The following is a 56,757-nucleotide window of genomic DNA, read 5'->3' on the forward strand; positions in this document are numbered from 1 at the left end:
GTGAATAGTCCTGCGTTGCTGCCTGCCTGAAGGTGTCCGGATGGCCGTGGAATCGGTGTCCGGATGCTTGTGGAATTAGTGTCCGGATGTCGGTGGAATGGGTGTCCGGATGATCATGGAATCCGCACCAAGACGTGCAAGCGTGTCGGAGAACTGGGGATCGTCGCCAAAACGGGCTTTAAGAGCTTTGTAAGAAGCTCCAACCTCAGAGGCTTTGAAGATCTGGCCGTCTTTCTCCATTGAGTACGCATTGTTGCCGTTGGTGATCAAGGTGAAGCCGTCAGCATGGAGGAACTCAAGGAACTCACCGGCTGTCATGGCCATTTCAGTCACAGCGTTTACAGCCTCTTTAAATTTTTTCTTCTCGGATTTAATGCCGCGATTTTCAAGCCTATATTCGTTCGATGGTTTTGGACTTGTAGGCATTCCGGGATTTAAAGACTTTCTGTTTTCAACGACTTTTAACCCGTATTCTTCTTCAATTTCCTGACAAGCTTTTTCAAAGAAAGCAAAATCATTATGCTGAGTGTAAAGGTTTCCTTTGTTGTCTCTTTTATTCCATACAAGATGAACGTGAATTTCATCGGTGTCAGTATGAACTGCCCAACGGTGTTTTCGATTATCTAAATCAAGAACGTTACGCCAAACGGTTAAAGCCAAATCACGGGCCATTTCAGGCGAAACTTCATCATCAGTGTGAAAGCTGATGATTTCATGTACTGCTTCTATTTCCTGAGTTCGGCCAGTTTTAGATTGATACTTGTTGTTAACCTGTCTGAATTTCTTCGCCCCGAATTCCGCATATTCTTCCATGCTGGTGTTGTCAAATTTTTCTTCACTACCGCCAACCAACTCAGATTTTTCTAAAATATAATTCATTGTGCGAGTGGTCGCCGCATTGTCAGGGAGTTTGCTTTTTACGTCCCTGATCATTTTGAACCTCTTTTTTTGATTACTGCTTTTTTTGTTTTAGTTGCAACGAAGTCATAGAGCTTTTCAAAGCGGTCAGATACTTGTTCAAGTGTTTTACTGTCTTGCTCTGTGAACCTGCCGCCAGCGTTCACCTTCCTCGCCATCTGGTTAACATTGTTCCCAATGCTTTCGAGCATTTTTTCGATTTTTGAAAAAGAAGCGAGAAGATCGTCGTTGGTGATTTCGACAGTTTGAGCAAAGCCATCGTTAACGATTTTTTTGATTACTGCTGTTTTAGTCATTGAAAGACTAAAAGCGAGTTCGTTGAATTTTTGCATGTCTTCTTTTGAAATTCTTATTGATATTTTGTCTTGTGCCATGTTTCTCCTGATCGATGTGTTTTTAATTTTGTGAACAAAGGACGGGGCCTGTTGTTCGTTGGTGGATCATTAGCTTTCCGAAACGTCATCACCTTCAAGATCACCATGAATAATTACATTTAATCCATAGGTGAAGGCACCCATACATTGTAATTTGATTTCGTCTTTTATCAGGTCGTGTGTAAAAACCTCGCCAAGAAGATAAGTGATAAACTTGATTTTTTCATGGTCGTCACTACCTAATAATATTTCTTCTACTATCCCTTCTTTCAAATTGAATACGCATCCCTCATTAAGTCCTTTAATTAGTTTGTATAGTTGATCTAGATCTTCACCTGCTGAGCTATTTGGCTTCTTAGATTTGTGTGCATCAAAGTCGAATACGTTAGTGTCTTTTTTGTCTTTCATAATTTTCCTCATGTTTAAGTTTATTTTTCTGTAATGTCCGAAGGCATTACAGGGACTTGCTTTTGCCTTACCATTTTCAAACGAAGTGCGAAAATCAAGAAGGAAACGGAATAAAAAAGCACGAAGTGTTTTTTATGGCCGACAATTTAACGAAGTTAAATGTCGGACGTTTCCATTGCTTGCCTGTTCTTTGTAGGCTTCATATAAAAGTTGTATCATATATTTTAATGTTTTCAATAGTGTCCGACATATCTGTATGACAAAAAAGTGTCCGACAAATTTTAAAAGTGTCCGACATAATACGTTTGATTTTTAGACTGCATAAAAAAAGGCCATCAAATTAATGACAGCCTCAATTTAATACGTTTGATGGTTAGATTTTTTCGGGCGGCTTATAGTTTAGGATTTCTTCAAGCTCTCTAAAAGATTGCTCGCTGAAGCTTTTTGCAATGAATACATTTTGAATAATGCCATCATTAACAAAACGCTTCACGCCATTTTTAAAGATAATGGCAAAATCTACTAGCTCGAAATCAATATTGATGCTTTTTATGATTTCATGTAGCAAAAGGTTTATTTTTGCACGGGTTTCATATGTGCCATTGTTTTTAAGTTCTTCAATGGCGTTCTCAATATTGGCGTTATAGACGTTTAATTGTGAGATTTGGACTTGTAGTTCGATACGTTCAATTTCTAGGGCTTTATTGGCTGTTTCTGCGTTCTTTGCGGCTTCGATCATAAAAGCGGGAAGATCGCCCGTTTCAACAAATGACTTTTGAAAATTTTCAAGAAGCTTTTGATTTTTCTCGATCTTGGTTTCAATCGCTCGGATTTGCTTGATTAGCTGTTCAAGTGGATTGTTTTCGTTGAGAACGTCCGCAAGGTTGATTTCTTGAATAGCGTTCAACATGACAGCTTCAAAATCGTCATAACGCAAACGCTTCAAGATACATTCACGTGTAAATTTCCCTTTTTTACAAACAATGTAATTGACCGACTTCGGAACTTTTGCCCGTTTATCAATACCGGGATTGAGTAGATGAACAGGGCCACCACAATCGACACATTTCAAAAGGCCGGTGAATAGGTTTGTGAATAGCTTCCCCTTGCGACCTTTACGGGTCGAATTTGCGGCGGTGATGCGTTGACATTGCTCAAAGGTTTCACGGCTTACAATCGCCGGGAAATAGCCTTCAATGGGTTCACCTGCTGGGATCAGGTCGCGTTTCCCGGTGCCTTGTTTTTGTGGTTGATAAAATCCGAAGGTTGCCGGGTTTCTCAACATTTTTGAAATGATCGAAGGTTCCCAGTATTCCGCACCTTTGAAGGTCGGAATATTTCGCTCATTCAAGATGTTTTTGATTTTCAGCGAACCATTACCATTTTGGAAAAGTTCGAAAATTAGGCGGACGGTTTCAGCTTTTTCGGGATTTAGGACGTATCGACGGCGTTTAATCTGTTTACCCTTGGTTTCGTCCATTAGGTAAAAGATTTCAGTATCAAGCCACGCGGGGGCTTGTGCGGTCATTGCTACGCCATGACTGGCGGCAAGTTTTCTTTTTTCTTCCCAGTTCGACAGACCTTTGTCGCTTTTGTTTTTACTTTCACCATGCGAACGGGCTGCATCAATGGACAAATTGATAATGGTGAAAACATCATTTACATCTTCAATTATTTTTTGTTCATTGGTGCTAATGATCGCCAGTTTCAACCCTTTTGAAATGATCGCATTGACCTTCAAGATGGCATCAATGGGGCCGCGACGGGTCAGCCGGTCGATGTTTTCCAGTGCGAACACATCACCGGGCGAAAACTTCCCGGCGTCTAGGTCAGTGAAAAACCGAGCAAGCTGCCTTTGCTCCGCATCGTCGGAGAACGACGAACGCCCAATGTCTTCAATTGAATGACTTTCATCGAGCGAAAGCCCATATCTTAGGGCAAAATCAGCGATCAGCTTTCGCTGACGTTCAAGCGAAAAGCCCTTCAATTGCTCGCTTGTGGACATACGAAGGTAGGAGATTAAACGTGCCATTTGCTGCCGCCTGTAAGATCCGATCTTGCAGGTATTATACGTCCGACTTGATCAGCACGGCATTGCCCGGCCCCTGGGCGCTGAAGTTCAGGGAGTCGCCGCCACGGGCGTAGTACATATAGATGTGGCCGCCATCCAGAAACAAAGCCTTACGCTTTTCTGTGTAGCCGAGGGACGCATGGCTGCCTTTTTCGGCCAGGTAATAGGCTTCGGTTTCAATACTTCGCGCCGACAGCCACACATCGCCGACCCGATGGCGGATGACTTTGCCCAGCAAATCTTTCGCGAGCGTTTGTGCGTCGCGGTCGAAAAAGCCATCAGGCAGGGCGTTGGCGGGGAGCTTCGGGGGAATACTGGACATGACGATGAACGGTTGCACAGGCCAAATGTGACCGAATGATATCAACTCCAGGCTTAATCACCGCTGAACCTTGAGTTTTTACAGTTCATTTCGACCATCCGCCCCTCACCGCTGTCCGTAGGACGGCGCGACAGCTATAATCTGCCGCTTTCCTCTTTGCCAAGACCCCACCAGACCATGACTGAGTCCGTTCTTGACTACATGACCCGCCTGGGTCGCGCTGCCCGTCAGGCCTCGCGGTTGATCGCCCGTGCGAGCACCGCGCAGAAGAACCGTGCCCTGCTGGCGGCCGCCGATGCTCTGGATGCCTCGCGCTCCGAGTTGACCGCTGCCAACGAGCTGGACCTGGCCAACGGCCGGGCCAATGGTCTGGAGCCGGCATTGTTGGATCGCCTGGCGCTGACGCCGGCCCGTATCGACGACATGATCGAAGGCCTGCGCCAGGTGGCCAAGCTGCCGGACCCCATCGGTGAAATCCGCGACATGCGCTACCTGCCCTCAGGTATCCAGGTCGGCAAGATGCGCGTGCCCCTGGGCGTGATCGGCATCATCTATGAGTCGCGCCCCAACGTGACCATCGACGCGGCGAGCCTGTGCCTGAAGTCCGGCAATGCCACCATCCTGCGCGGCGGCTCCGAGGCCATCCACTCCAACCGCGCCATCGCCGCCTGCATCCAGCAAGGCCTGGCCGTGGCCGAGTTGCCGGCCGAAGTGGTGCAAGTGGTGGAGACCACCGACCGCGCCGCCGTAGGGGCGCTGATCACCATGCCGGAATTTGTCGACGTGATCGTGCCACGCGGCGGCAAGAGCCTGATCGAACGTGTCAGTCGCGATGCCAAGGTGCCAGTTATCAAGCACCTGGATGGCGTCTGCCATGTGTTTATCGATGTGGCGGCCGACCTCGACAAGGCGATCCGCATTGCCGACAACGCCAAGACCCACCGCTACGCGCCGTGCAACACCATGGAAACCCTGTTGGTCCACGCCGGCATTGCCGAGCGCGTGTTGCCGCCGCTGGCGGCGATCTACCGCGACAAGGGCGTGGAACTGCGCGGTTGCGAGCGTACCCGGGCCTTGCTGGGCAGCGATGTGATCGAAGCCACTGAGCAGGATTGGTACACCGAGTACACGGCGCCGATCCTGTCGGTTCGTATCGTCGATGACCTGGACCAAGCCATCGAGCACATCAATACCTACGGCTCCAAGCACACCGACGCCATTGTTTCCGAGCATTTCAGCGATGCCCGGCGTTTCCTCACCGAAGTAGACTCCGCGTCGGTGATGATCAACGCCTCGACGCGCTTTGCCGACGGCTTCGAGTACGGCCTGGGGGCGGAGATCGGGATTTCCACGGACAAGCTGCATGCCCGTGGCCCGGTGGGCCTCGAAGGCTTGACCAGCGAGAAGTACGTGGTCTTTGGCGACGGTCATGTGCGCACTTGATGGCTAAACGCATCGGGCTGCTCGGTGGCACCTTCGACCCCGTGCACATCGGCCATTTGCGCAGTGCCCTGGAAGTGGCGGACACCCTCGGCCTGCAAGAATTGCGGCTGATCCCCAATGCCCGGCCGCCGCACCGGGACACGCCGCAGGTCAGCGCGCAGGCGCGCCTGGCGATGGTGCAGTGCGCGGTGGCCGGGATTGCCCCGTTGGTGGTGGACGACCGCGAGCTCAAGCGCGATAAACCGTCCTACACTATCGACACCCTGGAACAGACGCGGGCCGAGTTGGCCGCCGATGACCAGTTGTTTCTGCTTTTGGGTTGGGACGCATTTTGCGCACTGCCCACTTGGCATCGCTGGGAAGAGTTGCTCCAGCATTGCCACATCCTGGTTTTGCAACGCCCGGATGCCGACAGCGAACCGCCGGATGCCTTGCGCAACCTGCTGGCAGCGCGGTCGGTAAGTGACCCACAGGCCCTGACCGGGCCGAGCGGGAATATTGCATTTGTCTGGCAGACCCCGCTTGCGGTGTCGGCCACCCAGATCCGTCAACTGCTGGCCAGCGGTAAGTCGGTACGTTTCCTGGTGCCTGACGCGGTCCTGGCCTACATCGATGCGCACGGGCTTTACCGTGCGTCGAACTGAAAAGGCGCGCTTGAAGGCACGAATAGTCGTGTATTGAAGCGCCCGAACTAATGAGCAAAACGAGTTTTATATGACGAACAAAGACGTAAGCAAAGTTAAGCGCAAAGGCACGTTCAAGAGCGCACCGTTGCCGGTGGAAGCCCTGCTGGTCCCGGCTCCCGAGGGCGAAGCGCTGGTAGCGCTGGCCGTAGCGGCCCTGGAAGACGTGAAGGCCCAGGACATCCAGGTCCTGGACGTGCGTGACAAGCAAAGCATCACCGACTTCATGATCATCGCCACCGGTACTTCCAACCGCCAGATCGGCGCGATGCTGGACAAGGTTCGCGAAGCCGTCAAAGCCCAGGGCGTCAAGCCACTGGGTGAAGAAGGCAAGGGCGACAGCGACTGGGTGCTGGCTGACCTGGACACCGTGATCGTGCACATGATGACCAGCAACGCCCGCCAGTTCTACGACCTGGAGCGCCTGTGGAAAGGTGCCGAGCAGAGCCGTGCCGCCGATGGCAAGCATCACAGCCCTGAAGTCGGTCACGCGCACTTCGACAAGCTCAACAAAGACCAGGAATAAGGAACGGCTGTGCGCCTGCGTCTGATCGCTGTCGGTTCACGCATGCCCAAGTGGGTGGAAGAAGGCTGGCATGAATATGCCAAGCGTCTGCCATCGGAACTGGCGCTGGAACTGGTGGAAATACCGCTCAACACCCGGGGCAAGAACGCCGATGTGGCGCGCTTTATCCGTCAGGAAGGCGAGGCGATGCTGGCCAAGGTCGGTGCCAACGAGCGCATCGTCACCCTGGAGGTGCACGGCAAACCCTGGAGCACCGAGCAGTTGGCGGTGGAACTGGATCGCTGGCGCCTGGATTCGCGCACGGTCAACTTCATGGTCGGCGGCCCCGAGGGGCTGGCGCCGGAAGTCTGCGCGCGGGCCGATCAGCGCTGGTCGCTGTCGCCCCTGACGTTGCCCCATCCGCTGGTGCGGATTCTGATGGGTGAACAGCTGTATCGCGCCTGGACAGTCCTGTCCGGGCACCCTTACCACAAATAGTCTGCGCCCTGCCTGATGACCCAGCCGATCCGCATCAAGGACCACGAGAAAGACGCACGTCTTGTACGCGCGCGCGTGATCTTTGGCGCGATCGCGGTGGTGGTGCTGATGTGTGTGTTGATCGCCCGCCTGTATTTTTTGCAGGTGATCCAGTACGAGTATCACTCCACGCTGTCGGAAAACAACCGGGTGCATGTGCAGCCGATCCCGCCGACCCGTGGCCTGATTTTCGACCGTAATGGCGTGGTGATTGCCGATAACCGGCCCAGCTTCAGCTTGAGCATGACCCGCGAACGTTCCGGCGATTGGCAGCAGATCCTCGATGTGATTGTCGAGGTGCTGCAACTGACGCCGGAAGACCGGGCGATCTTCGAGAAGCGCATGAAGCAGGGGCGGCGCCCGTTTGAACCGGTGCCGATCCTGTTTGAGCTGACCGAAGAGCAGATCGCCAGGATCGCGGTGAACCAGTTCCGCCTGCCGGGCGTGGAGGTGGTGGCGCAACTGGTGCGGCATTACCCGCAAGGGGCGCACTTTGCCCACTCGGTCGGCTACATGGGGCGGATCAACGAAAAAGAGCTGAAAACCCTCGATCCGGTCAACTACAGCGGCACTCACCATATCGGCAAGACCGGTATCGAGCGCTTCTACGAGCCGGAGCTGCATGGCCAGGTGGGTTACGAGGAAGTCGAGACCAACGCCCGTGGCCGCGTGCTGCGGGTGCTCAAGCGCACCGACCCGATTCCCGGCAAGGACATTGTCCTGAGCCTGGATATCAAGTTGCAGGAGGCTGCGGAAATGGCCCTCGGCGGGCGTCGTGGCGCGGTGGTGGCGCTGGATCCGAACACTGGCGAGGTCCTGGCCATGGTCAGCCAGCCGAGTTTCGACCCCAACCTGTTTGTCACCGGAATCAGCTTCAAGGCCTATGCCGAGTTGCGCGACTCCATCGACCGGCCGCTGTTCAACCGGGTGCTGCGCGGTTTGTATCCACCGGGTTCGACCATCAAGCCGGCGGTGGCAATTGCCGGCCTGGATGCCGGTGTCGTGACTGCTTCCAGCCGGGTCTACGATCCGGGTTACTACATGTTGCCCAACTACGATCACAAGTACCGTAACTGGAACCGCACCGGCGACGGTTATGTGGACCTGGATACGGCGATCATGCGTTCCAACGACACCTACTTCTATGACTTGGCCCACAAGCTGGGGATTGATCGTTTATCGACCTACATGGGCAAGTTCGGCCTCGGTCAGAAAGTGTCCCTGGATATGTTTGAAGAATCCCCAGGCCTGATGCCGTCCCGCGAGTGGAAGCGCGCCACCCGGCGCCAGGCCTGGTTCCCCGGTGAAACCCTGATCCTGGGGATCGGCCAGGGCTATATGCAGGCCACGCCCTTGCAACTGGCCCAGGCCACGGCACTGGTGGCCAGCAAGGGCAAGTGGATTCGCCCGCACCTGGCCAAGACCATCGAGGGCGAAACGCCGGTGGATGAAAACCCGATCCCGGACATCGTCTTGCGCGACCCGTCTGACTGGGCCAAGGTCAACCACGGCATGCAGCAAGTGATGCACGGCGCGCGGGGCACGGCGCGCAAGGCGGCTGTTGGCGCGCAGTACCGGATTGCTGGCAAGAGCGGGACCGCCCAGGTGGTCGCGATCAAGCAGGGCGAGAAGTACGACCGCTCCAAAGTCCAGGAACGCCATCGCGACCACGCCTTGTTCGTCGGTTTTGCCCCGGCCGACAACCCGAAAATCACCGTGGCGGTGATGGTCGAGAACGGCGAGTCCGGTTCCGGCGTGGCCGCCCCGGTGGTGCGCCAGATCATGGACGCCTGGCTGCTGGACCAGGACGGCAAGCTCAAGCCTGAGTTTGCCAACCCTTCAAGCGCGGAGGCTACGGCCCGTGAAGAGTAATTTCGACCGCATCCTCTCCAGTGAGGATGTGATGCGTCGCCGCGCCACTTTGTTGCAGCGCATGCACATTGATGGCCCGTTGCTGATCCTGCTGCTGACCCTGGCGGCCGGTAGCCTGTTCGTGCTGTATTCGGCCAGTGGCAAGAACTGGGACCTGCTGATCAAGCAGGCGTCGTCGTTCGGCCTGGGCCTGTTGTCGATGGTGGTCATCGCCCAGCTGGAGCCGCGCTTCATGGCGCGCTGGGTGCCACTGGGGTATGTCGCCGGGGTGCTGCTGCTGGTGGTGGTGGACGTCATGGGGCATAACGCCATGGGGGCCACCCGCTGGATCAATATCCCGGGGGTGATTCGCTTCCAGCCGTCGGAATTCATGAAGATCCTGATGCCGGCCACCATCGCCTGGTACCTGGCCAAGCGCACCTTGCCGCCGCAGCTCAAGCACGTGGGGATCAGCCTGGTCCTGATCGGCATTCCGTTCATTCTGATCGTGCGCCAGCCAGACCTGGGCACCGGCCTGCTGATCCTCGCCGGCGGTGCGTTCGTGCTGTTCATGGGCGGCCTGCGCTGGCGCTGGATCATCAGCGTGCTGGTGGCGGCGGTGCCGGTGGCTGTCGCCATGTGGTTCTTCTTTATGCACGATTATCAGAAGCAGCGGGTCCTGACCTTCCTCGATCCCGAGAGCGATCCGCTGGGCACCGGTTGGAATATTATCCAGTCCAAGGCGGCCATCGGTTCCGGCGGCGTGTTTGGCAAGGGCTGGTTGCTGGGCACCCAGTCGCACCTGGACTTCCTGCCGGAAAGCCACACCGACTTTATTATCGCGGTGATGGGCGAGGAGTTCGGCCTGGTGGGCATCTGCGCACTGCTGCTGATCTACTTGCTGTTGATCGGGCGTGGCCTGGTGATTACCGCGCAAGCGCAGACGTTGTTCGGCAAATTGCTCGCCGGTGCGCTGACAATGACTTTTTTTGTTTACGTTTTCGTCAACATCGGTATGGTCAGTGGCCTGCTGCCGGTGGTTGGGGTGCCGTTGCCGTTCATTAGCTACGGCGGAACTTCGCTGGTGACATTACTGTCAGCGTTTGGGGTCTTGATGTCGATCCATACCCATCGCAAGTGGATCGCACAGGTTTGAATAAGGTGAAGATGTCAATGCAAGCAATGCGCGGCCGGGCTGCTCGATATGCGGCCTGCCTGGGCCTGTTGGGCGCCTTCGGCGCTGCACAGCCAGCCCTGGCCGGCGATTACGATGGCTCGCCCCAAGTCGCCGAGTTTGTCGGTGAGATGACGCGTGACTATGGTTTCGCCGGCGAACAACTGATGGGCGTGTTCCGCGAGGCCCAGCGCAAGCAGTCGATCCTCGACGCCATTTCGCGCCCCGCCGAGCGCGTCAAGCAGTGGAAGGACTATCGCCCGATGTTCCTCACCGACGCCCGGGTGGCGCGGGGGGTGGACTTCTGGCGCCAGCACGAGGCGGTGCTGGCCCGCGCCGAGCAGGAATATGGCGTACCGGCCCAGGTGATCGTGTCGATCATCGGCGTTGAAACCTTTTACGGGCGCAATACCGGCAGTTACCGGGTGATCGACGCTTTGTCGACCCTGGGTTTCGATTACCCGCCCCGCGCCGAATTCTTCCGCAAGGAGCTGCGTGAGTTCCTGCTGCTGGCCCGTGAAGAGCAGGTCGACCCCTTGACCCTCAAAGGCTCCTACGCCGGGGCCATGGGCCTGCCACAGTTCATGCCCAGCAGCTTTCGCGCCTATGCCGTGGATTTCGACGGTGATGGCCATATCAATATCTGGAGCAACCCTGACGATGCCATCGGCAGCGTTGCCAGCTACTTCAAGCGCCATGGCTGGGTGGCTGGCGAGCCGGTGGTGATCCGTGCCGATGTCACGGGCGAGCGCGCCGATGAGGGCCTGACCCAGGGCATCGAGCCGGTGAAAACTGTCGGGGAGTTGCGGGCGCTGGGCTGGTCAAGTCATGATGCGCTGCGCGATGATATGCCGGTTACCGCCTTCCGCCTGGAAGGCGCAGATGGCCCGGAATACTGGATGGGCCTGAAGAATTTTTACGCAATTACGCGTTATAACCGCAGTGTGATGTACGCCATGGCCGTGCATCAGCTGTCAGACATGCTGGTTCAAGCACGGGGCGTCAAGTAATGCGGGTATCGCCGATCAATAAACCGCTCAAGCTGGTGGCGCTGGCCGCATTGTCCTTGCTGGTTGTCAGTTGTTCCACCAGCCGTGCGCCGGCGCAGAAGGCTGCTGGCCCGGTAGTCCGCGCGCAGCCGGGGCTGGATATCAACCGGGCCCACAAGGACGGCGCGCCATGGTGGGACGTCGATGTCTCGCGTATCCCGGATGCCACGCCGACCCTGCATACCGGCAACTATAAGGCCAACCCTTACACGGTATTGGGCAAGACCTACTTCCCGCTGCAGGAATCGAAGAATTATGTGCAGTCGGGCACCGCGTCCTGGTACGGCACCAAGTTCCACGGCCAGAACACCGCCAACGGCGAAGTGTATGACCTGTACGGTATGAGCGCGGCGCACAAGACCCTGCCGCTGCCGGCCTACGTGCGGGTGACCAACCTGGACAACAATCGCACGGTGATCCTGCGGGTCAACGACCGCGGGCCATTCTATTCCGACCGAATCATCGACTTGTCCTACGCCGCCGCGAAAAAACTCGGCTATGCCGAAACCGGCACGGCGCGGGTCAAGGTCGAAGGCATCGACCCGGCCCAGTACTGGGCCCAGCGCGGCAAGCCGGCGCCATTGATGCTCAACGAACCCCAAAGCGCGCAACCGCAGATCACCGCTTCGGCGGGCAAGGTCGAGCAGTGGACGCCGCCGCCCCAGCAACACGCCGCGCCAGTCGTGGCTGTGCCACAGGCGGCGCCGGGCAGTGCGGCGGGCGGGCAATACCTGCAAGTCGGCGCTTTCGCCAACCCGGATGCGGCAGAACTGTTAAGGTCCAAGCTCAGCGGGATGGTCAGCGCGCCCGTGTTTATCAGCTCCATCGTGCGTAACCAGCAGACCCTGCACCGGGTTCGCCTGGGCCCCATCGGCTCGGCGGGCGAGATTGCCCAGGTGCAGAACAGCGTGCGCTTGGCCAACCTGGGCCAGCCCAGCGTGGTCAGCGCCGAATAAGCAGTAGCGGATCGAGGGTGCTGGCGCGCTTGCGTGCCGGGGCCCTGGTTGCAGGCTCGTCGAATAATAAAAACCCGAAGGCAAGGGTTGAGCTGGCAACTGAATACGCGACAGCCTGGCAACGGGCTGTCTGAATAGTTTTGCCCGCGAGGGCAAGTTTCCATAAGCAATTTCGAGAGACGGATGAACATCACCACCTTAGCCAAACGCCTGTGCCTGCTTGTCCCGCTGATCATCGCGCCCGCTGCCTGGGCCGTCGAAATGATGCCAGCGCCACCGCAACTGGCCGCCAAGTCCTACGTGCTCATGGATGCCGCCAGCGGCAACGTGCTGGTCGAAAACAACGGTGACCAGCGCCTGCCGCCGGCCAGCCTGACCAAGCTGATGACCGCCTACATCGCGACCCTGGAAATCCGTCGCGGCCAGATCGGTGAAAACGATCCGGTGACCGTCAGCGAAAACGCCTGGCGCACCGGCGGTTCGCGGATGTTCATCAAGGTCGGCTCCCAGGTCACGGTGAGCGACCTGTTGCACGGCATCATCATCCAGTCCGGTAACGACGCCAGCGTCGCCCTGGCCGAGCACATTGCCGGCAGCGAAGATGCATTCGCCGACATGATGAACAAAACCGTGACTGACCTGGGCATGACCAACAGCCACTTCATGAACCCGACCGGCCTGCCCAACCCAGACCACTACTCGTCGGCCCATGACATGGCGATCCTGGCGCGCGCGATCATTCGCGTCGACCCGGTGCACTACGCCATCTACTCCCAGAAGGAGTTCTTCTGGAACAACATCAAGCAGCCTAACCGCAACCTGTTGCTGTGGCGCGACAAGACCGTCGACGGCCTGAAAACCGGCCATACCGACGAAGCCGGCTACTGCATGGTGTCTTCGGCTGTGCGTGATGGCCAGCGCCTGATCGCCGTGGTGTTCGGCACCAACAGCGAACAGGCCCGCGCGGCTGAAACCCAGAAGCTGCTGACCTACGGTTTCCGCTTCTTTGAAACCCAGACCTTCTACCAGAAGGGCGCCGAGCTGGCCCAGGCTCCTGTGTGGAAAGGCACCGAGCGTCAAGTCAAGGCCGGTCTGGCTGACGACCTGACCTTGACGATGCCTAAAGGCCAGCTCAAGAAACTGGCTGCCAGCATGACCATGAACCCGCAACTGACCGCGCCTATCGCCAAGGGCGATGTGATCGGTAAAGTCGAAGTGAAGCTGGACGACAAAGTCGTACACAGCGCCGATCTGATCGCGCTCGACGCTGTTGAGGAAGGTGGTATCTTCCGCCGCGTGTGGGATAGCATCCGTCTATTCTTCTACGGCTTGTTCAACTGATTGTGTGCACCCGCAAGGCCCCGCGTTGATCCGACGCGGGGCCTTGCCCGTCGCCACGGCTTACCGCTTACGAGGCCGTTTCGCCATGACCGATAAAGAAGTAAAGGCGCCAAAGATCGAATTCCCGGTGACGGATTATCCCGTCAAGGTGATCAGCGATACCGGTGTGGGCAACAAAGACAAGATCCTCGAGATCATGCGTAAACACGCAACGATCAACGACAACCGTGTGGATGAGCGCTTGAGCACCAACGGTAAGTACACCACGATCCAGTTGCACATCGTTGCAACCGGTCAAGACCAGCTCTACGACATCAACAGCGAACTGCGAGCCACCGGTTTCGTACACATGGTGTTGTGATGTCCCAGGTCCTGGGCTTTCGCGAGCTCGGCCAGATGGCTTACGAGCCCGTCTGGCATGCCATGCAGCGCTTCACCAATGAACGCGGCAGCTCGGCGCCCGACGAAATCTGGCTGGTGGAGCACCCACCGGTATTTACCCAGGGCCAGGCCGGCAAGGCTGAGCATCTACTACTTCCGGGTGATATTGCGGTGGTGCAGGTCGACCGAGGTGGCCAAGTGACTTACCATGGCCCCGGGCAACTGGTGGCGTACTTGCTGCTGGATGTGCGCAAGCTGGGTTACGGCGTGCGCGAGCTGGTCAGTCGCATGGAGAACTGCCTGATCGAGCTTTTGGCCAGCTATGGTGTGACTGCCGTGGCCAAGCCCGATGCTCCTGGTGTGTATGTCGACGGCGCGAAAATCGCCTCCCTGGGCCTGCGCATCCGCCATGGCTGTTCCTTTCACGGCCTGGCCTTGAACGTGGACATGGACCTGGCGCCGTTTCGCCGGATCAATCCCTGTGGTTACGCCGGTTTGGCCATGACCCAGTTGAGCGATCACGCAACACCCCTAGAATTTGCCGAGGTAAGTGCCCGGCTGCGCGCGCAGCTCGTCAAACACCTCGACTATGCTGAGCAGACGACCCTGACGGGCGGAATCGACTGATATGACTACTGATGTTGTGCAAACCATGATCCCGACGCTGGACATTACCGAGCGTCCGGCCCCGGCTCCGCGTGCCAAGGTGGAAGCCGGCGTCAAGCTGCGCGGCGCCGAGAAGGTTGCACGCATCCCGGTGAAGATCATTCCGACCACCGAACTGCCGAAAAAGCCCGACTGGATCCGTGTGCGCATCCCGGTCTCGCCGGAAGTCGACCGCATCAAGGCGCTGTTGCGCAAACACAAGCTGCACAGCGTGTGCGAAGAAGCCTCCTGCCCGAACCTGGGGGAGTGCTTCTCCGGCGGCACCGCCACCTTCATGATCATGGGGGACATCTGCACCCGTCGCTGCCCGTTCTGCGACGTGGGCCACGGCCGGCCCAAACCGTTGGACGTCAACGAGCCAGAAAGCCTGGCCATCGCCATCGCCGACCTGAAACTCAAGTACGTGGTGATCACCTCGGTAGACCGCGATGACCTGCGCGACGGCGGTGCCCAGCACTTTGCCGACTGCATCCGTGAAATCCGCAAACTGTCGCCAAACGTGATGCTCGAGACCCTGGTCCCGGACTACCGTGGCCGCATGGACGTCGCCCTGGACATCACCGCCGCCGAGCCGCCCGATGTGTTCAACCACAACCTGGAAACCGTGCCACGCCTGTACAAGGCCGCGCGTCCGGGGTCGGACTACCAGTGGTCGCTGACCCTGCTGCAAAAGTTCAAGCAGATGATGCCGCATATCCCGACCAAGTCCGGCCTGATGCTGGGCCTGGGCGAAACCGACGAAGAAGTCATCGAAGTCATGAAGCGCATGCGCGAGCACGACATCGACATGCTGACCCTTGGCCAGTACCTGCAACCGTCGCGCAGCCACTTGCCGGTGCAGCGTTTCGTGCACCCGGACACCTTTGCCTGGTTTGCCGAAGAAGGCTACAAGATGGGCTTTAAAAACGTCGCGTCGGGCCCGTTGGTGCGCTCGTCGTACCATGCCGACGAGCAGGCCAAGCTGGTCAAGGCCAGCCTGGTTTCCTAAGCCTTAGCGCCGATCCATTTGCCTGGATGGGCGTGTGTGGGAGCTGGCTTGTGTGGGAGCGGGCTTGCCCGCGATAGCATCGCCTCGGTGCAACTGATACACCGAGGCGTCTGTATCGCGGGCAAGCCCGCTCCCACAGTTCGTTGCGCTGTACAGAATAGGGAGAACCAAGGATGACCAACCCGCCCGCCACCGCCGTCCCCGCCCTGCGCGCCGAAGGCGTGATCGGCCTCATCGCTCCCGCCGGTCCCGCCGCGCTGGATGTTGAAAAGGCCGGGCAATGGATGCGCGCCCGTGGCTACGAGCTGCGGATTTTCTCGGGGGTGTATGAGCGCGATGGCTACCTGGCCGGCAGCGATAAAGTACGCCTGCGCGACCTGCACGCGGCCTTTGCCGATCCTGAGATCGACGCCATCTTCTGCCTGCGCGGTGGCTACGGCACCCCACGCCTGCTCGATAGCGTGGATTTCGAGCTGCTGGCGGCCAATCCCAAGCCCTTCGTCGGCTACAGCGATATCACCGCGCTGCACCTGGCGATCAGCCGCTATGCCGGCTTCGTGACCTTCCACGGCCCGATGCTCAATGCCGACCTGCTCGGTGACAAGCAACAACCCACCGAATCATCACTGTTCAGCCTACTCCGTGGGCAACTGGGCGCTGGCAGTGTGCTGGCGCACCCTGTGGCGTACCCGTTGACCACCATTGAGCCTGGCATCGCCTATGGACGCCTGCTGGGGGGCAACCTGTCGATGATCGCGGCTGTGATGGGCACGCCGTACGAGCTTGATGCCGAGGGCATCATTCTGTTTATCGAGGACGTCAACGAACCACTCTATCGCATTGACCGCCTGCTGACGCACTTACGCCTGGCGGGCAAGCTGGCGCAGGTGCGCGGTGTGCTGGTGGGGGATGTGGCGGGGGTGGAGAGTGAGGCGCTGGAGCGGCTGCTGAAACAGACCTTCGAGCCGTTGTGCATTCCGGTCCTGTCCGGCTGGCGCAGCGGCCATTGCGACCCGAACCTGACCTTGCCGATGGGCGCCCTGGTGCGCCTGGATGCGGGGGAGCAGTGCTTGGTGCTGGAGCAGGATGTGGTGTTCAAATCCTGAGGGGTTTTTGCCTGCTCTACCGCCATCGCGAGCTTGCTCGCGATGGCGGTAGACGCCTTACGCAGTTCTAGCGGTTCTGCAACGACTCCAGCAGCTTCACCGTCGGATACCCATCCGCCGGCCAGCCCAACGACTGCTGCGCCGCACGAATCGCCTTACGCGTGTTAGCGCCGATAATCCCATCCGGGTTGCCAGCCTCGTACCCCTTGGCACTCAACACCGTCTGCAATTCGATACGCTGGGTGCGGGTCAGCGGCAGTTCATCCGTTGGCCAATCCCCGCGAATCACCCCGCCACCGGCAAAACGCTCGGACAGCAGGCCGACCGCCAGGGCATAGGACGACGAGTTGTTGTACTTGAGGATTGCGCGGAAGTTGTCCAGCACCAGGAACGCCGGGCCACGATGGCCGGCCGGCAGCAGCAGGGCGGCCGACAGCGTTTCGACATTGGGCGGCACGCTGGCACCGGCCGGCACCCGCAGCCCGAGTTTCAACCACTCGCCCACCGGCTTGCGCCCCACGCCATCGGCCAGGGCGTAGTCGAAATTCTCCGGCAACTGCTGCACCTCAAAGCCCCATGGCTGGCCTTTCTGCCAGCCCGAGCTTTGCAGGTAGTGGGCGGTGGAGGCGAGGGCGTCGGCCGAGCTGTTCCAGATATCGCGGCGACCGTCGCCATCGAAGTCCACGGCGTGGGTGTTGTAGGTGGTCGGTATGAACTGGGTCTGGCCCATGGCCCCGGCCCAGGAGCCACGCATCTGTTCGGCCGGGATATCACCGTGCTGGATGATTTGCAGCGCGGCCAGCAACTGCGCCTGGGCGAACGCCGGGCGGCGGCCTTCGTAGGCCAGGGTCGCCAGGGAGCGGATCACCGAGTTATTGCCCTGGAACGCGCCGAAGTTGCTTTCCATGCCCCACACCGAGACCAGCACCTGGCGATCAACGCCGTAGCGCTGTTCGATGCTTTGCAGGATGTCGGCATGCTTGATCAGCAGGGCCTGGCCATTGCGCACGCGCACTGCGGACAGGGCACCGTTGAGGTATTCCCACACCGGGCGGGAAAACTCCGGTTGGCTGCGGTCGGCACGGATAACCGCCATGTCGGGGCTGACGTTGGCGAAGGCGGTGTCGAACACCGCAGGGGTAATCCCGGCTTTCAGGGCCTCGATGCGAAAACCCGCCTGCCATTGGGCGAAGGTCTGGGTTGGTTGGATATCGAGATTGGTCACGGCCAGGGGCGCAACTACGGCGGGTGCGGCAACCGGTGCGGTCTGGAGCGTGGGCAGGGGCTGAGCGTCGGCGGCGGTGGGTTTTTCGGCGCAGGCGACTAACAGGATCAGGCTGGAGGCAGCAATCAATTGGCGAAGGTGCCAACGACGGGAAAGACTAGAGGGCATGCACAGGTCCAGGAAATACGAATCAGGTGCAGACCTTATCATGCCAGAGGGGCGCTTGCCTTCAGGCAGCCAGAAAGTAAGAAGCCTCCCAGCTATTAGACTGGAAGGCTTCGCGGCGGTAGCTGCCTTTGCCTTTGCCGGCGCGTTCCTGGCGACTGCGGAACAACGGCTGGGCGATAAGGGATTTGGCCTTGTTGGGGCCATGCTTGGATGGCTTTTTGCTCATGATCGGGGCGCTCCGATGGGGTGGGTGGTGCGGTGCAAATCATCTGCCGAAGTTTGGCGGCTGTCCAGCCCGGCGTGATGTAGGAAATATCAAAAACCTGAAGACGACGATCAAAACTGTAGGAGCTGGCTTGCCTGCGATGGCATCACCACGCTATGACTGACACACCGAGGTGCCTGCATCGCAGGCAAGCCAGCTCCCACAATAGTTTTGTGGTGTTTGGGCGAGCGTGCTATTCGGCGGGCAGTGCCAGGCGCTGGCCGGACATAAGCAGCGACAAACGACTCAAGCTCATCCACGGCGACCCGGCGGCCTGGCCCTTGATCTGCGCGTCGATGCGCTGGGCTTCGAGCAACAATTGCGCCCAGCGTTGCGCCGAGTGTCGTTGCAGGGCCTTGCTCATCAGGGGCTTGCGCTTGTCCCATACCGGTGGGCGGGCTTGGCTGAAAGCCTTGTCCAGCGGCGTACCCTGGCTGTATTGCAGGGCAATATTGGCCAGCAGGCGCAACTCCCGGGCCAGGGCCCAGAGAATCACTGGCGGTTCCACGCCTTCGCCGCGCAGCCCTTCGAGCATACGCAGTGCATGGGCTGGTTCGCCATTGAGTATCGCGTCCACCAACCCGAATACGTCAAAACGCGCACTGTCGGCCACCGCACCTTGCACGGTTTCGACGGTAATCTGCCCGTCTTCGGCCATCAGCTTGAGCTTTTCGATCTCTTGGGCTGCGGCCAGCAAATTGCCTTCAACCCGGGCGGCGATCAGCTCGACCGCGTCCTGGCTGGCAGACAACCCGGCCTGGGACAGGCGCTGGCGGATCCATTGCGGCAACTGACTGCTGTCGACCGGCCAGATCTGGATGAACTGGGTCTGCGGCCCTTCCACCAGCGCCTTGCCCCATTTGGTTTTCTGCGCGCTGCCATCGAGCTTGGGCAGGCTGATCAGCAGCAGCGTGTCCTCGGCGGGGCGGGCGCAATATTCCATCAGGGCCGCCGCGCCTTTGTCGCCGGGCTTGCCCGAGGGCAGGCGCAGCTCCAGCAGGCGTTTTTCGGCAAACAGCGACATGCTGGCCCCGGCCTGGAGCAGGGTGCCCCAGTCGAAGCTGGCGTCGGCGCTGAACACCTGGCGTTCATCAAAGCCTTGCTGGCGCGCAGCCTGGCGGATGGTGTCGGCGGCTTCCTGGCACAGCAGCGGATCATCGCCACTGACGATGTACACAGGCGCGAGGTTGCCTTGCAGGTGCTTGGCGAGTTGGGCGGGGGCGAGTTTCATAGGCTGGATGGACGGGGCGCATGGCGCGCCCCGTCTGGTTTACTCGGCAGGGACTTCAACAGGCGACTGTTTCGGCACGCTGTTTTCATAGTCCTGCGCGGCTTTCAGTGCCTCGGCGTCTGCCTTGGCCTTGGCGTCGGCAGTCTGCTGCAGGGCATCGAGCTGGGCCGGGCTGATCATCTGCAGGCGCAGGACCATCCGCTGGACCAGGTCACGGCGCATTTCATTACGCACCTGAGTGACCTCGGTGTCGGAACCCACCAGGTTGTTGCCGTCATGGGTCACGACTTTCTGCACTTGCAGCTTGTCGCTGATCAGCGGCAACTGGTCGTGGCCCTGGATCTGGAACATGAGCACGTTGCTCAACTCGATGTCCGAAGAGCGACCAGCACTGGCGTAGCTGAGGTTGCGCTGGGTCTCTTTCTCATCGACCAACACCAGCTTGTAAGCCGCACCGTTATAGACTTTGACGCCGCTGTTTTCCAGGGTTTGACGCAGCTGGGTCACGGTTTCGCCATAGGCGTTGCGTGCGCTGACATCCAGTTCCTTGATCGCCAGTTCCGTGGTGCCGGTGCCGCGCAGCTGGAAGCCGCAAGCGCTCAGCAGTACGGCAAGGCCCATCACCAGCAGGTTGCGTTTGATCATTTTATTGCTCCCCTTGAAACCATGTGGGCCTTATCGAGGCCCTGGAGGTTTTGTTCGGCGCCGGGGCTCTTGCCCTGGCGCCCGATCCGATTAGCTTGCGACGATATTGACCAGCTTGCCGGGCACCACGATCACTTTGCGGATCGTCAGGCCTTCGGTGAAGCGCAGCACGTTCTCATTGCTGCGAGCGGCGGCTTCGACTTCTTCGCGACTGGCGCTGGCCGGCATATCGATCTGGCCGCGCAACTTGCCATTGACCTGAATCACCAGTTGCAGGGTGTCCTGTACCAGGGCGCTGTCATCTGCTGTGGGCCATGGGGCATCGATCACCGCGCCGCTGTGGCCCAACTGGCTCCACAGGTCGTGGCTGATGTGCGGGGTAATCGGCGCCAGCAGCAGGACGACGGTTTCCAGGCCTTCCTGTACCAAGGCGCGGTCCTGTTCGGTGGCCTGTGGCGCTTTTTCCAACACGTTCATCAGCGTCATCACCTGGGCGATGGCGGTGTTGAACTTGTGGTGCTGGCCCACGTCCTGGCCGGCTTGCTTGATCGCCAGGTGGGTGCTGCGGCGAATGAGCTTTTGCTCGTCGCTCAACGACGCCACGTCCAGTTTGCCCGGCAGGCCTTGGCTGACATGGGCGTGCGCCAGGCGCCAGACGCGCTTGAGGAAACGGTGCGAACCTTCGACGCCGGAGTCGGACCATTCGGCGCTCATGTCGGGCGGCGAGGCAAACATCATGAACAGGCGGCAGGTGTCGGCGCCGAACTGATCGATCATCGACTGAGGGTCGACGCCGTTGTTCTTCGACTTGGCCATCTTCTCGGTGCCGCCGATTTCCACCGGCAGGCCGTCGGATTTCAGCTTGGCGCTGATGACCTTGGCCTTGCTGTCACGCTCAAGCTCCACGTCCGCCGGGTTGAACCAGGTGTAGGCGCCATTGGCTTCGCGGCGATAGTACGTCTCGGCGATCACCATGCCCTGGGTCAGCAGGTTCTTGAACGGCTCGTCGGAGCTGACCAGGCCTTCGTCACGCATCAGCTTGTGGAAGAAGCGTGCGTACAGCAGGTGCAGGATCGCGTGCTCGATGCCACCGATGTACTGGTCCACCGGCAACCAGTGGTCGGCCGCGGATTTTTCCACCAGGCCGCCTTCATAGTGCGGCGAGGCGTAGCGGGCGTAGTACCACGAGGACTCGACGAAGGTGTCCATGGTGTCGGTTTCGCGCTTGGCAGGCTGGCCGCATTTCGGGCAACTGCACTCGTAGAACTCGGGCATGCGCGCCAATGGCGAACCGGCGCCGTCCGGCACCACGTCTTCGGGCAGTATCACCGGCAATTGGTCTTCCGGTACTGGCACGTCGCCACAGCTTTCGCAGTGGATGATCGGGATCGGGCAACCCCAGTAGCGCTGGCGGCTGATACCCCAGTCGCGCAGGCGGAACTGGGTGCGCGAGGCACCGAGGTTTTTCTTGATCAGGGCGACTTCCATGGCGTCGAAGGCGCCTGCGAAGTCCAGGCCGTCGAACTCGCCGGAGTTGATCAGGGTGCCGTGTTCGTTATAGGCGTCCTGCCACGGGGCCGGGTTGGTTTCACCGGAGCTGGTGCGCACCACGGACTTGATCGGCAGGTTGTATTTGGTGGCGAATTCAAAGTCGCGCTCGTCATGGGCGGGCACGGCCATTACTGCGCCATCGCCGTAGTGCATCAGCACATAGTTGGCGACCCAGACCGGCAGCTTTTCGCCGGTCAGCGGGTGCTCGACGAACAGCGAGGTCGGCAGGCCCTTTTTCTCCTGGGTGGCGACGTCGGCTTCGGCCACGCTGCCGCCTTTGCATTCGGCGATAAAGGCCTGCAGCTCAGGGTTGTTCTGGGCGGCCAGGGTGGCCAGCGGGTGTTCGGCGGCCACGGCGACGTAGGTCGCGCCCATCAGGGTGTCCGGGCGGGTGGTGAAGACTTTCAGGGCGCCAGCAACGCCTATGGAGTCGACGTTGTACGGGAACTGCACTTCCATGCCCTTGGACTTGCCGATCCAGTTGCGCTGCATGGTCTTGACCTGTTCAGGCCAGCCCGGCAGGTCGTCGAGGCTCGACAAGAGCTCATCGGCGTAGGCGGTGATCTTGAAGTAGTACATCGGGATTTCGCGCTTCTCGATCAGCGCGCCGGAACGCCAGCCGCGACCGTCGATCACCTGCTCGTTGGCCAGGACGGTCTGGTCGACCGGGTCCCAGTTCACGGTGCCGCTTTTTTTGTAGATCACGCCTTTCTCGAACAGGCGGGTGAACAGCCATTGTTCCCAGCGGTAGTAGTCCGGCTTGCAGGTGGTCACTTCGCGGGACCAGTCCACGGCCAGGCCCAGGCTGCGCAGCTGGGTCTTCATGTAGGCGATGTTTTCGTAGGTCCACTTGGCGGGCGCTACGTTGTTTTTCATCGCGGCGTTTTCCGCGGGCATGCCGAAGGCGTCCCAACCCATAGGTTGCAGGACATTCTTGCCGAGCATGCGCTGGTAGCGGGAAATCACGTCGCCGATGGTGTAGTTACGCACGTGCCCCATGTGTAGTTTGCCGCTGGGGTAAGGGAACATCGATAGGCAGTAGTAAGTCTCCTTGCCTGGCTGTTCACTGACTTCAAAGGACTTTTGCTCATCCCAGAAAGTTTGGGCGGCATTTTCTATTTCACGGGGCTGATAGTGTTCGTGCATGGCTACTTTTGAACTGAATAGGGGTGGCCTAATCCTCTTCGGTGCATTGTCCGGGTTGATCGACACCAAAAAGCGGCGCGTCCGTGCCCAAACCCTGCGGGAAGTGGAGTTACAGGAAGCGCCGTAGCATACATGACCCCGCTCTATCGAGGGAAACCCTGATTGCGCGGTGCAGGCCGTTGGTCGCGGCACCCGGTTGGTTCCGTCAGCGCAGCTACGCTGTTTATTGGGGAGTGAGACTTATCTTTAATGAGGTGAGGGGATGGTTGATTCGCAGCGAATGATAACGAAACCGGAAGTGTATGAAGGACTGATCGACCGCTTGGGTCGAGCGCTGGATGCGGCAAGAACCGCGGGCCGATTGCGTGACGAGCGGCCCGCAGAGTTGGAACTGCGCGGTTTGAGCCCCGCAGAGTTCGAGGTGATCAAGGCCTACCTGGACTTGAACGCCCGCCCAGTCCCGCAATGGGTGGCGCCTGTGCCAGCCAGGGAGCCTGTGCGATCGTCCAAGGTGGTATGGCTCAAGGACTTGTCGGCCGCTCGCGGCCCGGAAATCCGCGCCGTACGGTTCAAGTAACCACTTCAGTGCCTGTTCCACACGGGTAAAGATTGTCGCTAAACCCCGTTACACCTTAGGCTTCGGGCATCTTTGGAGATGCTCGATGCCTATTCGTTATTTCATCAAACAATTATTGCTGCCGCCCGGCATTCTCTTGCTGCTGCTGGCCCTTGCCTGGTGGTTTCGCCGCACCCGTCCACGCTTGGCCGGCGTGTGTTTTGCCCTGGGGTTTGGCGGGATGTGGCTGATCAGCTTGCCGGTGATGGTGGAGTGGGGCGCCCGCGCCTTGGAAACCGAGCCCCCACTGGCCGTGGAAGACTGGGCCAGCCTGGCGCAACGAGCCGATGCCATTGTGGTGCTGGGCTCGGGCCGCGAGCGGGGGGACCCGGCCTGGGGCGCTGATCAGCCGACCGGGATCGGCCTGGAGCGCCAGCGCTATGCGGCGCGATTGGCCAAGGCGTCGGGGCTGCCGGTGCTGACCAGCGGCGGCCTGCACTACGGCACGCCGCCCAGCGAGGCGCAGTTGATGGCGGTGTCGATGCAGGATGACTTTGGCGTGGCCGTGCGCTGGAAGGAAGAGCGCAGCCGCACCACCTGGGAAAATGCGCAGATGAGCGCCGAGATCCTGCTGCCCCAGGGCGTCAAGCGCGTGGTCATCGTGACCCAGGCCTGGCATATGCCGCGTTCGGTGTGGAGCTTCGAGAAGGCCGGCTTTACCGTGGTGCCGGCGCCGGTCGGCTTCCTGGGGGTGGACAATGCCCGGCCGCTGGGCGGTTGGATGCCGGAGTTCAAGTCGGTGTGGCAGAGCGGGCAGTTGATCAATGAGGCGGTGGGGCAGGTAGGTTACCGCCTGTTCTACCGTTAACGGCGCACATCAAAATGTGGGGCTTGTGTGGGAGCGTGCTTGCCCGCGATGGAGGTGGGTCGGTCACTAAAAATGCTGACTGATACACCGCCATCGCGGGCAAGCCCGCTCCCACATTGGGTGTCAGACGGTCTTGGCCATGCGTCCGGCCAGCAGCGCCCAGCCAAACAGCCCCAGGCACAGGATGATCAGCGGCCACGAACGCCATTGCAGATACGGCGTCAGGTTGTGCATGGGCACGACCTCGCCATAGAGAATGCCGCGCTCGAACTGCGGGATCTGCTCGGTGATCTGCCCGAACGGGTTGATCAGGCCGGTCACGCCATTGTTGGTGGCGCGGATCATCCAGCGGCCGGCTTCCAGGGCGCGCATCTGGGCCATTTGCAGGTGCTGCAAGGGGCCGATGGAGGTGCCGAACCAGGTGTCATTGCTGATGGTCAGCAGCAAGTCGCTGCGGGCGGCGAGGCCGGCGGCGAACTCCGGGTAGACCACTTCGTAGCAGATATACGGCGCGATCTGATAGCCCTTGGCTTGCAGCAGTGCCTGGTCTTCGGGACCGCGGGCAAAGTCCGACATCGGCAGGTCGAAGAACGCAATCAGGCCGCGCAATACATCCTGCAATGGTACGTACTCGCCAAAGGGCACCAGCTTTTGCTTCAAATAGGTGCCATCACCCTGGCCGACCACGGTGATGCCATTGAAATAGCGCTTTTCATGACGCACTTCCTGGCGGATCGGCACGCCGGTGATCATCGCCGCGTTCCGGTCGGCGGCGAACTTGCCCATCATCCCCAGGTAGCCCTCGACGGACTCCATGAGCACCGGCACGGCAGTTTCCGGCCAGATCAGCAGGTCTACGCGCTTGGAGGCAAAGCTCATGTCGCGGTACAGCGCCAGTTGCGCGTTGAGCTGCGCCGGGTCCCACTTCATGCTTTGCTCGACATTGCCCTGGATCGCCGCGACGCTTAGCGGCTCGCCAGCGGGGCTGGTCCAGGCGTGATGCTTGAGCGCCAGGCCAATCGCCCAGGGCGCAACCAGCAGCACCAGGCCTGCGCCGATAAACGCGTTGCGCCTGGTCGCCAGCAAGCGCGGCAGGTTGACGAGCAGCGCTGCGCTCAAGGCCAGGGCAAACGAAATCAGCCATACCCCACCCAACGGTGCGAGCCCGGCCAGCGGGCCGTCGAGCTGGCTATAACCGGAGTACAACCAGGGGAAACCTGTCAGGAACCAGCCGCGAAATGCTTCCTGGCCCACCCACAGCGCGGCAAACGCCAGGGCATCGGCCAGGGGCGCTTCGTTACGGCGCAGCCAGCGGGCCCAGAGCCAGGCGGGCAGGGCAAAGAACAAGGCAATCGCGGCGGTGAACGCCAGCATCAACAGCCCGGCCAGCAATACCGAAGCGCCGCCAAAGTGATGGATGCTGTAGTAGATCCAGCTGGTGCCCGCGCCAAACAGGCCAAAACCGAAACACCAGCCACGCCCGAAGGCCTGGCGGGGTGTCAGTTGGCACATCCCGGCATAGAACACCCCGACCGCCACCAGCGCCAGCGGCCAGATATCGAACGGCGCCAGCGCCAGGGTGGTGATAGCACCGGCCACCACGGCCAGCAGGTTACCGGGCCAGCCGGGTGCGGTGAGACGGCGCATATCAGTCCTTAGCGGGCAATAGGTGTCAGGCGGATCAAGTGGATACGACGGCTATCGGCATTCAGGATGCGGAAGCGGTAGGCGCCGATCTCGGTGGTTTCGTTGCGCTTGGGCAGATGGCCAAAGGCACTCATTACCAGGCCGCCGACAGTGTCGAACTCATCGTCGGAGAATTCGCTGTCGAAGAACTCGTTGAAGTTCTCGATCGGCGTCAGTGCCTTGACCAGGAAGTCCCCGCTGGGCAGCGGCTTGATGTAGCTGTCTTCTTCGACGTCGTGTTCGTCTTCGATATCGCCGACGATCTGTTCCAGCACGTCTTCGATGGTCACCAGGCCTGCGACGCCGCCGTATTCGTCAATCACGATGGCCATATGATTGTGGTTGGCGCGAAACTCGCGCAGCAGCACATTCAGGCGCTTGGATTCAGGCACGAAGGTCGCAGGCCGCAGCAGGTCCTTGATGTTGAAGCTGTCGCCGTTCTCCTTGAGGATCAGCGGCAGCAGGTCCTTGGCCAGCAGGACACCCATGACGTCGTCATGGCTTTCGCCGATCACCGGGTAGCGCGAGTGCGCCGAGTCGATCACGGCCGGGAGGAATTCCCGTGGGGTCTGGGTCGCCTTGATGCTGATCATCTGCGAGCGCGGGACCATGATGTCCCGGACTTGCAGGTCAGCCACCTGGATGGCGCCTTCGACGATGGCCAGCGCTTCGCTGTCCAGCAACTTGTTCTGATGGGCCTCGCGCAGCAGCTCCAGCAGCTCCTGGCGGTTTTTCGGCTCGTGGGCAAAAGCCTGGGTCAGTTTACCCAGCCATGACTTTTGCCCGTTGCTCGATCGGTCTTCGCTCATAGCGATTACTCTAAATCCTTGATTGTTTCAGTTGAGTGTCGATTAGTGTTCGTCGTCTGCATAGGGGTCAGGGTGCCCCAACTCTGCAAGCAACGTTCGTTCCAGAGCTTCCATTTCTTCGGCTTCTTCATCATCTATATGGTCGTAACCCAACAGATGCAAGCAGCCATGCATGACCAGGTGGGCCCAGTGGGCCTCCAGGGCCTTGCCTTGTTCCTTTGCCTCGCGCTCCACCACCGCGACGCAGATCACCAGGTCACCCAGCAGCGGGATATCCAGCAGTTCATCCGGCACATCGGCGGGGAACGACAGCACATTGGTCGCGTAGTCTTTCTGGCGCCAGGTGTGATTCAGTTCGCGGCCTTCAGGTTCATCCACCAGACGAATGGTCAGTTCTGAGTCAGCGCTGCGCTGGCGCAGGGCCAGTGTGCACCAGTGGCGGAACTGTTCTTCGCTGGGGGCTGGCGCTTGGGTGGCCAGTTGCAGATCAAGCTCAAGCATCGCGGCGGTTGTCCTTGGACAGCCCGTCGTCGCGGTGTTCAAAGCGCTCGTAGGCTTCGACAATGCGCTGTACCAGCGGGTGACGCACCACGTCCTTGGGCATGAAGTGGGTAAAGCTGATGCCCGGTACGTCCTTGAGCACCTCGATCACCTGGCCCAGGCCCGACTTGGTGCCCTTGGGCAGGTCGACCTGGGTGATATCGCCGGTGATCACGGCCGTGGAGCCAAAGCCGATGCGGGTCAGGAACATCTTCATCTGCTCGACGGTGGTGTTCTGGCTTTCGTCGAGGATGATGAAGCTGTTGTTCAGGGTGCGGCCGCGCATATAGGCCAGCGGGGCGATCTCGATCACCTGGCGCTCGATCAGCTTGGCCACGTATTCAAAACCGAGCATTTCATACAGTGCGTCGTACAGCGGGCGCAGGTACGGGTCGATCTTCTGGGCCAGGTCGCCGGGCAGAAAGCCCAGTTTTTCGCCCGCTTCCACCGCCGGGCGCACCAACAGGATGCGGCGCACCTGTTCGCGCTCCAGGGCGTCCACTGCACAGGCTACGGCCAGGTAGGTCTTGCCGGTGCCGGCCGGGCCGATACCGAAGTTGATGTCGTTACCGAGGATTTCCTTGACGTAGCGCTGCTGATTCAAGCCCCGTGGGCGAATCATGCCTTTTTTGGTACGCAGCGCCACGCTGGCTTCGGCCACCGGGTTGTTGGCCAGGTCTTCTACGGCGGATTCCTGCAGGTACAGGTGCACGGTTTCCGGCGACAGTTCGCTACCCTTGGTTTCGCGGTAGAGGCGACGCAGCAGGTTTTCTGCAGACGTGGTGTGCTGGGGTTCGCCAATCAGCTCGAACTGGTTGCCGCGGTTGCGGATCTCGATGCTCAGGCGTTGTTCGATCAGGCGCAGGTGCTCGTCGAACTGTCCGCACAGGTTGGCGAAACGACGAGCCTCAAACGGCTCGAGGAGGAAACGATGGGGTTCTGCTATGGGTGCGTTCAAGGTTGCTTTTAGCCGCCCTTTGGCTGTTTAGGTGAAATAGAGGATAACGCCAGCCGCCGGTGTGCGAAAGCACTTAAATGGCCTGGGTTCGCTCTCAGGAGCAACGAAGAACCCCTGTGGGAGCTGGCTTGCCTGCGATAGGGCCGGCCCATTCAAAAGAGATACCGCCTGTTACATCGCTATCGCAGGCAAGCCAGCTCCCACATTTGATCTGCATTTATCCCGAATCCGCCGCGTCAGTTGATCAACGAGCCGCGCAGCGAGTGCGGTTGCGCCGCGTCGATGTGCACGTCGGCGAACTGGCCGATCAGCGTCGGGTTATCGCAACGGAAGTTGACGATCCGATTGTTCTCGGTGCGTCCCTGCAACTCGCCCGGGTCTTTTTTCGAGTAATCGGTGACCAGGATGCGCTGGGTCGAACCGACCATTTGTCGGCTGATCTCGAACCCCTGCTGATTGAGGCGATGTTGCAGCGCGTTCAGGCGCTCCTTTTTCAGCGCCTCCGGGGTTTCGTCCAGCAGGTCGGCAGCCGGGGTGCCCGGGCGCTGGCTGTAGACGAAGGAGTAGGAGAAGTCGAAACCGACGTCTTCAATCAGCTTCATGGTCTGCTGGAAGTCTTTCTCGGTCTCGCCGGGGAAGCCGACGATAAAGTCCGAACTGATGCAGATGCCCGGCACGGCGGCGCGCAGTTTGCGCAGTTTGGACTTGTACTCCAGGGCCGTGTGGTTGCGTTTCATCGCCGAAAGGATGCGGTCCGAGCCCGATTGCACCGGCAAGTGCAGGTGCTTGACCAGCTCCGGCACTTCGGCGTGGGCCTGGATCAGGCTGTCGGAGAACTCCAGCGGGTGCGAGGTGGTGTAGCGAATGCGCTCGATGCCGTCTACCGCCGCGACCACGCGAATCAGCTCGGCCAGGTCCGCCAGGCGCCCATCGTGGGTCTGGCCCCGGTAGCCGTTGACGTTCTGCCCCAGCAGGGTCACTTCGCGCACGCCGTTTTCGGCCAGGTGGATGATTTCCGCCAGCACGTCGTCGAACGGGCGGCTGACTTCTTCGCCACGGGTATACGGCACCACGCAGAAGGTGCAGTACTTGCTGCAACCTTCCATCACCGACACATAGGCACTGGGGCCGTCGATGCGTGGTTCGGGCAAATGGTCGAACTTTTCGATTTCCGGGAACGAGACGTCCACCTGCGGCAGCTTGGTGATACGCGCAGCGTCGATCATTTCCGGCAGGCGGTGCAGGGTCTGCGGGCCGAAGACCACGTCGACATAGGGCGCGCGGTCGCGAATGGCGGCGCCTTCCTGGCTGGCCACGCAACCGCCGACGGCGATCACCATGTCCGGGTTGGCCAGTTTCAGTTCGCGCCAGCGGCCCAGCTGCGAGTAGACCCGGTCCTGGGCCCGTTCGCGGATCGAGCAGGTATTGAGCAGGATCACGTCGGCATCTTCGGCGCGAGCCGTGACTTCCAGGGCCTGATGTTCACCCAGCAGATCGACCATGCGCGAGCTGTCGTACTCGTTCATCTGGCAACCGTGGGTTTCGATGTAAAGCTTCTTGGCCATGGGAATCGTCAACTGGTGGTAAAGAACCGCGCATTATAGGGGGCATGCCCATTGGTTCCTAGCACTGTGCATCGGGTGCCATGCTATAGTTCGCGCCCTCATTTATATCCGCCGATGTGCTGCCCGCCCCCCATGACCAAACGTGAAGCTCCAATCTACAAGGTGATTTTCCTTAACCAAGGCCAGGTGTTCGAAATGTACGCCAAGCAGATCTATCAAAGTGATCTGTGGGGCTTTTTGGAAGTGGAAGAGTTCGTCTTTGGCGAGCGCACACAGCTGGTCGTCGATCCGGGCGAGGAAAAACTCAAGGCCCAGTTTGAAGGCGTGGTGCGCAGTTTTGTGCCGATGCATTCGATTGTGCGCATCGATGAAGTCGAACGCCTGGGCACGCCGAAGATCAGCGAGGCGCGGGGTGTGAGCAATGTCATGCCGTTTCCGATGCCGATGCCTGAGAAGTAGGCTTTTAGACCGCGTCGCGCCCATCGCAGGCAAGCCAGCTCCCACATTTGAATGTGTTCACAAATCAAAATGTGGGAGCTGGCTTGCCTGCGATGACGTCAGAAGGGTTTAGATAACCTCAAGGCAGCGGCGAAAAAGGCGAACGCCCATCCGCACTCTGCAATTCCTGCAGGTAATTGCGGAAAATCTGCCCCAGCACCTGGGTCGCCACTTCCAGCTCATCGCGCTGCATGTGTTCGGCCACTTCGTCAGCGGTGTCGAGCGCATCTTCGGCGCCATTGACCGCCGCCATCTTCAGCACGATATACGCCTGCACGTTATTGGCCGGTACGCCTTCGCCATGGAAGAACATGCTGCCCAGCTTGAACTGCGCCTCGGCATGCCCCTGCAACGAGGCCTTCTCAAAGAAGCTCAAGGCTTTATTGAGATCACGGGCAGGGTTTTTGTCGTCGTAGAAGAATTCGCCCAGCTCGTATTGCGCCTGCGCATCCCCGCCATCGGCCAGTGCCTGGCAGGCGCTCAGCGCCTCGGCCTGGCTGTCGGGCTGAGTATTGAGGGTGCAACGCCCCATCGCCGGGATCAACAATGAGTTACCGCCCGCTTGTGCATGCGCAAGCAGCGGCTGAAGGAGCAACAGGCAGCCCAGAACCAGGGTGCGGCCGGTGCGTTTCATGGGAATCGACTTACCTCTGACGGGGCGCGTGGAGCCACGTGGGGATCCAATAAGCGCGCATTATGAAATAAGCAGGCCTCTGCTTACAAAGTCTTTACTCGTTTTTCTGCTGCGTGGGCAAGTTATCTGCCGGATTGCAGGTGATTTCTCGAAAAAACGAGGAAATTTCTGTAAGCAAGGTAACAAATCTGACGCCGCCAGGGGCGACGTCAGGTTGTGGCTGGCTTACTTCAATGCGGCGAAGGCACGTTCGGCAGCATCCAGGGTCAGTTTCAGCTCGGTCTCGCCATGGGCGATGGAGGTGAAACCGGCCTCAAAGGCACTCGGCGCCAGGTACACGCCACCTTCGAGCATCAGGTGGAAGAAGCGCTTGAACAGGTTGGCATCGCTGCCCATCACATCGTCAAAGGTCACGATGTCGTCGGCACCGCTGAAATACAGGCCGAACATGCCACCGGCCTGGGTCGTGACGAACGGAATGCCTGCTGCATCGGCGCGTTGTTGCAGGCCATCGAGCATGCGCGTGGTGTAGTCGCTTAACTCGGCATGGAAGCCCGGGCGGTTGATCAGGCGCAGGGTGGTCAGGCCGGCGGCCATGGCCAGCGGGTTACCGGACAGGGTGCCGGCCTGGTAGACCGGGCCCAGCGGCGCGATGTGCTGCATGATTTCGCGCTTGCCGCCGAAGCAGCCCACCGGCATGCCGCCGCCGATGATCTTGCCGAAGGTGCTCAGGTCCGGCGTCACGCCGTAGTAAGCCTGGGCGCCACCGAGGGCGACGCGAAAGCCGGTCATCACTTCATCGAAAATCAACACCACGCCGTGCTGGTCGCACAGGGTGCGCAGGCCTTCCAGGAAACCGGGCGCTGGCGGCACGCAGTTCATATTGCCGGCCACCGGCTCGACGATGATGCACGCCACCTCCTGGCCGACTTCGCTGAGCATGGTTTCGACGGCAGCGATGTCATTGAACGGCAGGGTCAGGGTGTGCTTGGCAAACGCCGCCGGCACGCCGGCCGAACTCGGTACGCCCTGGGTCAGCAGGCCGGAACCGGCCTTGACCAGCAGGCTGTCGGAGTGGCCGTGGTAGCAGCCTTCAAACTTGATGATGCTGTCGCGGCCGGTGAAACCACGGGCCAGGCGAATCGCGCTCATGGTCGCTTCGGTGCCGGAGCTGACCATGCGCACCATCTCCATCGACGGCACGATCGAGCACACCAGGTCTGCCATCTCGGTTTCCATGGCGGTGGGCGCGCCGTAGGACAGGCCGTGCTCCAGTTGCTTGCGTACCGCGTCCAGCACGTCGGGATGGCTGTGGCCAAGGATCATCGGGCCCCAGGAACCCACGTAGTCCACATAGCGCTTGTCATCTTCATCGGTGACGTAGGCGCCTTCGGCGTGCTTGAAGAACAACGGCGTGCCACCGACGCTCTTGAATGCGCGCACGGGGGAGTTCACACCACCGGGGATATGTTTCTGGGCATTGGCAAACAGGGTTTCGGAACGAGACATGGGCAGGCTCTCTGAATTCAGGATTTAAGGAGTTCGTTGAAGGCGCGGGCGCGGCGCGTCACGTCCTGGGGGCTGTCGGCACCGAACAGGCCGTGGACCACCGCCAGCAGATCGGCACCGTGTTCCACCAGGGGCGCGGCGTTTTCCAGGGTGATGCCGCCGATCACGCAGATCGGCACCTGCAAGCGCGCGCGGGCCTGGGCGAGCATTTCAACGGTGGCCGCGGGCGCGCCGGGCTTGGTCGTGGAATTGAAGAAACGCCCAAAGGCAACATAGCTGGCGCCTTCGCGTGCGGCCTGTTCGGCCAGTTCGATCTGGCTGTGGCAGGTGGAACCGATGATGGCATTGCGCCCGAGCAGCGCCCGGGCCGGGGTCAGCGGGCCGTCGGTCTGGCCCAGATGTACGCCGACGCCCAGGCGCGCGGCCAGCTCGGCATCGTCGTTGATGATCAGTTGGGTCTTGTAGCGCGAGCACAATTCACGCAGCGCCTCGGCTTCGCGCAGGCGCCGGGCCTCGTCGCTGCTTTTATCGCGGTACTGCAGCAAGGTCACGCCGCCTTCCAGCGCGGCCTCGACGTAGGACAGGAACTTACCGGCCAATAGTTGGCTGTCGGTAATGGCGTACAGGCCACGTAGTTTCATCGAGCAGGCCCCTTGAGATTACCCACAGAAATCCAATGGCAGGCGACGCGGTACAAATTGGCCGTGGCCCAGTTGTTCGGCATCGCGCAGGGTGCGCCAGGTGTAATTGAGTGCCGACTCCACGGCGCTGGCCAGGCCTTCGCCCTGGGCCAGGCGACCGGCCAGGGCGCTGGCCAGGGTGCAACCGGAGCCATGATAGCTGCCAGGCAGGCGCTGGCAGGTGAAGGTGCGGCGCGTGCCGTCGCGGCTGTATAGGCGATTGTGCACTTCATGCTCGTCGCCGTGGCCGCCGGTGATCAACAGGTGCTTGATAAACGGCAGCAGTTTCTCGGCGCATTCGTCCGCCGTGCCGTCGGGCAGTTCGGCGAGGATGCGGGCTTCAGGCAGGTTGGGCGTGGCAATCAGCGACAGGGGCAACAGCCGCTCGCGCATTGCATAGCCGACTTCATCCTTGCCCAGGCTGCCGCCGCCACCGGCGCGCAGCACCGGGTCGCAGACCACCGGCAGGTGTGGGTGCTGCTGGAGCAGTTCGACCACGGTATCGACCATCACCGTGGAGCCGAGCATGCCCAGCTTGACCGCCGCAACTTGCGAGTCGCCGAGCACGGCATTGGCCTGGGCCAATACCCACTCGCGGTCGAGCACGCGGAAGTCGCTGACATTCACGGTGTTCTGCACGGTCAGCGCGGTCACGGCCGGGGCCGCATGACAGCCTTGGGCGAGCAGGGCTTCGATATCTGCCTGCAAGCCGGCGCCACCACTGGGATCATGGCCGGAGAGACAGAGGACAACGGGGCGAGAGCTGTAGATATTCATGGTGCGCGAGCTTACCACCAAACGCTTTTTGCGTGGCTGTTGGACGGTGCCTGTATTTCACACTGAAAGACGCGCAAAAATGGCTATAAGCCATCATTTATTTCCAGCCGTTGGCACGCTGAAAGCCCCGTCCTAGAGCCTTTCAAAAAATTATTTCAATGGTGTCTTTTGGCCTTTACCGGCTATGCTAGAGTGGATCCAAACAACTTAATGTATGCCGGTGTACGTCTTCTCAAAAGGAATGGGGGGCTTTTGACATCACCGGACAGGCCACGCTGGGGCTCTATGCGCTATTTGCTGATGTTTCTCTTGTGCGGGCTGCCGATGCTGGCCGGCGCCGTCGAGTTCAATGAAACCACCCGCAGCCTTCCCCTGGGCCGGGTCATGCAAGTACTGGAAGACCCAAGTGGCGGCATCACCATCGCCGAGGCCCGTTCAGCGGCACTGGCCAGTCGCTACACCCACCATGATAAAGACACCCTCAATGCCGGCTATTCGCGCTCGGCATTCTGGCTCAAGGTCGACCTGCATTACCTGCCCAGGGAGCCCCACGCCCCGCGCACCTGGCTGCTGGAGCTGGCCTACCCGCCCCTTGATCATCTTGAGTTGTACGTCCCCGATGAGGCCGGTGGCTACCGCCTGGCTGGGCGTACCGGGGACGCATTGCCCTTTGCCAGCCGCGAGGTCCGCCAGAACAACTACTTGTTCACTGTCGACTTCAAGGCGGGCGAGCAGAAAACCCTCTACCTGCGCCTGCAAAGCGAAGGCTCGATCCAGGCACCGCTGACCCTGTGGTCGAGCACCGCCTACCTGGAAGACCAGCCGCTGCGCCTGTATGTGCTGGGCCTGATCTACGGCGTGCTGCTGGGCATGCTGGTGTACAACCTGTTTATCTACCTCAGTGTGCGTGACACCAGTTACCTCTATTACATCCTCTATATCGCCTCGTTCGGCCTGTACCAGCTCTCGGTGAATGGTGCGGCGGTGGAATATTTCTGGCCCGACAACCCCTGGTGGGCGAATGCGGCGACGCCGTTCCTGATCGGCGCCTCGGCGTTGTTCGGCAGCCTGTTTGCCCGCAGCTTCCTGCACACCGCCCTCTACAGCCGTTGGCTTGACCGGCTGCTGCTGGTGCTGGTGGGCACGGGGGCGGCGGTGATGCTGTTGTCGCTGATGGCCAGCTATGCCCTGGCCTTGCGCCTGGCGACCGCGCTGGCGCTGGTTTTCACCGTGACCATCTTTGTCGCCGGGATCAAGGCTTGGTGCTGTGGCCAGCGGGTGGCACGGTATTTCATCATCGCCTGGTCGGCGTTCCTGATCGGCGGGGTGGTCAATACGCTGATGGTGCTGGGCTACCTGCCTAACGTGTTTCTCACCATGTATTCCAGCCAGATCGGCTCGGCCATCGAAGTCGCCCTGTTGTCCCTGGCCCTGGCCGACCGGATCAACGCGATGCGCGAACAGCAGGCGCAAATCCTGTTTGATGCCAGCCAGAAACTGGAAGTGCTCAACCAGCAACTGGCCCACAGCAACCAGTTGAAAGACGAGTTCCTCGCGACCCTGACCCATGAGCTGCGCACGCCGATGAATGGGGTGATTGGTTCATTGGAACTGATGCAAACCGTGCCCCTGGCCGGGGACCTGGCGCAGTACCAGCAAACCGCCGCCGGCTCGGCGCGGGACATGATGCGCATGGTCAACGGCATTCTCACCCTCACCGAGTTGCAAGCCGGCCGCTTGAGCGCGCAGCCGCAGGTGTTCAGCCTGCGCGGGGTGCTCGATACCTTGCGCCAGCAATTTCGCGGCAATGCCCAAGGCAAGGGGCTGGCGTTTTCCATCGACGTGGCGGGTGAACTGCCGGATCGCCTGGAGGGCGATGCAGGCAAACTGATGCAGTGCCTGGAATGCCTGCTGGATAACGCCTTCAAGTTCACCCACCAAGGCGCGGTGCGCGTGCGTGTGGTGGGCGTGCCCCGGGCCGATGGCCATTTGCACCTGACCTTTATCGTCACCGATTCCGGGATTGGGTTTGCACAGCTGGATGAGGCGACCCTGTATCAGCGTTTCTTCCAGGTGGATGGTTCGACCACCCGCGAATATGGCGGCCTGGGCATTGGCCTGGCGATCTGCCGGCAGCTGATCGAGTTGCTCGGCGGGCGCCTGACCCATCATTCCGAACCGCGCAAAGGCAGTCGCTTCCAGTTGGAGGTGGCGGTCATTGCGGTGCCACCGGAGCCGGCCCGCGCTGTTGATCTGCACCGCGCGCCACAGGACTGCACGGTCCTGCTGGTGGATGACAACAGCGTCACGCAGTTGGTGTTGCGCGGCATGTTGCTCAAGCTGGGTTACCGGGTAAAAGTCGCGGACAGCGGCCCGGCGGCCCTGGCGATGCTGCAGGAGGGGACGTTTGATGCGGTGCTGCTGGATGTGCCCGAGGATGGTTTTTCCCTGTGTTGCCAGGTCCGGGCCTTGCCAGGCTGCGGCGAGCTGCCGGTGATCGCCTTGAGCGACTCCCTGCAAGGCAGCGCACGACAGCATTGTCACGGCATCGGCCTGACCGAGCAGTTGCTCAAACCGGTGCGTTTCGAGCTGTTGCAGGGCGTATTGCAGCGGCGCCTGCTGTGCCCGCTAGAGGGTGAAAGCGCCGGCAGTTAGGCGCATATGCCACTTTTTTAAGGGCGGTGACGATGCTTAACTGAATTCAAGGCCTCAATGAACGTGGCCTTTTATCAGGAGGCCCGTCATGAATCTGCACCAGTTCGCCGAAACCCACGACGTTACCAACCAGCCGCCGTCATTGGACGGCGCCAACCTGTATCGCCTCGACCTGCCCCTGCAGGAGTGGTCGCGGCGCTTTGGCGCGGGTTGGGCCGAGGCGCGTATCGATGCCTACGGCGCCTTGGCGGGCGGGCCGTTGATGGCGGCGGGGTTCCTGGCCAACCAGAACAAACCGGTGTTCAACAGCCATGATCGCTATGGGCACCGCATTGACCTGGTGGAGTTTCATCCGGCCTATCATGAGTTGATGCGCACCGCCGTCGAGCATGGCCTGCCGTCGTTGCCCTGGGCCCATCCCCAGCCTGGCGCCCATGTCGCCCGCGCGGCCCTGGGCTACCTGCACAGCCAGGCCGAAGCCGGCACCGGTTGCCCGCTGACCATGACCTTCGCCTGTGTGCCGGCCCTGCGCCTGCAGCCGGACCTGGCTGACAGTTGGCTGCCGAAAATCCTCAACACCGAATATGACCCGCGCAATGTCGGGATTGCCCACAAGGCCGGTGCAACCATCGGCATGGCCATGACCGAGAAACAGGGCGGCACCGATGTGCGTGCCAACACCACCCGCGCCTATCCCGTGGGCGCCGGCGGCCCTGGCCAGGCCTATGAACTGGTGGGGCACAAGTGGTTCTGCTCGGCGCCGATGTGCGATGCCTTCCTGACCCTGGCCCAGACGGACAAGGGCCTGACCTGTTTCCTGCTGCCCCGGCACCGCCCGGATGACACACGCAACCCGTTCTATATCCAGCGCCTGAAAAACAAACTCGGCAACTGTTCCAACGCCTCCAGCGAAGTCGAATTCCGCGGTGCCCTGGCGTGGATGGTCGGCGAAGAAGGCCGTGGCGTACCGACCATCATCGAGATGGTGGCCATGACCCGTTTCGATTGCATGGTCGGTTCCAGTTCCCTGATGCGTCAGGCGCTGACCCAGGCCAGTCATCATTGCGCTCATCGCTCAGTCGGTGGCCGCGTGCTCAGTGAGCAACCGTTGATGCAAAACGTGCTGGCCGACCTGGCCCTGGAAAGCGAGGCGGCCCTGGCCCTGAGCCTGCGCATGGGCCGGGCGCTGGACCATCTGGACGATGAGCAGGAAGCCAAGTTCGCGCGGCTGGTGACAGCGGTGGGCAAGTATTGGATCTGCAAGCGCGCGCCGGCGATGATCAACGAAGCCGCTGAATGCATGGGCGGCGCCGGGTATGTCGAGGACAGCATCCTGCCGCGCCTGTACCGTGAGGCACCGGTCAATTCGACGTGGGAAGGTTCCGGTAACGTGCAATGCCTGGACGTGCTGCGGGCCTTGTCGAAAGAGCCGGGCGTGCTGGAGACATTGTTTGTCGAACTGGGGAACGGGCACGGCGATAAACGCCTGGCCCGGCATATCGAGCAGTTGAAATTGGCGTTTATGGACACCCAGGACATTCAGTACCGGGCGCGGCAATTGACCGAAGACATCGCCGTGGCGTTGCAGGCCAAGTTGCTGCTGGAGGCGGGCAATGCCAGTGTCAGCGATGGGTTTATGGCCAGCCGCCTGGGCGAATCGTCGGGGCGGGTATATGGCACCTTGCCACGAGGTGTGGATGTGCAGGCCATTGTCGCCCGCTCAACCCCGTCTCTCTGAATAAACACGGTAAACAATGTGGGAGCAGGCTTGCCTGCGATAGCGGTGGGTCAGCTACCTATATATTGGCTGACCCGCCGCCATCGCAGGCAAGCCAGCTCCCACATTTGAACGTATTCCAATTCAGAGGTTGGGTAGGGCAGCCTATAGATAATCAGGCATGTCAATTCAGAGTTTGCGTCTGGCAGCGATGCAGGCAAGATGACCTCCTGCATGTAAGAAAACAGGAAGCCTACCGTGACCGAAGCTTTTGTTGTCGTTCAAACCGCCGAAGAGGCCGTGGACCGGCTGGCGGCTCTGCATGAGCGTGCTACCGGCGCGCTCAACCAGGCCCTCAAGCAATACCTCAAGGATCGCGTCGAACCCGACGCTGCACAACGTGCACTGTTTCGCTACCCGGAACTGCGCCTGACCTACCACTGCCACGGCGAAGTCCCACAGACCACCCGCGCGTATGCCAAGGTGCAGTTGCCGGGCACCTACAGCGTCACCGTCACCCATCCGTCGGCGTTCCGTAAATACCTGCTGGAACAGTTGGTGCCGCTGATGCACGACTTCACCGTGACGGTGGAGGTGGGCGCCAGCCAGCAGAATATCCCTTACCCCTACGTGGTGGAGCAGGGCGATGAACTGGCCGGTTCCGGCGTGACCGCCGCGACCCTGGCGCGGGTGTTCCCCAGCACCGACCTGTCGGCCGCCACCGATGGCATCGCCGATGGCCTGTACGATTGGGAGAACACCGACCCACTGCCCCTGGCGCTGTTCGATGCGGCCCGTGTGGATTTCTCTCTGCGCCGCCTGGTGCACTACACCGGCAGCGACTGGCGCCATGTGCAGCCGTGGATTCTGCTGACCAACTACCACCGCTATGTCGACCAGTTCATCGTGCATGGCCTGGAACAGTTGCGCAGCGACCCACGTTTTATCCGCATGGTGTTGCCGGGCAACGTCATCATCGACAAAAACATGGACCATGGCGAAGCCTCTGCCATTGCCGCAGGCGTGGTCTGGCACCGTTACCAGATGCCGGCCTACCACTTGCAGGCCAGCGACGGCCACGGCGTGACCCTGGTCAACATCGGCGTCGGCCCCTCCAATGCCAAGAACATCACCGACCACCTGGCGGTATTGCGTCCCCATTGCTGGCTGATGATCGGCCACTGTGGTGGCCTGCGCCAATCCCAGACCATTGGCGACTATGTGCTGGCCCACGCTTATATGCGGCGCGACGGCATTCTCGACCGCGTAGTACCGCCGAACATCCCGATCCCGGCCCTGGCCGAAGTACAGATGGCGTTGCAGCAAGCGGCGGCCAATGTCACCGGCGAGAAGGGCGAAGAGCTGAAAAAGCGCTTGCGCACCGGCACCGTGTTGACTTACGACGACCGCAACTGGGAGCTGCGCTGGGCCCAGGAACGGCCGCTGATCAACCTGTCCCGCGCCGTGGCGGTGGACATGGAAAGCGGCACCATCGCCGCCCAAGGCTACCGCTTGCGCGTACCGTACGGCACCTTGCTGTGTGTGTCGGACAAGCCGCTGCACAGTGAAATCAAGTTGCCAGGTTCGGCCAACGCGTTCTATGAACGGGCCGTGAGCCAGCACTTGAAGATCGGCATCGAGGCGGTGGACCTGCTGCGCACCGAGCTCAACTCGCTGCACTCGCGCAAGCTGCGCAGCTTTGACGAGCCGCCGTTCCGCTAACATAGCGGGGTGGTTATTTAACGGTCGGGCCACTAGCATGGTCGGTCCTGACCGTTAGATATTCCGTTGCCATGTCCCGTCCTGCCCGTCCCGACTCGCGCCGCCCTGGCGTGAAACCTCCCCATGCCGCTGCGCGCCGTGTCGCCAAGGCGCCGCCGGCCGAACCGAAGTTGATCCTGTTCAATAAACCTTTCGATGTGCTGACCCAGTTCAGCGACGAAGGCGGGCGGGCGACCCTCAAGGATTTTATCGATATCCCGGGCATCTACCCGGCCGGGCGCCTGGATCGGGACAGTGAGGGCCTGCTGCTGCTGACCAACGATGGCCAGTTGCAGGCGCGGATTGCCGACCCCAAGCACAAACTGGCAAAGACCTACTGGGTACAGGTGGAAGGCGAGCCCACCGAGGAGCATCTGCAACGCCTGCGCGCAGGGGTGGAACTGAACGATGGCATGACCTTGCCGGCTGAAGCCCGTCGACTGGATGAGCCGGCGCTATGGCCACGCAACCCGCCGGTGCGTTTTCGTAAAAACGTGCCGACCTATTGGCTGGAGCTGGTGATTCGCGAGGGGCGCAACCGTCAGGTGCGGCGCATGACCGCCGCCGTGGGTTTGCCGACCTTGCGCCTGGTGCGAGTAAAAATCGGCGAGTGGTCGATTGACGGCCTGGGCCAAGGCCAGTACCGCGAAGTGCCGGCGCGCTTATAAAGCCCCGGACTCGATCAGGCCGATCACCACGCTCTTGATGATAAACGCGGCCACGCCCAGGCCCAGCACGAAGAACAGAATCAGCGAGCCAAAGCGCCCGGCCTTGGACTTCTTCGCCAGGTCCCAGACGATAAAGCCCATGAAAATGATCAGGATGGTGACCAGGCCGGTCATCATCCATTCTTCAAACAGCACGGGGTCAATCGAATTCATTGGGCAGGTTCCGACAAAGGCAGGCGCGAAGTATAAGGCAATGTGGCCGGTGCAGCGTTGACCTGCGTCGGTGCGTCGCACCCAGGTGTCACTGCCTGAGCGCGCTCAAAATGTGGGAGCTGGCTTGCCTGCGATAGCGGACTGTCAGCTGGCATATCAGCGACTGAAATTCCGCTATCGCAGGCAAGCCAGCTCCTACATGGGTTGGGTGGTGAGTCTTAGGTGCGCAGGTGAGTCAACGGCAACTCGGTGCTGTTGAGCACCTGGTTGAGCACAAAGCTTGAGCGCACGCTGGTCACGCCCTCAATCCGGGTCAGGTGGCCCAATAGCAGTTTTTGATAGTGATCCATATCCGGCACCACCACCTTCAACTGATAGTCGGCATCCATTCCGGTGACCAGGCTGCATTCGAGCACTTGCGGCAAGGTGCGGATCGCTGCTTCAAAGTTCTCGAAACGCTCGGGTGTGTGTCGGTCCATGCCGATCAAGACGTAGGCCGTGAGGCTCAGGCCGAGCATCTTGCGGTCGAGCAGGGCGACCTGGCGCGAGATATAGCCGTCGTCCTCCAATTGCTTGACCCGGCGCGAGCAGGGTGACGGCGACAGGCCGATCCGCTCGGCCAGCTCCTGGTTGGAGATCCTCGCGTCGCGCTGTAATTCCGCCAAAATACTCAGGTCGTATCGGTCAAGTTTGCTCATGGGGCTGGCCTTTGTCGTAACTATTGCTGCGAATTATCTATCCAGGGTTAAAAATTGCGCAAGCACTGTTTATTGACGCAATCTTCGCAATCATCTGCCGGCGCCTCACGCCTATGATTACCAACAGAATCACTGCCCGGACATAGAGTCCACTGCAGCCCGCCCAACCAGGCCGGCTGCGGCCCGCCAACCCCACCGGGTTGCGCCGGCCCCCGGGCTGCACACTGTCCACAAGACGGCGTGAGGTGAGCCAACGTCAAAAGCGTTGAGCCAGGACGAAGTTCTCAAGGGGCGACCGACGGGTCGCCCCTTTTCTTTTGCCAGCGAAAATTGTCCGGGCGGCTGATAACCTGTTGCAGAACTTTCCAGTCTTATGCATAGGCCCTAATCCGCAGTGAGGAATAGCATGAAGCCCATCTGGCGTTTGGCAGGTGCAGGTGTGTTGATGGTTACCTTGGGCACGCCGGTGATGGCCGACGAACGTGGCTATTCAGCGCAGGCGGGGAGCAGTCTGCCGATCCAGGCCCGGCCCGACTCCGTGGGCCAGACCCAGGAGCCGCGCCAGGGCAACTACCGTGATATTCCCCGGCGCAATGATGGCAACCCGCATTGGCCAGCCGATGGCCCTGGCTACAATGGCCGCCCCGATGACAACCGCTGGCCGGGTCGCCCCGATGGGCATGGCAATGGCTGGGGCCCCGGCCCGCAGTATCGCCCCGGCTACACGGTAGACCGCTTCCCTGAGCGTCATGACCGCGTGCCCTATCGTGGCCAGGATTACTTCTTCGCGGGCGGCTATTGGTACCGGCCCCAGGGTCCGCGTTATGTGGTGGTCACGCCGCCCTATGGGATCGGCGTGCATGACCTGCCGGACTATGCGCGGGAAGTGTGGGTGGGCAACACGCTGTTTTTCCTCGCCGCTGGCGCCTACTACAGCTACGAGGCCAGCACCCGGCAGTACGTGGTGGTACAACCGCCGGTGGCCAGCCTGCCGCCACCGCCGGCGCCCCAGGGCAATGGCTATGACGTGGTGGCCTATCCCGCCAACGGCCAATCGCCTGCCCAGGTGCAGCAGGATGGCTACGATTGCTATCGCTGGGCGGTGCAGCAGAGTGGCTTCGACCCCCAGACCGGCACCTACGCGCCGGCGCCGGCGGTGGTGCAAACCTACCGCCAGGCCCAGGGCAACTGCCTGGGCAGTCGCGGGTATCAGGTGACCTACTAGGCCTTGTGGCCCGTGACCACTTCCTGTGGGTCGGCGTGCACCAGCACTTCGGCCCGTGGGTAGGCCTGATGGATGGCATCGGCGGCCTGGTCGCTGATGCCGTGGGCCACCGACAGGCTCAACTCCCCCGGTAACTCCAGGTGCAACTGCACAAACCAGTGGTTGCCGGAAATCCGCGTGCGCAAATCATGGGCGCCCAGTACGCCGGGCACGCTACAGGCCAGCTCCAGCATGTGCTGGCTGACTTCGGCTGGCAGCTCCTCGTCCATCAGCACCGCAAAGCTTTCCCGGGCAATCTGGATCGCGCTCCACAAGATGTAGGCGGCGATCCCCAGGCCAAACCAGGCATCGACTTGATGCAAGCCGCAGGCCGCCAGCACCAGGGCCAATAGAATGCTGCCATTGAGCAACAGGTCCGAACGGTAATGCAGCGAGTCGGCGCGCACGGCGTTCGAGCCGGTTTCGCGGATCACCCGGTGTTGCAGGGTCAACAGTGCCACGGTCAGCGCCAGCGACAGCACAATCACCGCGATACTCAGCCAGGGCGCGCCCACCGGTTCCGGGTGTAGCAGGCGCTGGTACGCCTGGAAGGCGATCAACACCGCGCTGCCGGCGATAAACAGCGCCTGGGCCATACCCGCCAGGGATTCCGCCTTGCCATGCCCGTAACGGTGATCGTCATCCGCCGGGCGCAGCGCGTAATGCACCGCCAGCAGGTTGAGCAGCGACGTCACGCCGTCGAGCAGCGAGTCGGTCAGCCCGGCGAGCATGCTTACCGAACCACTGAACCACCAGGCGACGGCCTTGCCGATAATCAGGATACTGGCCACGCCGACCGAGGCGCGGGTCGCCAGGCGCAAGAGCCGGGCGTGTTCGGTGCAGGTGCTCATGGGGCAATCGAATCCTTACGCAGCAGGTTGCAGACCGAGCATGGCCAGTTGCTGCACGCTGCCCTTGAACTGGATCAGGCGCGGGTCGTCCAGCGGCAGGCTGCGGCCGGTTTCGTGCTCGATGATGGTTTGCAGCTTGGTGTTGTCCACCTTGCCGTCGGCGCCGATGGCTTGCTGCAGCTTCTCGGGGGCCACTTGTGCGCTTTTGCCGGGCTCGAAATAAATGGCGCCGGTGGCGAAATCGACACCGAAGGCGATCAGGCCGGGGATCACATAGAACAGCAGGCCGACCGCATCGAGCACGGCAATCGCCGGGTCGATCTTGCCGTCGATCTGGCCACGGCGATCAGGATAGAAAATCGAACCGCAGGCTGTCAGCTGGCTCAACAGGGTGACGGCCAGAACACCGCCGATGACACGGGAAGCATTACGCATGGGACTCTCCTGAACACTTGTAGGGTGTGACTATAAAGCAGATCTACCGCGCTCCACCTACCTAATGTGGGAGCTGGCTTGCCTGCGATAGCGCTGGGTCAGTTAACCGATATTTGACTGACCCAGCGCTATCGCAGGCAAGCCAGCTCCCACATCAGAGCGCATTCCCAACGGGACACGGCATCGCCTGAGAGGCCACCGATATCCAGTCGTTCGCCGTTATACTCGCCGCTCTGCCTTGGAGCCAGTATGAATTCGTTGCCAATCGATGATGTTTTACCCGCCTTGCGTGAAGCCTTGGCAACGCGCCATGAAGCTGTGCTCGAAGCACCGCCCGGCGCCGGTAAAACCACGCGGGTGCCATTGGCGCTGTTGCAGGAAACCTGGCTGGCCGGGCAAACCATCCTGATGCTTGAACCGCGCCGGCTCGCCGCCCGCGCCGCTGCCGAACGCCTGGCCAGTGAGCTGGGGGAAAAGGTCGGCGAAACCGTCGGCTACCGCATCCGCCTGGACAGCAAGGTCGGCCCCGACACCCGTATCGAAGTGGTCACCGAAGGCATCCTCACCCGCCGTTTGCAGGACGACCCGGCGCTGGAGGGCGTGGGCCTGCTGATCTTCGACGAATTCCATGTTTTGCCATATTCACCGAAATACCCTGAAATCTTGTCAAAGCTCAGGGCATTCTCCTGCCGAAAGTGAGCTCCTTCCAGGCAAGTCCCTGGCCCCTCTTTGAAGTTTCACCCTATGACAAACCTCGACGTGATCTTCAATCTCACCTACCGCAGTCGCCACGGTCTCGAAACCGGCTCATATCCTCCCGCTATGCTCGCCCTTAAGGCGACTGAACGTCATTTCCCCACAGCTACGCACGCCAGTCCCCAATACCCCTGCGGCACCCTCGAACGATGCAATTGATCGGAGAACTACCTGATCGTCGGCAGCCCCGAGAGTGCAGTGTTCTGCCGTGAAAACGGTTTTGTCCCAGGCAGAGGGAGATGTACCGTAGCCCGCTTCTCACTCCTAAGGATTCGAACATGACCATGATCGCGGGTTACAAGCTGAAAGTCGGTGCGTTCCTGCAAGCGGATATTCTCCTCACTAGCCCCGATATGTGGATGAACTCTTCTCCAATCCCTTCGTTCCACGCCAAAGATGGTGAGCCTGGATTAAATGGCCGTGTAGTGATGGGGCTATGCCAGAAGATTTTGCTGGTGAATGAGCGCTTTGCTGTAGCTTTTGCTGGCAATGTCAATGATATCCAGGTTGTTGGACGATTGATTGATCAACTTATCAAGGTGGATCCTCAACTCTCAGGTAAACGTTTCATCGAGGCGTTTCTCGCAGACAAGCTACTGAGAAAAGCTGAGGTCAGCATTATTGCACTCAGTATTGAGGGCGATGAAATTAGCATTTCAAATGTTGATGCCGAATTTGGGGGTGGGAATGACCATTTTGAATTGTGGGTTGGAGGAAGTGGTGGAAAGTATATTGTCGAGTACTTCGAGAAGTTTTCTCCTGATAATTTTGATGTTCCTGAAGGGGATGTAGTCGCTCTCGGAACCTGCATGGCTCTTCGGCAGTTCGCCCTTCATTTGATCAGTGAGTTTGAGGGGCGCTTTGAGTCTGAAACTATCAAAATGCTCTGCGGTGGTGGTTATGAGGTACTGGCTTATTACGGCGGTCAGTTCCAGAAGATTTCAGATGTAGTTTACGCCTTCGCAGATGCTGAGATTGACGCTGAAGGAATTCTTCAAATCGACTTCCCCAAATTTTTGATGAAATCTACGTATGATGAAGATGAACTGATGATCCGAAGCGTGGAAATTAAATATGACGAAGACGAGGATGAGCACCTAGCTTGCAATGACCAGACTTTCATTATCGCTCCGATTACGCGCTATCATGAATTGGCGGTGCGGAGCAATTGCAATGCAATAAAGTTTGTAGGGGAGTTTCTTTGCTTTTTGATTAAGGTAAAGCTTCAGGGTGAAAGTTTCATTATTCCTATTGTAAGAAAGTATAGAAGTAAAATTTTCTTTTTGGGTGAGGCTTTTGCCGCCACGGTAGGTCATTACGGTGTGCAAATCATCTACATGGATGACTTCAGGGAGCTTGTCACTGCTCAAGTTTTCGAGCACATGCGAGAACTCAAATTGCAGAGCGGCCTAACCTGATGTCTGTAGCCTAGATTCCGCCTGGAAGTACGGCTCAGATGCAGTGCATTGCAGAAACAATAAAGCCACCTTGCGGTGGCTTTCAAGTGGTAGCGGCTGAGCCCCTAGCGGTGCTCGACTACTGTAACGAGATCAAGGGTTCCAATACCCTTTTCAACTACATCTTTAGCCTTGGCCAACATAGAAGCCCTGAGCTCATCGCGAGACATCCGGCCACTGTAAATCTTTGCGAATGCTTTGTGCTTCAAAGCAGCGGAGGCGCTCACTTTAGCGTCACCGGTCTCTTCGGCGGCAACTTTAGCTACGGCAAGTTCAGTCATTTTCACTAGCCTCCATGTCAATAAATGCACGGTATAATAATATCATATCATGCAAATACGCGCAAATCGGTTGCAATAGCTGGACAAATTGTGCATTGCGGCTGTCGCCCATTAAGATATTTGCCTTGTTGTTATAGATGTTTAGGCATCCAATTGGGGTTTTGGTGTCGTCGCCTAGCGCTAGCGGAATGGAAAGTATCGACGTTGCATAACGGTGCGTGGTGTAGTACTTGCCAATCGTCGTTTTGTAGTGTTCGGTCACGTGAGGGTTTTGCCGCGCCTCGTCTTCCAGCCAGTCTTTGAAATGCGTGCGGGAGTCTTGAATATACTGTGACTCATTGGTGGAGACAGCTACCGGCCCGCCTGGCAGATTAGGTTGCGACTTTGCATGATCATTCGCGTCGACTTTGAAGGGGAAGCAGATCGGACGGATGTCGTTATCTGGAGCGGCAAGATCCTGGTTACCTACGGAGGTGGACAGTTCTAGGTCGGTGATGTGAAGTATGCCGTCGGCGTTATCCAGGCGAGCATCAATGTTTGAGCTGAACAAGAAGAACGGGCTTTCGTTGACTTGCTGCGAGAAGTTCCTACGAATGGCATCTTTGTCCAGCTCCACCATCATTACGTTGGCCCGATATGTCTCGGTAGGAGCGCTGTCCCAGTTTTGTGCTAACACGAGTATCTTAGTGAGCACCACGCGGATATCACTCGCCAAGCTCTGTTTGGTCATCGGCTGGGAGTCATCCTGCGCTTGGCTCTCAAATAAGAACCGAATGTCGATTACAGCATCGCTGTAGGCCGCCAGAAACTGCTTGGGCGGCATGGTCGTCAGGCGATCTTGCAGTTCCTTTTCTTTTTTTCGGGTGGAGGTGACAACCCCCACTTCACGCAAGAAAACGGCGATCACGGCGAAGATCGACAACATGATCGATGGCCATAGGTACTCTGTCTCGAAAAACTGCTCCAGTGTGTGAGTGGAGGTGTACTCGTCTTTAATGTTGCCGCTCATAACGGAAATCATGGCTGCGCTCCCAATGCTCAGCAGCGCGATGATCATGGATCCGTAACTGGTGCCAACGAGCAGGCAGGTGCCCAGGAACACTTTTTTGACCCAAGAGCCGATCGATCGAGCGATGGAAGCAACCCCAGCTTGCAGGGTTTGATAACTTGGCGTGCTGTTGTTCAAGATTCAGTTCCGTTATTGTTTTCCGTGTAGCCAGTCCGGCTACCGTTCTCTCACACCCTCACCGGGCGCGGCTGCTCGACCGTCCAGAGCCTTACCAGCAGGTGCTGACGCATAGCTCGTCTGCGACTCCCTTCCTGTCCGGCCTGGCAATTTCGACTTATCCGAGCTTAGGCTGGGTTTTTTCCCCGAGAAAGGGGTGATTGACGAAGCCGAACGCTGTAATACCATGGGGTGATATTTAATTGCCTCCACAAGGAAAAGTATATGGCCTTACGCTGCGTAGGACTGGTAGTCAGTGCGAGTGATGTAACCATAGTGGATACCACGATCCCGGACGACCCGGATGAACCGCTCGTCCTGATCAAGGACGACACCTGGAAACTAGCGGCAGGAGATCGCCCGAAGGCGTATGAAACGCTGTTCCATCGCTGCGTGTCATACATCCAGCAGAACGGCGTGAATCAGGTCGTCATCAAAGCTAGTGCATTGCCGCAGGGAAGCGCAGCGAGGGGTGGTCTCCTGGACGGAGCTGAGCTGAGGGGCGTGATCATGTGCGCCGCTGCGTCTGCATGTGAGACCCGTGTGATGGACAAGGCTTGGATAACCAAAACCTATAAGCGCAAAGTTGACGAGATCCTCAAGGACGATCCTTTCTGGGAGCAGCAGCTCAACGGGGCCAAGCTGCGTAAGGGAAGCCGCGAGGCCGCCATGTTGGTAGTCGCCCACAGGAACCGGCCATGAGCAGCGTCGTACCGGAACTCGAAATCATCAGGAAGCTGGGCAACGGTCACTTCGGCGAGGTCTTCCTGGGCAAGTGCGGCGTCCACGGAGATGTCGCGGTTAAAGTGCTGGCCCGAAAGCCCGAGCATGATGATGCTGAGTGGAAGGCGATTAGGGAGGGTTTTTTGGTTGAGGCCAAGCACCTTTCGAGCGCCTCTCATCGAAACGTAGTTCAGGTGTACGGAATTGAGGAGTTGCAAGACAGCATCCGATTCACGATGGCTTACTGCCCTGGCGGATCGTTGCAGCCCCTTTACGAGCAAAGCCCGCTACCTTTGGCTCGTGTGCATAAGATTGCGACCGATGTCCTGATCGGCCTGGACGCGTTGCATGGGCGTGGCATGCTTCACCGGGACATCAAACCGGGCAACATCTTGCTCGATCACACGGGCTTGGCGAAGCTCGGTGACTTCGGGCTAGTGACAGATGATTTGCTGCTGGGCTATGGCTCCGCTGCGGGTTATGCGGATCACATCGCGTTCGAGGTTTGGCAGGGGGGCGGAACCAGCGTCAAGAGCGACATTTGGGCTCTGGGTATGACGCTTTTCCGGCTGCTTCATGGGGAGACCTGGTACATCCTTCAGAACGAGGCGCCTGTAGACATTGTGCGCAATGGCGGGCTCGCAGATCGCCTGCGTTGGTTACCACACATCCCCAAACCATGGCGCCGCGTAATCCGTAAGATGCTTGCAGATGACTCTGCTGCCCGCTACGCCACTACCGGCGACGTCCTGAATGCCATTTCGGGTCTCCCGATCGACCAACCCTGGGAAACAAATGTAACCCCGGCATTGGTGCGATGGGAGCTACAGTCCCCCAAGCGCCTGAACTTCGTGGAGTGGAGTCTGCACTCTGAGCGGCGTCACGAGTGGAAGGCCTGGAGCGAGCCTGTAGGGACGGGACGCAAGATGACACTCGGTCAATCGCAAGGCGTCATACCTCGCAAGAAGATTGACCGGGAGCTGGAAACCTACTTCTCTCGCTAACGAGCGCTCTTAGCCAGCTGCGCTGCGCATACGCCGGGGCAGCAGATACCCGTCGACAAAGTCGGCAGCGCTCAATGGCTTGAGTTGGAATTGAGCTTGGGCAGCGTCTCGACGCTGATCCGCACAATTGGGGCAATATGTCGCGAGTGCGTCGATGCCTTCTGCCGGATGCCATATGGCCCCGCAGAATGTGCATTGAGGCGACGTGAGCCTCAAGTTGGGATGGCGCTTGCTCATGTGAATCCTACCTGTCGCGAGAGCGACGTATGTCGGGCATGGACGAACGTATGTCTGTGGGCGGCAGAGCTTATACGAGTTCCTCTACTTTGGCCTTCAGAATTGCCGAAAGGTCAATCTCGTTGGAAGTCGCCAGTACATCTATACTGTATGGATGAACAGCCTGGGGCGCAAGTGGCAGTTACGGCTGCTTGCCCGTCCTCGTCCCTGCCTGGCATATCTCACCATGAGGTTTAGCAGAGAAAATCATTTCCGCAGCCCCCGGCGAGCTAAAGCCACATCCCTCGGTTGACACCCGAGCCCCCTGCAAGCATCTGGCCGGTGCCCCGCATTAACGCAGAGGCGCGGGGCCCTCCTCGATGTGGTGGCCCTGTGCCCCGCTGGAGGGCTACTATGGCGCGTCACTGCCACCGCTTGACGCCATGACTTCCAGGGAGGGTCGCTATGTGGGTAGATAACGAGACAGAAACAGATTTCCTCAATTTCTCTGGTGTGGCAGATACGGTTGCCGAGATCATCTACTCCGCAAATGGCCGTCCCATTTCCATCGGGGTCTCAGGAGCTTGGGGGGCAGGCAAGTCGTCGATGATCAAGCTGATCCAGGCTTCGCTCAAAGACCCACCCGAACGCAATGAGAAACCGGCCAAGGATTTTGTCTTCGTCGAATTCAACGCCTGGCTCTACCAGGGTTATGACGACGCCAGAGCAGCCCTGATGGATGTGATCGCCTCACAGCTGGAGACGGAGGCTGAGAAGCGCAAGAAAGGGTTGGACAAAGTTGCTGACCTCGCTGCACGGGTCAACTGGTTGCGCGCAGCGAAGCTCGCAGGTAACACCGCGTTTTCCATCGCTACAGGTCTGCCTGCGCCTGGCTTGTTGGAAGGAGTAGTCAGTCTCTATGATCGAATCCGCTCTGGAGAGGTCAGCCAGGACACTGTGGATGCACTCCACGATATGGCTGAGGACGCGAAGGGGGAGGCGGAAAAGCTGTTCCGCAGTGCGCCTGCCAAGAAATCTCCGCCCAAAGAGATCCAGGCGCTCAGGGACAATTTCGAAGCCATCCTAGATGAACTGGGTGTGACGTTGGTGGTGCTGATCGATGACCTTGACCGGTGCCTGCCAGAGACGACGATTTCAACCTTGGAAGCCATCCGGCTGTTCTTATTCTTGCGCAATACCGCGTTCGTGATCGCCGCCGACAACGAGATGATCAAGCATGCGGTACGCAAGCATTTCAGTGGCGTGCCCGATGATTTTCTCGTAACCAGCTACTTCGACAAGCTGATCCAGGTTCCTATCCGGGTTCCTCCTCTCGGAACCCAAGAGGTCAGGGCTTACATGATGATGCTGTTCCTGGAGAACAGTACCCTGCCTAAACCTGTGATCGAGACTATCCGTATCAAAGTCCGGGATCAGCTACGGACAACATGGCAGGGAAGTCGGGTAGACCGGGGATTCATGCAAGGCCTCTACGACGATTACCCTGCTGAGTTGATTGGCAAGTTCGATACTGCCGAGCGATTGGCTGCGGTGATGACCTCTGCCTCCGGTATTCAAGGCAATCCGCGACTCATCAAGCGTTTCCTCAATGCTCTTGCTATCCGGATGAGCATTTCTCGCGCCCAAGGCGTTGGGGTCGACGAAGCGGTGCTCGTCAAACTGATGCTCTTTGAGCGCAGTGGCAATCCGAAGGCCTACGAAGAGCTGATGAAGGCTGTAGGTGCGGATAAACATGGCAAGCCGACTCTCCTTGGCGACTGGGAAGCGGATACCAAAAAAGGCAAATCCTTCAATCTTCAGCAACCCTGGGATCAGCCTTTTGTGAAGGAATGGTTAGCCTTGCCTCCCGCATTGGCGGACAAGGATTTACGAGGAGCGATCTACGTCAGTCGTGAGCATGCTCCGATCATCACGGATGAAGATCGCCTTTCCTCGGAGGCGACTGAACTGCTGACCGCGCTGCTTGATATGCCTGAAATGGCCTCGCAACTTAAGGCGCGTCTGGGGGCCATTGCGCCAGTTGAGATCAACGTATTAATGGATCGCTTGCTCGACAAAGCAGGTGCCGAACAAGAGTGGGGCGTTCCTGACATTCTCGAAGCTTTGCTCGTGGTGTCACGACTCGATGCGCAGCAGGGGCTTCGGCTGGCGGCATTTCTCAAAGAGCGCCCGCCTGTGCAGATTCAGGCGGGCATTGTGCCGAAGCTGGCTGATGAGACGTGGAAAAAATCTGTGTATGAGTTCTGGCTCGGTGCTGATGTGAGCGGGCCGGTGAAGGCTGCGATAAGGAGAATCGATGGGAACGTCACAAAATAGCGAAGGGCCAGGCAAAGGTGTGCCGCTGGTGCCTTCATGGACACCACCTTTGCCACCTTTACCGCCGCCCGTACCGCCTCAGCCACCGGAGCCTCCAGAGCCTCCAGAGCCGCCTGTGGATGACCTCGCCGACGATGGCCCACCGGATCCGGACAAGGATCTTCCAGAGGACGGGGATCAGGGCGATAACGACCCTAGGGCTTTGCCTGAGGCCCCTGAGCGCCTTGCACCGCCGGGAAGGTTCGGAGGTGCCCGTCGAGGACTGGGTGACTACGCGAGCAATGGCGATCGAACCAGCTTGCGAAGAAGCCTCGGTGATTACGTCCGACAGGGGTATGGCGGGGCGAAAACTACGACAGCACGCTTTGGTGGAACCGCCGCAATCGCGGGCGTGTTCAGCAACACTTTGGAGGCCATTGCGCAGGGCGATCAGTCGGCGCCGGGTGCGCTCGATCCTGCCCTTTGGAGTGGTCGCTCGGCTTCTGAAGTGATGGATGCTCTGGTTGAAGCGGTACGTCCGGTCGATGGCACGCAGGACGCCGAAGCTGAGCGTGCCTCCATCAGGGGCTCGCTTTCGGATGTGCTTGTGCGATATCCCGATGCTGACCTCCTCGATCTATCCGCTGAACAGCGGGCATTTGCGATTGAGCGTTTCACTGCGATGGATGTGTTTCATCGATATGAGCTCGACTTGGGGAAAACCGTCCAGCAAAAAGCGGACTCCGCAACGATCGCCATGCGTCGACTGAAGGAGATCAAGGACTACATCAAAGAGTCCGTTTCTGCTTCGTTCCGCAAGATTGCTGCCACGGGTGCTCGTTTGACGTCAGGCCGGATTTCCGAGGTTGTCCGGGCAGCCCTCCAGGAAACCTTTGAAGTGTTTGAGGGGTACGTAGAATGAAGTTCGTATGCGGCCCAGCGGGTTTTCGCGTGCCTGGTGATGATGGCGCGATGCAGGTTGTGATCTACGGAAAAGCTGAGCAGGGGCAGGTTAGCGTTGGCGGATACGCCCGAGAGCTGATTGATAGAGCACACCTGGAGATCAGTCCGCGCGCTTGGGATTTCCTGAGCATCGCGCTTTCAGTCGTCGCGGCAGACTTCACTGCGATCCGAGCGAAGAGCGCTGATGGGTGGACGCGAGTGATCGAGTTGGCGATCTCTGTCCAGGATCCAGTGTTCTGGAATTCGCAGGCACGTGGACTAGAGAACGCATTGCGTTTCCTCACTACAGACAAGTGGACGCTGTCATTTCACCCAGGTGGATTCGGGCCGCCTGCACAGTTGCAGGCTCTTCATCCGACCGAGGATTCGGTGGTGCTGCTTTCAGGGGGGCTCGATAGCCTGATAGGTGCCATTGATTTAGTTGCACAAGGCGTGAGGCCCTACGCCGTCAGCCAGATTGTTCGGGGGGATGGGGAAAAACAGGATCACTTTGCCCAGAGCCTCGGGCTATCCAGGATCGGACTTAACCACGTCACCCGGTCTCCCGATGCACAAAAGCCTTCCCAGAGGGCCCGCTCGATCATCTTCCTCGCGTTCGGACTGGCAGTAGCCACTTCGCTTGATCGTTACCACCGTGGCGAAACGGTGCCGCTGTATATCTGCGAGAACGGTTTCATCGCGATCAATCCGCCGTTGACGTCCTGTCGGTTGGGTAGCTTGAGCACTCGTACTGCGCATCCTGATTATCTCGGGCGGCTGCAAGAGATTTTCAACGCTGCCGGCATCAATGTACGCATCCACAACCCCTATGCTCTGAAGACGAAGGGAGAGATGTTGGCCGAGTGTCGTAACCAGGATCTGCTGAAGCTGCATGCCATTGCATCAACCAGTTGCGGACGATTCCAGCGTTTTGGGTACAAACACTGTGGTCGATGCGTCCCATGCCAAGTGAGACGGGCTTCGTTCAAGCGGTGGGCGGCGGTGAAAGATGACACGCCATATGTGCATGAAAATTTGGGCCTCAGGGACAAGCAACACGCCTGGTTTGATGATGTGCGCTCGGTTGGAATAGCCTTGGCCAATGTGGCAGAGAATGGTTTCGAGGAATGGTTGGGCCATAGTCTGTTCTCCCCGTTTATTCAGGATCGCGCCGGTTACAGGGCAATGCTTGCCCGAGGTTTGGACGAGCTTGGGCAGCTTCACCACAGCTATCAGCTGACTTAGTCGGCCTGCGATCCTGCAACTGAGTGAGCGTATACTGCCGCTCATGTTGCAGGAGTACACATGAGTTCGTTGCCAATCAATTCCGCTTTGCCGGCCCTTCTGAAAGCTCTGAGCGAGCGTGATGAAGTGGTGCTCCAGGCACCACCCGGCGCGGGTAAAACCACCCGCGTACCGCTTGCCTTGTTAGATGAGCCTTGGCTTCAGGGTCAAACCATCATCATGCTTGAGCCTCGCCGGCTTGCTGCGCGAGCTGCAGCCGAGCGTATGGCGAACGAGCTGGGTGAGAAAGTAGGTGAGACGGTTGGGTATCGGATTCGCCTAGAGAGTAGGGTGGGCCCGCGCACCAAGATCGAGGTCGTCACGGAGGGGATCCTTGCTCGCCGGCTACAAGATGATCCTGCCTTGGATGGTGTGGGTATAGTCATCTTCGATGAGTACCACCTGCGTAACCTCGACTCAGACCTTGCACTGGCTCTGTGCCTGAGTGGCCGCGAATTGCTGCGCGATGAGTCTCCGCTGAAACTGCTCCTGATGTCCGCCACCCTGGAAGGCGCTCGCCTTTCAAAGGTGCTGAATGATGCGCCTGTGGTCACCAGCGAAGGGCGGATGTATCCGGTCTCGACGGTTTGGGGTAGCCCCTATCAGCCGGGCGAGCGAATCGATGCGCGAGTCACGGACACCTGCTTGGCCGCCATCAACGAACAGTCCGGAAGCGTTCTGGTTTTTCTTCCTGGGCAAGCAGAAATTCGGCGGGTGGCAGAGACCCTCAAAGAGCAGTTGAGCAGCCGTGGCGAGGTGATCGTATGCCCTCTGTACGGTGACCTCGATCTGAACGCGCAGCGAGCTGCCATAGACCCCGCACCGAAGGGCTCTCGAAAGATTGTACTGGCCACCAACATCGCTGAGACCAGCTTGACCATCGAAGGCGTCAGGGTGGTTGTGGACAGTGGTCTTGAGCGAGTGCCGAAGTTTGATCCTCGCAGCGGGATGACCCGACTCGACACGCAGCGTATTTCGAAGGCCAGCGCTACTCAGCGAGCGGGGAGGGCGGGGCGTTTGGAGCCAGGTGTTTGCTATCGCCTCTGGTCGGAGTCGCAGCACGAGCAAATGGCGGGCTACAGCACCCCTGAGATCCTGCAGGCAGATCTCGCAGCCCTAGCACTCCAGCTGGCCCGGTGGGGAATGAAGCCGGAAGATATGACTTGGTTAGATCAACCGCCATCCGCCCCTTTTGGGCAAGCCAGAGATCTGCTGAAGCGCCTGGGCGCACTCGACGATGCTGGTCAGATCACACCGCATGGTTCGGCCATGAGTGAGCTCTCAGCGCATCCACGGATCGCTCACATGCTCATCAAAGGCAACGCGATGGGGCTGGATGACCTTGCGTGCAATATCGCAGCGCTGCTTGGTGAGAAGGACATCCTGCGTGGAGCAGGTGCCGACCTTCACACCAGGCTGAGTGCTTTGTCTGGCGAGCAGCACTTACGTCGAGGTGGTGGCTCATTCCAGAGAGTGAAGCAGTCTGCTCGGCAGTACCGATCCCATCTGCGTGGGAAGGCCTCCATCCCGGTTTGCGAGCTCGATCACCCGCGATGGGTGGGATGCCTACTGGCGTTCGCGTACCCTGATCGAATTGGCCGCCAGAGGCGTGCAAGTGCATCCGAGTACCGTCTCTCCAACGGGCGGGCTGCCGTGTTCTCAGAGCCTGATGCTCTCACCAAGCACGAGTGGCTGGTAGTGGCCGATCTGGGTAGCCGGCAAGGGCAGCGTGAGGAGCGGATCTACCTGGCAAGTGACCTTGATCCGGCCCTGTTCGATGACGAGCTGGCTTACCGTGTGAGTTCTGTCGATCAGGTCGACTGGGACGAAAGGGAGGGGGTACTCAAGGCTGAGCGGCAGTTGAAGGTGGGTCAGTTGGTGCTGTCCACAACACCCCTGCTAAATCTTGATGAGCAAACCCGTTCGCTTGCCTTGGTCAACCTAGTGAGACGGAAAGGCATCGAGCTCCTGCCTTGGAACCCTGAGCTGCGGCAGTGGCAAGCGCGGGTCGATCTGCTGCGTCAGCTCGATCTTCAGAATGGGCAGACAGAAACCAAGTGGCCTGATCTCAGCGATAACAACCTCCTGGACACGCTGGAGGAGTGGCTCACGCCGTATCTGAGAAAAATCACGAGGCTCAGCCACTTCAGCCAGCTGGATCTGTCTTCGATAGTTAGAAACCTCCTGCCTTGGCCGCTCCCACAGGA

Annotated in this window: 53 protein-coding genes and 1 pseudogene (1 of these 54 only partly in view); 29 read left to right on the top strand and 25 right to left on the bottom strand. The window is 59.5% G+C overall.

Translation table 11 applies throughout. The features are described from left to right. Positions 1-75: 75 nt before the first annotated feature. From BLL38_RS21060 to BLL38_RS21080, 5 genes and pseudogenes are all read right to left on the bottom strand, one after another. A complete protein-coding gene (locus tag BLL38_RS21060; protein WP_242627627.1) occupies positions 76-933 on the bottom strand; it encodes a relaxase/mobilization nuclease domain-containing protein in 858 nt (285 codons plus the stop codon). Next, on the bottom strand, positions 930-1,292 hold the full coding sequence (gene mobC, locus BLL38_RS21065; RefSeq protein ID WP_020301960.1) for a plasmid mobilization relaxosome protein MobC: 363 nt from the start codon (positions 1,290-1,292) through the stop codon (positions 930-932). Before mobC ends, BLL38_RS21060 begins: the two co-directional genes overlap by 4 nt. A 69-nt stretch (positions 1,293-1,361) precedes the next feature. After that, a complete protein-coding gene (locus BLL38_RS21070; protein WP_020301959.1) occupies positions 1,362-1,700 on the bottom strand; it encodes a hypothetical protein in 339 nt (112 codons plus the stop codon). A gap of 373 nt (positions 1,701-2,073) precedes the next feature. Beyond that, positions 2,074-3,732 carry a recombinase family protein gene (locus tag BLL38_RS21075; protein WP_020301958.1) on the bottom strand — a complete coding sequence of 553 codons (1,659 nt, stop codon included), beginning with the start codon at positions 3,730-3,732 and terminating at the stop codon, positions 2,074-2,076. 43 nt (positions 3,733-3,775) lie between these two features. Next, a pseudogene (locus BLL38_RS21080) lies at positions 3,776-4,093 on the bottom strand (DNA-3-methyladenine glycosylase); the annotation flags it as partial. A 177-nt stretch (positions 4,094-4,270) separates the two neighbouring features. Between BLL38_RS21080 and BLL38_RS21085 the strand changes: the two are divergent. The 13 genes from BLL38_RS21085 (at position 4,271) to BLL38_RS21145 (ending at position 16,773) form a co-directional block, all read left to right on the top strand. Continuing rightward, positions 4,271-5,536 carry a glutamate-5-semialdehyde dehydrogenase gene (locus tag BLL38_RS21085; RefSeq protein WP_076964189.1) on the top strand — a complete coding sequence of 422 codons (1,266 nt, stop codon included), beginning with the start codon at positions 4,271-4,273 and terminating at the stop codon, positions 5,534-5,536. Beyond that, entirely contained in the window at positions 5,536-6,180 is a 645-nt protein-coding gene (gene nadD / locus BLL38_RS21090; RefSeq protein WP_076964190.1) for a nicotinate-nucleotide adenylyltransferase, read from the top strand. Before BLL38_RS21085 ends, nadD begins: the two co-directional genes overlap by 1 nt. A 70-nt stretch (positions 6,181-6,250) precedes the next feature. Continuing rightward, positions 6,251-6,745 carry a ribosome silencing factor gene (gene rsfS / locus BLL38_RS21095; RefSeq protein ID WP_032861691.1) on the top strand — a complete coding sequence of 165 codons (495 nt, stop codon included), beginning with the start codon at positions 6,251-6,253 and terminating at the stop codon, positions 6,743-6,745. A 9-nt stretch (positions 6,746-6,754) separates the two neighbouring features. Further along, entirely contained in the window at positions 6,755-7,222 is a 468-nt protein-coding gene (gene rlmH, locus BLL38_RS21100) for a 23S rRNA (pseudouridine(1915)-N(3))-methyltransferase RlmH (protein WP_076964191.1), read from the top strand. 15 nt (positions 7,223-7,237) lie between these two features. Next, positions 7,238-9,133 (top strand): penicillin-binding protein 2, encoded by a 1,896-nt coding sequence (gene mrdA / locus BLL38_RS21105; RefSeq protein WP_076964192.1) that lies wholly within the window; start codon positions 7,238-7,240, stop codon positions 9,131-9,133. Positions 9,134-9,164: 31 nt separating this feature from the next. After that, positions 9,165-10,268 carry a rod shape-determining protein RodA gene (gene rodA / locus BLL38_RS21110; RefSeq protein ID WP_154220613.1) on the top strand — a complete coding sequence of 368 codons (1,104 nt, stop codon included), beginning with the start codon at positions 9,165-9,167 and terminating at the stop codon, positions 10,266-10,268. Positions 10,269-10,285: 17 nt separating this feature from the next. Continuing rightward, positions 10,286-11,296 carry a lytic murein transglycosylase B gene (mltB, locus tag BLL38_RS21115; protein WP_076964194.1) on the top strand — a complete coding sequence of 337 codons (1,011 nt, stop codon included), beginning with the start codon at positions 10,286-10,288 and terminating at the stop codon, positions 11,294-11,296. Then, positions 11,296-12,291, top strand: coding sequence for a septal ring lytic transglycosylase RlpA family protein (locus BLL38_RS21120; RefSeq protein WP_076964195.1), 996 nt, complete (start codon positions 11,296-11,298; stop codon positions 12,289-12,291). The genes mltB and BLL38_RS21120 overlap by 1 nt, the downstream gene beginning before the upstream one ends. 183 nt (positions 12,292-12,474) lie before the next feature. Further along, positions 12,475-13,632, top strand: a complete 1,158-nt coding sequence (locus BLL38_RS21125; protein ID WP_029292257.1) for a D-alanyl-D-alanine carboxypeptidase family protein — start codon at positions 12,475-12,477, stop codon at positions 13,630-13,632. Positions 13,633-13,717: 85 nt separating this feature from the next. Beyond that, positions 13,718-13,993: a DUF493 domain-containing protein gene (locus BLL38_RS21130; RefSeq protein ID WP_029292256.1), complete on the top strand. Its 276-nt coding sequence runs from the start codon at positions 13,718-13,720 to the stop codon at positions 13,991-13,993. Then, complete coding sequence (gene lipB, locus BLL38_RS21135) at positions 13,993-14,640, top strand: lipoyl(octanoyl) transferase LipB (protein WP_076964196.1); 648 nt, start codon at positions 13,993-13,995, stop codon at positions 14,638-14,640. Before BLL38_RS21130 ends, lipB begins: the two co-directional genes overlap by 1 nt. A 25-nt stretch (positions 14,641-14,665) precedes the next feature. Next, positions 14,666-15,667 (top strand): lipoyl synthase, encoded by a 1,002-nt coding sequence (gene lipA / locus BLL38_RS21140; RefSeq protein ID WP_162493910.1) that lies wholly within the window; start codon positions 14,666-14,668, stop codon positions 15,665-15,667. 173 nt (positions 15,668-15,840) lie between these two features. Next, a complete protein-coding gene (locus BLL38_RS21145) occupies positions 15,841-16,773 on the top strand; it encodes a S66 peptidase family protein (RefSeq protein ID WP_076964198.1) in 933 nt (310 codons plus the stop codon). 67 nt (positions 16,774-16,840) lie between these two features. Here BLL38_RS21145 and BLL38_RS21150 read toward each other — a convergent pair whose 3' ends face one another. The 5 genes from BLL38_RS21150 to leuS form a co-directional block, all read right to left on the bottom strand. After that, the gene (locus BLL38_RS21150) at positions 16,841-18,166 is read right to left on the bottom strand and encodes a lytic murein transglycosylase (RefSeq protein WP_076964199.1); all 1,326 of its coding nucleotides are present in this window, start codon (positions 18,164-18,166) and stop codon (positions 16,841-16,843) included. A 61-nt stretch (positions 18,167-18,227) separates the two neighbouring features. Beyond that, positions 18,228-18,392: an alternative ribosome rescue factor ArfA gene (arfA, locus tag BLL38_RS21155; protein WP_032861705.1), complete on the bottom strand. Its 165-nt coding sequence runs from the start codon at positions 18,390-18,392 to the stop codon at positions 18,228-18,230. 232 nt (positions 18,393-18,624) lie between these two features. Next, positions 18,625-19,662, bottom strand: a complete 1,038-nt coding sequence (holA, locus tag BLL38_RS21160; protein WP_076964200.1) for a DNA polymerase III subunit delta — start codon at positions 19,660-19,662, stop codon at positions 18,625-18,627. A 39-nt stretch (positions 19,663-19,701) separates the two neighbouring features. After that, positions 19,702-20,307, bottom strand: a complete 606-nt coding sequence (locus BLL38_RS21165) for an LPS-assembly lipoprotein LptE (RefSeq protein WP_076964201.1) — start codon at positions 20,305-20,307, stop codon at positions 19,702-19,704. A 90-nt stretch (positions 20,308-20,397) separates the two neighbouring features. Continuing rightward, the gene (leuS, locus tag BLL38_RS21170) at positions 20,398-23,004 is read right to left on the bottom strand and encodes a leucine--tRNA ligase (protein ID WP_076964202.1); all 2,607 of its coding nucleotides are present in this window, start codon (positions 23,002-23,004) and stop codon (positions 20,398-20,400) included. Between the two features lie 262 nt (positions 23,005-23,266). On the opposite strand from leuS, the gene BLL38_RS21175 reads away from it, so the two are divergent. Then, positions 23,267-23,581, top strand: coding sequence for a hypothetical protein (locus BLL38_RS21175; protein WP_076964203.1), 315 nt, complete (start codon positions 23,267-23,269; stop codon positions 23,579-23,581). A gap of 85 nt (positions 23,582-23,666) precedes the next feature. Next, positions 23,667-24,428 (top strand): YdcF family protein, encoded by a 762-nt coding sequence (locus tag BLL38_RS21180; protein WP_076964204.1) that lies wholly within the window; start codon positions 23,667-23,669, stop codon positions 24,426-24,428. 123 nt (positions 24,429-24,551) lie between these two features. Here the strand turns inward: BLL38_RS21180 and lnt are convergent, their stop codons facing one another. The 5 genes from lnt to miaB all read right to left on the bottom strand — a co-directional run bounded on the left by lnt (position 24,552) and on the right by miaB (position 29,986). Then, the gene (gene lnt, locus BLL38_RS21185) at positions 24,552-26,075 is read right to left on the bottom strand and encodes an apolipoprotein N-acyltransferase (protein ID WP_076964205.1); all 1,524 of its coding nucleotides are present in this window, start codon (positions 26,073-26,075) and stop codon (positions 24,552-24,554) included. A gap of 8 nt (positions 26,076-26,083) precedes the next feature. Then, complete coding sequence (locus tag BLL38_RS21190) at positions 26,084-26,923, bottom strand: CorC family transporter (RefSeq protein ID WP_005791724.1); 840 nt, start codon at positions 26,921-26,923, stop codon at positions 26,084-26,086. Positions 26,924-26,965: 42 nt separating this feature from the next. Then, entirely contained in the window at positions 26,966-27,424 is a 459-nt protein-coding gene (gene ybeY / locus BLL38_RS21195; RefSeq protein WP_076964206.1) for an rRNA maturation RNase YbeY, read from the bottom strand. Continuing rightward, positions 27,417-28,421, bottom strand: a complete 1,005-nt coding sequence (locus tag BLL38_RS21200; RefSeq protein ID WP_029292238.1) for a PhoH family protein — start codon at positions 28,419-28,421, stop codon at positions 27,417-27,419. Before BLL38_RS21200 ends, ybeY begins: the two co-directional genes overlap by 8 nt. Before the next feature lie 236 nt (positions 28,422-28,657). Further along, positions 28,658-29,986, bottom strand: a complete 1,329-nt coding sequence (gene miaB, locus BLL38_RS21205; RefSeq protein ID WP_003215455.1) for a tRNA (N6-isopentenyl adenosine(37)-C2)-methylthiotransferase MiaB — start codon at positions 29,984-29,986, stop codon at positions 28,658-28,660. Positions 29,987-30,118: 132 nt separating this feature from the next. On the opposite strand from miaB, the gene BLL38_RS21210 reads away from it, so the two are divergent. Further along, positions 30,119-30,445 carry a DUF1820 family protein gene (locus BLL38_RS21210; protein ID WP_003236992.1) on the top strand — a complete coding sequence of 109 codons (327 nt, stop codon included), beginning with the start codon at positions 30,119-30,121 and terminating at the stop codon, positions 30,443-30,445. Between the two features lie 118 nt (positions 30,446-30,563). Here the strand turns inward: BLL38_RS21210 and BLL38_RS21215 are convergent, their stop codons facing one another. From BLL38_RS21215 to BLL38_RS21230, 4 genes are all read right to left on the bottom strand, one after another. After that, positions 30,564-31,118 (bottom strand): tetratricopeptide repeat protein, encoded by a 555-nt coding sequence (locus tag BLL38_RS21215; protein ID WP_076964207.1) that lies wholly within the window; start codon positions 31,116-31,118, stop codon positions 30,564-30,566. A gap of 225 nt (positions 31,119-31,343) precedes the next feature. Next, positions 31,344-32,627: a glutamate-1-semialdehyde 2,1-aminomutase gene (gene hemL / locus BLL38_RS21220; protein WP_076964208.1), complete on the bottom strand. Its 1,284-nt coding sequence runs from the start codon at positions 32,625-32,627 to the stop codon at positions 31,344-31,346. A 17-nt stretch (positions 32,628-32,644) separates the two neighbouring features. Further along, entirely contained in the window at positions 32,645-33,268 is a 624-nt protein-coding gene (gene thiE / locus BLL38_RS21225) for a thiamine phosphate synthase (RefSeq protein WP_076964209.1), read from the bottom strand. A gap of 18 nt (positions 33,269-33,286) precedes the next feature. After that, on the bottom strand, positions 33,287-34,084 hold the full coding sequence (locus tag BLL38_RS21230) for a hydroxymethylpyrimidine/phosphomethylpyrimidine kinase (RefSeq protein ID WP_076964210.1): 798 nt from the start codon (positions 34,082-34,084) through the stop codon (positions 33,287-33,289). Between the two features lie 285 nt (positions 34,085-34,369). Here BLL38_RS21230 and BLL38_RS21235 point away from each other — a divergent pair, with 285 nt between their 5' ends. The 4 genes from BLL38_RS21235 (at position 34,370) to BLL38_RS21250 (ending at position 40,885) form a co-directional block, all read left to right on the top strand. After that, entirely contained in the window at positions 34,370-36,739 is a 2,370-nt protein-coding gene (locus BLL38_RS21235; protein WP_076964211.1) for a hybrid sensor histidine kinase/response regulator, read from the top strand. An 88-nt stretch (positions 36,740-36,827) separates the two neighbouring features. Continuing rightward, the gene (locus BLL38_RS21240; protein WP_076964212.1) at positions 36,828-38,477 is read left to right on the top strand and encodes an acyl-CoA dehydrogenase family protein; all 1,650 of its coding nucleotides are present in this window, start codon (positions 36,828-36,830) and stop codon (positions 38,475-38,477) included. Between the two features lie 237 nt (positions 38,478-38,714). Continuing rightward, positions 38,715-40,178, top strand: a complete 1,464-nt coding sequence (gene amn / locus BLL38_RS21245) for an AMP nucleosidase (protein WP_076964213.1) — start codon at positions 38,715-38,717, stop codon at positions 40,176-40,178. 71 nt (positions 40,179-40,249) lie between these two features. Next, positions 40,250-40,885 (top strand): pseudouridine synthase, encoded by a 636-nt coding sequence (locus BLL38_RS21250; protein WP_076964214.1) that lies wholly within the window; start codon positions 40,250-40,252, stop codon positions 40,883-40,885. Here BLL38_RS21250 and BLL38_RS21255 read toward each other — a convergent pair. Together BLL38_RS21255 and BLL38_RS21260 are read right to left on the bottom strand one after the other, a co-directional pair. Continuing rightward, positions 40,880-41,089, bottom strand: coding sequence for a DUF2788 domain-containing protein (locus tag BLL38_RS21255; RefSeq protein WP_057439039.1), 210 nt, complete (start codon positions 41,087-41,089; stop codon positions 40,880-40,882). The genes BLL38_RS21250 and BLL38_RS21255 overlap by 6 nt on opposite strands. Positions 41,090-41,316: 227 nt before the next feature. Beyond that, positions 41,317-41,796 carry an Lrp/AsnC family transcriptional regulator gene (locus BLL38_RS21260; RefSeq protein WP_003176264.1) on the bottom strand — a complete coding sequence of 160 codons (480 nt, stop codon included), beginning with the start codon at positions 41,794-41,796 and terminating at the stop codon, positions 41,317-41,319. A gap of 406 nt (positions 41,797-42,202) precedes the next feature. Here BLL38_RS21260 and BLL38_RS21265 point away from each other — a divergent pair, with 406 nt between their 5' ends. Beyond that, entirely contained in the window at positions 42,203-43,021 is an 819-nt protein-coding gene (locus BLL38_RS21265) for a DUF6515 family protein (protein ID WP_076964215.1), read from the top strand. Here BLL38_RS21265 and BLL38_RS21270 read toward each other — a convergent pair. Both BLL38_RS21270 and BLL38_RS21275 read right to left on the bottom strand, forming a co-directional pair. Further along, positions 43,018-43,911 carry a cation diffusion facilitator family transporter gene (locus BLL38_RS21270; RefSeq protein ID WP_076964216.1) on the bottom strand — a complete coding sequence of 298 codons (894 nt, stop codon included), beginning with the start codon at positions 43,909-43,911 and terminating at the stop codon, positions 43,018-43,020. The two genes, BLL38_RS21265 and BLL38_RS21270, sit on opposite strands and share 4 nt — an antisense overlap. A 15-nt stretch (positions 43,912-43,926) precedes the next feature. Next, complete coding sequence (locus BLL38_RS21275) at positions 43,927-44,346, bottom strand: polyribonucleotide nucleotidyltransferase (RefSeq protein ID WP_076964217.1); 420 nt, start codon at positions 44,344-44,346, stop codon at positions 43,927-43,929. Between the two features lie 249 nt (positions 44,347-44,595). On the opposite strand from BLL38_RS21275, the gene BLL38_RS21280 reads away from it, so the two are divergent. Together BLL38_RS21280 and BLL38_RS21285 are read left to right on the top strand one after the other, a co-directional pair. Next, entirely contained in the window at positions 44,596-45,045 is a 450-nt protein-coding gene (locus BLL38_RS21280; RefSeq protein ID WP_076964218.1) for a DEAD/DEAH box helicase, read from the top strand. A gap of 335 nt (positions 45,046-45,380) precedes the next feature. Continuing rightward, positions 45,381-46,520: an Ntn hydrolase family protein gene (locus BLL38_RS21285; protein WP_076964219.1), complete on the top strand. Its 1,140-nt coding sequence runs from the start codon at positions 45,381-45,383 to the stop codon at positions 46,518-46,520. A gap of 104 nt (positions 46,521-46,624) precedes the next feature. On the opposite strand, the gene BLL38_RS21290 is transcribed toward BLL38_RS21285, so the two are convergent. Together BLL38_RS21290 and BLL38_RS21295 are read right to left on the bottom strand one after the other, a co-directional pair. Continuing rightward, complete coding sequence (locus BLL38_RS21290; protein ID WP_076964220.1) at positions 46,625-46,840, bottom strand: hypothetical protein; 216 nt, start codon at positions 46,838-46,840, stop codon at positions 46,625-46,627. Then, positions 46,833-48,026 carry a hypothetical protein gene (locus tag BLL38_RS21295; RefSeq protein ID WP_076964221.1) on the bottom strand — a complete coding sequence of 398 codons (1,194 nt, stop codon included), beginning with the start codon at positions 48,024-48,026 and terminating at the stop codon, positions 46,833-46,835. Before BLL38_RS21295 ends, BLL38_RS21290 begins: the two co-directional genes overlap by 8 nt. 315 nt (positions 48,027-48,341) lie before the next feature. Here BLL38_RS21295 and BLL38_RS21300 point away from each other — a divergent pair, with 315 nt between their 5' ends. The 6 genes from BLL38_RS21300 to hrpB form a co-directional block, all read left to right on the top strand. Next, positions 48,342-48,767, top strand: a complete 426-nt coding sequence (locus BLL38_RS21300; RefSeq protein WP_242627628.1) for a hypothetical protein — start codon at positions 48,342-48,344, stop codon at positions 48,765-48,767. Next, positions 48,764-49,792 carry a serine/threonine-protein kinase gene (locus BLL38_RS21305; protein ID WP_076964223.1) on the top strand — a complete coding sequence of 343 codons (1,029 nt, stop codon included), beginning with the start codon at positions 48,764-48,766 and terminating at the stop codon, positions 49,790-49,792. The genes BLL38_RS21300 and BLL38_RS21305 overlap by 4 nt, the downstream gene beginning before the upstream one ends. A 681-nt stretch (positions 49,793-50,473) precedes the next feature. Then, the gene (locus BLL38_RS21310) at positions 50,474-52,345 is read left to right on the top strand and encodes a KAP family P-loop NTPase fold protein (RefSeq protein WP_076964224.1); all 1,872 of its coding nucleotides are present in this window, start codon (positions 50,474-50,476) and stop codon (positions 52,343-52,345) included. A 115-nt stretch (positions 52,346-52,460) separates the two neighbouring features. Next, positions 52,461-53,246: a Qat anti-phage system associated protein QatB gene (gene qatB / locus BLL38_RS21315; RefSeq protein WP_223816884.1), complete on the top strand. Its 786-nt coding sequence runs from the start codon at positions 52,461-52,463 to the stop codon at positions 53,244-53,246. Continuing rightward, positions 53,243-54,511, top strand: coding sequence for a Qat anti-phage system QueC-like protein QatC (gene qatC / locus BLL38_RS21320; RefSeq protein ID WP_076964226.1), 1,269 nt, complete (start codon positions 53,243-53,245; stop codon positions 54,509-54,511). Before qatB ends, qatC begins: the two co-directional genes overlap by 4 nt. A 60-nt stretch (positions 54,512-54,571) precedes the next feature. After that, positions 54,572-56,757, top strand: partial view of an ATP-dependent helicase HrpB gene (gene hrpB, locus BLL38_RS21325; protein WP_076964227.1) — the 5' portion only. It continues 337 nt past the right edge of the window; only the first 2,186 of its 2,523 coding nucleotides appear in the window; it begins with the start codon at positions 54,572-54,574; the stop codon falls past the right edge of the window.

Source organism: Pseudomonas gessardii (assembly GCF_001983165.1).
GTDB classification, from domain to species: Bacteria; Pseudomonadota; Gammaproteobacteria; order Pseudomonadales; family Pseudomonadaceae; genus Aquipseudomonas; species Aquipseudomonas gessardii.

Excerpts from the sequence above, each read along its gene's own strand:
- BLL38_RS21305 (WP_076964223.1), top strand. The coding sequence starts at position 48,764 with ATGAGCAGCGTCGTACCGGAACTCGAAATCATCAGGAAGCTGGGCAAC.
- BLL38_RS21235 (WP_076964211.1), top strand. The coding sequence starts at position 34,370 with ATGCGCTATTTGCTGATGTTTCTCTTGTGCGGGCTGCCGATGCTGGCC.
- BLL38_RS21150 (WP_076964199.1), bottom strand. The coding sequence starts at position 18,166 with ATGCCCTCTAGTCTTTCCCGTCGTTGGCACCTTCGCCAATTGATTGCT.
- BLL38_RS21280 (WP_076964218.1), top strand. The coding sequence starts at position 44,596 with ATGAATTCGTTGCCAATCGATGATGTTTTACCCGCCTTGCGTGAAGCC.
- miaB (WP_003215455.1), bottom strand. The coding sequence starts at position 29,986 with ATGGCCAAGAAGCTTTACATCGAAACCCACGGTTGCCAGATGAACGAG.
- arfA (WP_032861705.1), bottom strand. The coding sequence starts at position 18,392 with ATGAGCAAAAAGCCATCCAAGCATGGCCCCAACAAGGCCAAATCCCTT.
- BLL38_RS21275 (WP_076964217.1), bottom strand. The coding sequence starts at position 44,346 with ATGCGTAATGCTTCCCGTGTCATCGGCGGTGTTCTGGCCGTCACCCTG.
- BLL38_RS21210 (WP_003236992.1), top strand. The coding sequence starts at position 30,119 with ATGACCAAACGTGAAGCTCCAATCTACAAGGTGATTTTCCTTAACCAA.
- qatC (WP_076964226.1), top strand. The coding sequence starts at position 53,243 with ATGAAGTTCGTATGCGGCCCAGCGGGTTTTCGCGTGCCTGGTGATGAT.
- BLL38_RS21250 (WP_076964214.1), top strand. The coding sequence starts at position 40,250 with ATGTCCCGTCCTGCCCGTCCCGACTCGCGCCGCCCTGGCGTGAAACCT.
- BLL38_RS21310 (WP_076964224.1), top strand. The coding sequence starts at position 50,474 with ATGTGGGTAGATAACGAGACAGAAACAGATTTCCTCAATTTCTCTGGT.
- BLL38_RS21165 (WP_076964201.1), bottom strand. The coding sequence starts at position 20,307 with ATGATCAAACGCAACCTGCTGGTGATGGGCCTTGCCGTACTGCTGAGC.
- mobC (WP_020301960.1), bottom strand. The coding sequence starts at position 1,292 with ATGGCACAAGACAAAATATCAATAAGAATTTCAAAAGAAGACATGCAA.
- holA (WP_076964200.1), bottom strand. The coding sequence starts at position 19,662 with ATGAAACTCGCCCCCGCCCAACTCGCCAAGCACCTGCAAGGCAACCTC.
- BLL38_RS21190 (WP_005791724.1), bottom strand. The coding sequence starts at position 26,923 with ATGAGCGAAGACCGATCGAGCAACGGGCAAAAGTCATGGCTGGGTAAA.
- BLL38_RS21120 (WP_076964195.1), top strand. The coding sequence starts at position 11,296 with ATGCGGGTATCGCCGATCAATAAACCGCTCAAGCTGGTGGCGCTGGCC.
- BLL38_RS21175 (WP_076964203.1), top strand. The coding sequence starts at position 23,267 with ATGGTTGATTCGCAGCGAATGATAACGAAACCGGAAGTGTATGAAGGA.
- BLL38_RS21290 (WP_076964220.1), bottom strand. The coding sequence starts at position 46,840 with ATGACTGAACTTGCCGTAGCTAAAGTTGCCGCCGAAGAGACCGGTGAC.
- BLL38_RS21180 (WP_076964204.1), top strand. The coding sequence starts at position 23,667 with ATGCCTATTCGTTATTTCATCAAACAATTATTGCTGCCGCCCGGCATT.
- thiE (WP_076964209.1), bottom strand. The coding sequence starts at position 33,268 with ATGAAACTACGTGGCCTGTACGCCATTACCGACAGCCAACTATTGGCC.
- mrdA (WP_076964192.1), top strand. The coding sequence starts at position 7,238 with ATGACCCAGCCGATCCGCATCAAGGACCACGAGAAAGACGCACGTCTT.
- BLL38_RS21070 (WP_020301959.1), bottom strand. The coding sequence starts at position 1,700 with ATGAAAGACAAAAAAGACACTAACGTATTCGACTTTGATGCACACAAA.
- BLL38_RS21230 (WP_076964210.1), bottom strand. The coding sequence starts at position 34,084 with ATGAATATCTACAGCTCTCGCCCCGTTGTCCTCTGTCTCTCCGGCCAT.
- rsfS (WP_032861691.1), top strand. The coding sequence starts at position 6,251 with ATGACGAACAAAGACGTAAGCAAAGTTAAGCGCAAAGGCACGTTCAAG.
- nadD (WP_076964190.1), top strand. The coding sequence starts at position 5,536 with ATGGCTAAACGCATCGGGCTGCTCGGTGGCACCTTCGACCCCGTGCAC.
- leuS (WP_076964202.1), bottom strand. The coding sequence starts at position 23,004 with ATGCACGAACACTATCAGCCCCGTGAAATAGAAAATGCCGCCCAAACT.
- BLL38_RS21240 (WP_076964212.1), top strand. The coding sequence starts at position 36,828 with ATGAATCTGCACCAGTTCGCCGAAACCCACGACGTTACCAACCAGCCG.
- mltB (WP_076964194.1), top strand. The coding sequence starts at position 10,286 with ATGCAAGCAATGCGCGGCCGGGCTGCTCGATATGCGGCCTGCCTGGGC.
- BLL38_RS21060 (WP_242627627.1), bottom strand. The coding sequence starts at position 933 with ATGATCAGGGACGTAAAAAGCAAACTCCCTGACAATGCGGCGACCACT.
- BLL38_RS21215 (WP_076964207.1), bottom strand. The coding sequence starts at position 31,118 with ATGAAACGCACCGGCCGCACCCTGGTTCTGGGCTGCCTGTTGCTCCTT.
- BLL38_RS21145 (WP_076964198.1), top strand. The coding sequence starts at position 15,841 with ATGACCAACCCGCCCGCCACCGCCGTCCCCGCCCTGCGCGCCGAAGGC.
- BLL38_RS21285 (WP_076964219.1), top strand. The coding sequence starts at position 45,381 with ATGACCATGATCGCGGGTTACAAGCTGAAAGTCGGTGCGTTCCTGCAA.
- BLL38_RS21265 (WP_076964215.1), top strand. The coding sequence starts at position 42,203 with ATGAAGCCCATCTGGCGTTTGGCAGGTGCAGGTGTGTTGATGGTTACC.
- BLL38_RS21130 (WP_029292256.1), top strand. The coding sequence starts at position 13,718 with ATGACCGATAAAGAAGTAAAGGCGCCAAAGATCGAATTCCCGGTGACG.
- ybeY (WP_076964206.1), bottom strand. The coding sequence starts at position 27,424 with ATGCTTGAGCTTGATCTGCAACTGGCCACCCAAGCGCCAGCCCCCAGC.
- BLL38_RS21260 (WP_003176264.1), bottom strand. The coding sequence starts at position 41,796 with ATGAGCAAACTTGACCGATACGACCTGAGTATTTTGGCGGAATTACAG.
- lipA (WP_162493910.1), top strand. The coding sequence starts at position 14,666 with ATGATCCCGACGCTGGACATTACCGAGCGTCCGGCCCCGGCTCCGCGT.
- hemL (WP_076964208.1), bottom strand. The coding sequence starts at position 32,627 with ATGTCTCGTTCCGAAACCCTGTTTGCCAATGCCCAGAAACATATCCCC.
- BLL38_RS21075 (WP_020301958.1), bottom strand. The coding sequence starts at position 3,732 with ATGGCACGTTTAATCTCCTACCTTCGTATGTCCACAAGCGAGCAATTG.
- rodA (WP_154220613.1), top strand. The coding sequence starts at position 9,165 with ATGCGTCGCCGCGCCACTTTGTTGCAGCGCATGCACATTGATGGCCCG.
- lipB (WP_076964196.1), top strand. The coding sequence starts at position 13,993 with ATGTCCCAGGTCCTGGGCTTTCGCGAGCTCGGCCAGATGGCTTACGAG.
- BLL38_RS21085 (WP_076964189.1), top strand. The coding sequence starts at position 4,271 with ATGACTGAGTCCGTTCTTGACTACATGACCCGCCTGGGTCGCGCTGCC.
- BLL38_RS21270 (WP_076964216.1), bottom strand. The coding sequence starts at position 43,911 with ATGAGCACCTGCACCGAACACGCCCGGCTCTTGCGCCTGGCGACCCGC.
- BLL38_RS21125 (WP_029292257.1), top strand. The coding sequence starts at position 12,475 with ATGAACATCACCACCTTAGCCAAACGCCTGTGCCTGCTTGTCCCGCTG.
- lnt (WP_076964205.1), bottom strand. The coding sequence starts at position 26,075 with ATGCGCCGTCTCACCGCACCCGGCTGGCCCGGTAACCTGCTGGCCGTG.